The organism is Rhodopseudomonas faecalis (genome assembly GCF_003217325.1).
Lineage (GTDB): Bacteria > Pseudomonadota > Alphaproteobacteria > Rhizobiales > Xanthobacteraceae > Rhodopseudomonas > Rhodopseudomonas faecalis.
The window spans coordinates 1-55,822 of the sequence record NZ_QJTI01000003.1 but is presented as its reverse complement, the minus strand read 5'-3'; the positions used below and the strand labels follow the sequence as shown (position 1 = coordinate 55,822).

Below are 55,822 nucleotides of genomic sequence, written 5' to 3'. Positions count from 1 at the left end.
CTTCGGCGCCGGCGCGGTGCTGGTCGCCACCGGCGAGCGCAACATGGACCGGCTCGGCGGCCTCATTCACCGCATGCCGGCCACCAGCATCGTGTTCCTGATCGGCGCGGTGGCGATCTCGGCGCTGCCGCCGTTCAACGGCTTTGTCTCGGAGTGGCTGACCTTCCAGGCGGTGCTGCAGAGCCCGCAACTGCCGCAATGGGGCCTGAAAATCATGGTGCCGGCGATCGGCGGCATGCTGGCGCTGGCGGCGGCACTGGCCGCGGCCTGTTTCGTCAAAGCCTATGGCGCCAGCTTCCTCAGCCGGCCGCGTAGCCCGGCCGCGGAAAACGCGCGGGAAGTCGATCGCTTCTCGGTCGCCGCGATGGCGATCCTGGCGCTGCTGTGCCTGCTGGCGGGCATTTTCCCAGGCCTGGTGATGGATGCGCTGGCGCCGGTCAGCGCCGAGATTCTGCACATCCGGCTCGCCGGGCAGACCGAACTACCGTGGCTGTCGATCGTGCCGATCGATCTGCGCCGCGGTTCCTATAACGGCCTCTTGGTGCTGGCCTTCATCGCGATCTCCGCGACGCTCGGCTTCTTGGCGATCCTGAAGCTGTCGTCGCCTGCGGTGCGCCGTGCGCCGGCCTGGGGCTGCGGCTACGCCGAGCCGGTGCCGCTCGCGCAATATTCGCCCGACAGCGTTGCGCAGCCGCTGCGCCGGGTGTTCGGCACGCTGCTGTTCCGCGCCCGCGACCACGTCACCATGCCGCCGCCCGGCAGCGTCGCGCCGGCGAAATTCTCGGTCGAGCTGCACGATCTGATCTGGGAGAACCTGTACGGTCGGATCGCGTCCGCGATCGAATTCGTCTCGACCCGTCTCAACAACATGCAACTGCTGTCGATCCGCGGCTATCTCAGCCTGGTGTTCGCCACGCTGGTCGCACTGCTGGTGGTGATCGCAATATGGGCGTGACCCTCAACGACCTCCTGGTGCAGGGCCTGCAGATGCTGCTGGTGTTCACACTGGCGCCGCTGCTCACCGGCTTCATCCGAAAAGTGAAAGCGCGCTTGATGCGCAAGCGCGGGCCATCGCTGCTGCAGCCCTATCGCGATCTGCTGCGGCTGCTGCGCAAGGATGTGGTGCTGGCCGACAATGCCTCCTGGCTGTTCCGCGCCACGCCCTATGTCACCTTCGCGGCGATCTGGGTGGCGGCGGCGCTGGTGCCGACCTTCGCCACCGGGCTGCTGTTCAACTGGATGGCCGACCTGATCGTGATCGTGGCGCTGCTCGGCACCGCGCGCTTCTTCCTGGCGCTGGCCGGCATGGATGTCGGCACCGCCTTCGGCGGGCTCGGCTCCAGCCGCGAAGTGATGATCGCCGCGCTCGCCGAACCGGCGATGCTGCTGATCGTGTTCTGCGTGGCGCTGGTCGCCGGCTCCAGCCAGCTCTCGACCATCGCCAATTTCATCGCGTCCGCGCAGGTCGGGCTGCGCGTGTCGCTCGGCCTCGCGATGATCGCGCTGATCATGGTGGCACTCGCGGAAAACGCCCGGATTCCGGTCGACAATCCCTCGACCCATCTCGAACTGACCATGGTCCATGAGGCGATGATCCTGGAATATTCCGGGCGTCATCTAGCGCTGATCGAGTTCGGCGCCTTCCTCAAGCTGCTGCTCTATGTGTCGCTGCTGGCCTGCCTGTTCTTCCCCTGGGGCATCGCGGTGTCGGGCGCCGGTCTGCAATCTTATGTGGTCGGCACCGCGGTCTATGTCGTCAAGCTGGCGGCGGTCGGTTTCCTGCTGGCGCTGTTTGAAACCGCGACCGCCAAGATGCGGGTGTTCCGGGTGCCGCAATTCCTCGGCGCCGCCTTGATGCTGGGGCTGCTCGGCACGCTGTTGTTGTTCGTCTCGAAGAGCTTGTGATGCACAGTCTGGCGTTCGATATCTCACACTCGCTGGCCGGCATCCTGGTGCTGATCAGCTTCATGATGCTGTATCAGGACCGGCTCTATTCGCTGCTCAACGTGTTCGCGCTGCACGCCGTGGTGCTGGCGGCCGCGGTCACCTGGCAGGCGATGATCCAAAACGCGCCGCATCTCTATGTCACCGCGGCGATCGCGCTGGTGTTCAAGGCGATCGTGATCCCGGTGGCGCTGCATCGCATCATCCGCCAGCTCGGCATTCACCGCGATATCGAGACCGTTTTCGGCATCGGCCCGACCATGCTGGCCGGCATGGGGCTGGTGGCGCTGTCGATGGTGATCATGCTGCGCGTCACCGCGGAAGCCGACGCGCTGGCGCGCGAAGACCTCGCTTTCGCGCTGTCGGTGGTGCTGCTCAGCCTGCTCGTGATGGTGACGCGCCGTAACGCCGTCAGTCAGGTGGTCGGCTTCATGTCGCTGGAAAACGGCCTGGTGCTGGCCGCCACCGGCGCCAAGGGCATGCCGCTGGTGGTGGAAATCAGCGTGGCGTTCTCGGTTCTGATCGCCTTCATCGTGATCGGCATCTTCCTGTTCCGGATTCGGGAGCGCTTCGACTCGGTCGACGTCGACGATCTCGATCGATCGCGCGGAGAGCGCGGATGACGATGACTGCTTTCGATGCTGTCTATGGCGTGCTGCTGATCCCGATCGGATCGGCGGCGGTGCTGGCGCTGCTGCCGGGCTACCGGCTGACCGCGCGGCTCAATGTGGTGGCGAGCCTTGCCACCTTCATCTCGGCGCTCTTGCTGCTGGCGCTGCCGCGGCCGACCCCGGGGTCGTATGTGCTGGTCGACGACCTCAACATCGTGTTCGTGGTGCTGAACACGTTCGTGGGCTTCACCACCAGCCTGTTCAGCGCCAGCTACATCGCCCATGAGCTGCAGACCGGACGGCTGACCCCAGCCTATCTGCGGTTCTACCACGCCATGTACCAGATCATGATGTTCGGCATGAACCTGGCGTTCGTCTCCAACAATATCGGCCTGATGTGGGTGGCGGTCGAGGTCGCGACGCTGACCACGGTGCTGATGGTCGGCATCTATCGCACCCATGCGGCGCTGGAAGCGGCGTGGAAGTATTTCATCCTGGGTTCGGTCGGCATCGCGTTCGCGCTGTTCGGCACCATCCTGGTCTATATGGCGGCGCTGCCGGTGATCGGCGAAGGCAACGACGCCATGGTCTGGACGCTGCTGATCGAGCGCGCCGGCAATTTCGATCCGGCGCTGCTCAACGTTGCCTTCGTGTTCCTGTTCCTGGGCTACGGCACCAAGGTCGGCTTGGCGCCGCTCCATGCCTGGCTGCCCGATGCCCATGCCGAAGGCCCGACGCCGATCTCGGCCGTGCTGTCCGGACTGCTGCTCAACGTCGCGCTCTATGCGCTGTTGCGCTTCAAGATGCTGCTCGCCGCCAATCCGGATGCGCTGGCGCCCGGCACGCTGATGGTGACCATGGGGCTCGGCTCGCTCTTGTTCGCCGCCTTCATGCTGTATCGGCGCCGCGACATCAAACGGCTGTTCGCCTATTCCTCGATCGAGCATATGGGCATCATCGTGTTCGCGTTCGGCATGGGCGGTCCGCTCGCCAATTTCGCCGGGCTGCTGCATATGGTGATGCACAGCCTGACCAAGTCGGCGATCTTCTTCGCGGTCGGTCACATCACGCAGATCAAAGGCACCCAGCAGATTTCGGAAATCCGCGGCCTCACCGAAAGCCATCCGGCGCTCGGCTGGGGTCTGGTGGTCGGCGTTGCGGCGATCGCCGGGCTGCCGCCGCTCGGCATCTTCATGAGCGAATTTCTGGTGGTCAGCTCCACCTTTGCCCGGCAACCGCTGTTGGCACTGGTGCTGGTGATCGGGCTCTTGGTGGCATTCGGCGCGCTGACGCTGCGGCTGACCAGCGTCGCCTTCGGCGAACCGCGCGGCTCGACCGCGCCGGCTCAGGCGTCCTATGTGCCGATGTTTGCCCATCTGGCGCTGGTGCTGATCGCCGGCTTCTACCTGCCGGCGCCGATCGTGGCCTGGTTCCAGCATGTCGCTCAACTGCTCGGCTAGTGTGAGGATGGCATGGCGTCACTCGATGAACTGAAGCTGCAGGGCCAGATCGTTGCGGGGCATCGGCCGTGTCCGCGGCTGGTGGTTGATGCCGCGCAGTGGTCGCGCGCCACGCTCGAACTGGTCGCCGGGCGCTGGTCGCTGCTGTCGCTGTGGGGCGAAGCCGACACCGTGCATATGGCGATGCTCGAACCGCAGCTTGGCGAAGCGGTGGTGCTCAGCCTGCCGTGCCCAAGCGGCAGCTTTCCCTCGGTCGGCATGTTGCATCCGCCGGCGCTGCGGCTGGAACGCTCGCTCCACGATCTGTTCGGCCTGGTGCCGGAAGGCTCGCCCGATCCGCGGCCCTGGCTCGATCGCGATCAATGGGGCGTGCGTTTTCCGCTCGGCCCGCGGCTGCCGGCCAGCGCGCCGCGCGGCTATCAGATGCTGCCGGTCGATGGCGAGGGCCTGCATCAGATCGCGGTCGGCCCGGTGCATGCCGGCATTATCGAGCCCGGCCATTTCCGCTTCACCGCCAATGGTGAAACCGTGGTGCGGCTCGAGGAACGGCTCGGCTATGTGCACAAGGGCATCGATGGCCTGTTGATCGGCGCCGATCTTGAGCGTGGCGCCCAGCTTGCCGGCCGCGTCAGCGGTGATAGCACCGTGGCCTATGCGATCGCCTTTGCCCGTGCCGCCGAGGCCGCGCTTGGCGTTACCGTGCCGGCGCGGGCGCTGTGGCTGCGCGCGCTCTGCGCCGAGCTGGAACGGCTCGCCAATCACCTCGGCGACATCGGCGGCGTCTGCAACGACGTCGCCTTCGCGCTGATGTTGTCCCATTGCAGCGTGCTGCGCGAAAATGTGTTGCGTGCCGCGGAGCGGGCGTTCGGTCATCGGCTGATGCGCGATGTGGTGGTGCCGGGCGGCGTTGCCCGCGATCTCGACGACACCGGCAAGGGCTCGATCCGGCAGATGGCCAAGACCGTGCGCCAGCGTTTTCCGGAACTGATCGAACTCTACGACGAGACCGCGTCGTTGCAGGACCGCACCGTGACCACCGGGCGGCTGTCGGCGGAACTCGTGCAGCAATACGCCGCTGGCGGCTATGTCGGCCGCGCATCGGGGCGCGATTTCGACGCGCGGCGCGATCTCGCTTATCCACCTTATGATCAGCTGCGCTTCAAAGTGCCGGTGCTGACCGAAGGCGACGTCAATGCGCGCGTCTGGATTCGGATTCGCGAGGTCAAACAGAGCCTCGGACTGATCGAGCAAATTCTGTCGGAACTGCCGGAAGGCGAGTGCCGCGTGCCGTTGCCGGCGATCATCGAGCCTGCCGAAGGCTTGGCGCTGGTTGAAGGTTTTCGCGGCGACGTGCTGGCGTGGCTGCGGCTTACGGACGGCGCGATCGCGCGTTGCCATCTGCGCGATCCATCCTGGTTCCAATGGCCACTGCTGGAAGCGGCGATCGAGGGCAATATCGTTGCCGACTTCCCGGTCTGCAACAAATCCTTCAACTGCTCCTATTCCGGCGTCGATCTGTGAGCGAGGGCGATGCGCAAGCTGCTGTTTGAAAGCCTGTTCCAGCGTCCGTTCACCGAGACGGCGCCGTCGCTCGACGATGACGCCGTGGCGGAGATCGCCACCGCGCTCGGCGAGCGCGCGCGCCGCAAGCTCGGCCGCAGCCTGTCGATCCGCGAAGTTGACGCCGGCTCCTGCAATGGCTGCGAGCTGGAAATCCACGCGCTCAGCAACCCGTATTACGACATCGATCGCTTCGGTCTGCGCTTTGTCGCTTCGCCCCGGCATGCCGACGTGCTGCTGGTCACCGGGCCGGTGACCAAGAACATGGCCGATGCGCTCAAGACCACCTATGACGCGACGCCGTCGCCGAAATGGGTGGTGGCGCTGGGCGACTGCGCCAAGGATGGCGGCTGCTTCGCCGGCAGCTACGCAGTGGTGGGCGGGGTCGCGCAAGTGATCCCGGTCGATCTGCATATTCCCGGCTGTCCGCCACCGCCGCTGAAAATCTTGAAAGGATTGCTGGCATTGCTCGACAAGGCCGCCAGCGCGCCGGTATCGCGCTGAGCCTTTTCGCGCGCCTTGCGACGAGCAACCGCATCTTCCATCGCGATTTTGCTTGATAGACTCACCGTGGCGGACTGCCGCGTTGAGGCCGTCCGCCGGGTGACATGTTGCGCGAGTAATACCAACGGTGATTGATGCCGACCTCTCCGCACGTCGTGGCCGGGCTCCGTCCCGGCCATCCACGTCTTTGATCTTGCCGCGCTTTCAAGACGTGGATGCCCGCGACAAGCGCGGGCATGACGAGTCAATGGTAGGAGCCGCTGGTATAACAGTTTCGGTTCCGACCAGGTCGAATCCGAGTGGCTTGCGCCGTGCTCGGCCTGATCAGCAAGGAGCACGTTGTGCGACGATGCGGCCTGAACGGAACAGCAAGTGTCGGCTGATCAGTGCCGCTTGCTGCCGGGGGCGCACGGTGACGCTTCGCTCATCTACTCGCGCTGCGATCTTGCTGGAAGCTGTGTCGATCACCGCGGCGCCTTCATGAGCGAAGTGCCAGACGCCGCGATCAAGGGACCCAATGACCAGGCGTCTGGCGAGATCTGGCACGCGGTCGATGCTGATCGCGTGCTGGCGCTGCTCTTGACCGAACGCGGCGGACTGAGCAGCGCGGAAGCCAAGGCGCGGCTCGCCACCTATGGCCCGAATGCGCTGCCCGAGCCGCCGCGCCGTCCGGCCTGGCGGCGGCTGCTGGCGCAGTTCGACAACATGCTGATCTACTTCCTGCTCGCGGCCGCGCTGGCGGCGGCGGTGCTCGGCCATGCCATTGATGCGGCGGTGATCGTGGCGGTGGTGACCATCAACGCCATCGCCGGCTTCATCCAGGAAGACAAGGCGGAGCGGGCGCTTTCCGCCATCCGCAAGATGATTTCACCGCGCGCCCATGTATGGCGCGACGGCCATCGCGTCAGTATTGCCGCCGCCGACCTCGTGCCCGGCGACGTGGTGATGATCGAAGCCGGCGACCGGGTGCCGGCCGATCTGCGCCTGACGCGGGCGCGGGGCCTGTTGATCGACGAGGCGATGCTGACCGGCGAATCGGTCGCCGCCGATAAACAGGATCATCCCGCAGCGCCGGACGCGCCGCTCGGCGACCGGCACTGCATGGCGTTTTGCGGCACGGTGGTTTCGGCGGGCCAAGGGTTTGGCGTTGTGGTGGCGACCGGCGGCCGCACCGAAATCGGCCGCATCAATTCTTTGATGCAAAGCGTCGAGCAACTGACCACGCCGCTGCTCAAGCAGATCAATCAATTCGCGCAGCGTTTCACCTGGGTGGTGATCGTGGCCGCGGCCGCGCTGTTTGCCTTTGCGACGCTGGCGCGCGGCTATGCCTGGCCCGAGGCGTTGATCGCGGTGGTGGCGCTGGCGGTGAGCGTGATCCCGGAAGGATTGCCGGCGGTGATCACCATCACGCTGGCAATCGGCGTGCAGCGCATGGCGCGGCGCAACGCCATCATCCGCCGCTTGCCAGCGGTGGAGTCGCTGGGCGCCACCTCGGTGATCTGCTCGGACAAGACCGGCACGCTGACCCGCAACGAGATGACGGCGCGCCGCATCGTCACCGCCGACCACACGATCCTCGTAAGTGGCTCCGGCTATGTGCCGCAGGGCCAGCTGTTGAGCGAAGGCCGCGTCGATGCCGACGCCAATCAAGCCGCGCTGCCGCTGATCCGCTCGGCGCTGCTGTGCAATGACGCGCAGCTGCGCCAGGCGGGGGAGCATTACGTGGTCGATGGCGATCCGATGGAGGGCGCGCTGGTCGCGCTCGCCATCAAGGCTGGCTTTGATCCCGCCGCGGAACGTAGCGCATGGCAGCGCTCCGATGAAATTCCGTTCGACGCCCAGCATCGCTTCATGGCGACGCGCCACAGCACGGCGTCCGGCGATCATGTGATCTTCGTCAAGGGCGCGCCGGAACGGCTGCTGGCGATGTGCCAGAGCCAGAGCTCTGCCGTTGGGCCGCGGCCGCTCGATCATCAATTTTGGACTGAGCAGATCGCGCGTGCCGCTGCGGAGGGCGAGCGCGTGCTCGGCTTTGCGATGCGCGCGCCGGTGCGCGCGTCCGATCAACTCGGCTTTGCCGATCTTGAGTGCGGGCTGATGTTTCTGGGCTTGGTCGGCTTCATCGATCCGCCGCGCGATGAGGTGATCCAGGCGATCGCCGAATGCCGCTCGGCCGGCATCAGCGTCAAGATGATCACCGGCGATCACGCCGCCACCGCCGAGGCGATCGCCCGGCAATTGCGTTTGACGGAGGCCGCCGGCGCGGTCAGCGGTGCTGATCTTGATCGCGCCGATGATGACGAGTTTAGCGCGTTGATCCATCGGTCCGATGTGTTCGCCCGCACCAATCCCGAGCACAAGCTGCGCATCGTGCGCGCGCTGCAGGGCAGCGGCGCGGTGGTGGCGATGACCGGTGATGGCGTCAACGACGCGCCCGCACTGAAACAGGCCGATGTCGGCATTGCCATGGGTCACAAGGGCACCGAGACCGCCAAGGAAGCGGCGGAGATCGTGTTGCTCGACGACAATTTCGTGTCGATCGTGGCGGCGGTGCGCGAGGGGCGTACGGTTTACGACAACATCCGCAAGGTGATTTCCTGGACGATCCCGACCAATGGCGGCGAAGTGCTGAGTGTCACCCTGGCGATCCTGCTCGGCTTCGCCATGCCGATGACGCCGGTTCAGATTCTGTGGATCAACCTCATTCTCACCGTCACGCTCGGCCTGGTGCTGGCCTTTGAGCCGACCGAGCCGGGCACGATGAGTCGGCCGCCGCGTGCGGCCGATGCGCCCTTGCTGCCGCCGTTCCTGGTGTGGCGCATCCTGTTCGTCACGCTGCTGTTCACCATGGGAACCTTGGCGATCTTCTTCTTTGCGCAGGCACAGGGCCATACGCTGGAGACCGCGCGCACCATGGCTGTCAACGTGCTGGTGGTGTTCAAGACCGTGTATCTGTTCAACGTCCGCTATCTGCACGCCAGCTCGTTGTCTTTCCGTGGCGCATTGGGAACGCCGCCGGTGCTGATCGCGCTCGCGGTGGTGATCGCCGCGCAGCTGGCGTTCACCTACGCGCCGTTCATGCACACCCTGTTCGGAACTGCGCCGGTGTCGTTGCAGGATGGCCTGGTGATCATCGGCGCTGGCGCGGTGATGATGGTGGTGCTCGAACTGGAAAAATTGCTGATGCGGCGCAGCGGTGCGCTGCGCCGGCTCGGGGTGTGACACAAGGCGCAGAGCGGGGCGCATTTGCTTGCACCTGATGCGTTCCGCTGGTCCAATCATGCCACGATCGCACGATAAGAAAATACGAGGTTGACGATGAACGTGCCCCCTGGCTCAGCGATGCAACGGTCGGGCCTGCAGGTTGTGGTAGCGGCCACCGATTTCTCGGCGCGCTCGGATCGCGCGGTGCGCCGCGCCGCGGCGCTCGCCAAGGCGGCCGGCGCGCGGCTGGTGCTGCTGCATGTGGTCGATGACGATCAGCCGGCGCGCATTGTCGACGGCGAATGCGAACTGGCTGAAACGGCGCTCGCCGATGCGATCCGCGAGCACGCTTATTTGGCGGGGCTGCAATGTACGCCGATCGTGGCGCGCGGCGTCGCCTTTGACGGCATCGTCAAGGTCGCCGAGCAGCAGCAGGCCGATCTATGCGTGATCGGCAGCCATCGCCGCGCCTTTCTCAAGGACATTTTCATCGGCACCACCGCCGAGCGGGTGATCCGCAACAGCTCGTTCCCGGTGTTGATGGCCAATTCCGATCCGGCCGAGCCTTATGCCAGCGGCCTCGCGCCCGTGGAATTGTCGGACTGCTCGGCGCAGGCGCTTACGACCGCGCGCCGGCTCGGGTTGTTGCCGCCGAAGCGGCTGACCGTGCTGCATGTCTACGACGCCGCGGCGGCCGGCATGCTGAATTACGCGGGCGTGCGGCCGAGTCGGCGCAACGCATATCTGGGCGATGCACTGACGGAGGCGGCACGCGATCTGGCGGTGTTCATGAAGACCGTCGATCTCGGCGATATCGATCGTACCTCGCTGGTCAGGGAAGGATCGGCGGTGGCGGAGACAATCATCGACGTCGTCACCACCACCCGGCCGGATTTGGTGGTGATCGGCACCCACGGCCGGCGCGGCGTGGTCCGGCTGTTGCTCAGCAGTGTGGCGGAAGAGGTGCTGCGCTGTGTGCATAACGACGTGCTGGTGGTGCCGGTCAAAGACGCGGCACCAAGCTAGAGCAAGCGGCTAGAATAAGCGGCGAGACGCCCGCTTGCTCCACTGGGCGCTGGCGCGGCGTACCGGCCTGCGCTCAGCGCCTCGGCTTCGGCTGGTCGAGGCGGGCTTCGATGAATTCCGGCGGCCCTTTGGTGAGCCGTTCGATGCGGCGGTCGCGCTCCTCGGAGCTGGCCTGCGGATCGATCAGCGGCCCGAGCTGGCTGGCGGCCAATTCCACCGCGCGCAGGGTGCTGACCCGTGGCAGCGGTCTTGGGGATACGCTATCGAGCCCGAGCAGCAGCAGGCGGTGCACGGCATCCGATCGTGATAGTTGCCGGCTCGCAGCCCACGCATCGATCACCGCAACGGCGGCTGCATCCAATTGCAGCAGCACTGCCGCGTCGGTTCGCTGGTCCTGGTCCGCTGAAGGGGACGATGGGCTGCCGGTTTGCGTGATCATAAGAAACTGTGTACCTGAAAAGTGGTTCGTCCGGTAGTTGAAGTTCCATTGTCCGGAATGAACATGAATAAGCCGTTCGTCCCTGCCTTGCTGGCGTGAGCTTTGCATTTCCGAACCGGACGAATGAGCTGTCTGGCCTGCCGCGTGATTGGAACCCGCCGCATGAGAATTGTTCAAAACTTCCTTCGTGACCGTCGGCGTGTTCAAGCAGGTCGGGCTCTGATGTTGCAGTGCGGCGTTGCGATTGCTGCCATGCTCACGGTGGCGCCTTCCATGGCGCTAGCCAGTGCGGATAGCGCGATGCTGCCGCGTAACCTGTCGCCCTGGGGCATGTTCACCCATGCCGATGTGGTGGTGCAGACGGTGATGATCGGGCTGGCGCTGGCGTCGCTCGCCACCTGGACGGTGTGGCTCGCCAAGACCGTGGAATTGCGTCAGGCCACCGCGCAGGCGCGCGAGCGCATGGCCGCGCTGGAAGGCGGCGCCTCGCTCGCCGAATTGGCGCGCGATTGCGGCGAGGCCAGCGATGCGGTGGCGCGGCTGGTGCAGGCCGCCGCCCATGAGGCGTCGTTGCCCGGCGCGTCCTGGGATAGCGATTTCAAGGAACGGATCGCGTTGCGGCTGGAGCGGGTCGAAGCGGCGATGGCGCGCCGGGTCGGTCAGGGCACCGGCATTCTCGCCACGGTCGGTGCGGTGGCGCCGTTCGTCGGCCTGTTCGGCACGGTGTGGGGCATCATGAATGCCTTCATCGGCATTTCGCAGGCTCACACCACCAATCTCGCGGTGGTGGCGCCCGGCATTGCCGAAGCGCTGCTCGCCACCGCGCTCGGGCTGGTGGCGGCGATCCCGGCGGTGGTGATCTATAATCATCTGGCGCGGGTGATCACCGGCTATCGCGCGCTGCTTGGCGATGCCTCGGCGCAGTTGCTGCTGCTGCTCAGCCGCAGCAAGGGTCGGCCCGCCGTGGCGTTCGGCCGGGCAGGGTAGTTGGTCATGGGTGTGCGGCTCGGAGGCCGGGGGCGGCTCGGCGAGGACGACGATCTGGTCGAGGCTCACGAGATCAACGTCACGCCGTTCATCGACGTGATGCTGGTGCTGCTGATCATCTTCATGGTGGCGGCGCCGCTCGCCACCGTCGATGTCGGCGTCGAGCTGCCGGCGAGCACCGTGCAGCCGCAGCCGCGGCCGGACAAGCCAGTGTTCGTGACGCTCAAGCCCGATCTGTCCGTCGCGGTCGGTGAACAGCTGATCGCGCGCGACAATCTGGTCGCCACGCTCGATGCCGCCAGCAACCACAACAAGGACGAGCGGGTGTTTCTGCGCGCCGACAAGAGTGTCAATTACGGCGCGCTGATGGATTTGTTGAGCCAGTTGCGCGACGCCGGTTATCTCAAGGTCGCGCTGGTCGGGTTGGATGGCCGATGACCATGCTGGCGCTGCATGCGGCGGAGGATGCGGCCGGCGTGCGGCGCTGGACGCTCTCGGCTGCGGCGGTGGTGGCGGCCCATGCCGCGCTGATCGGCGCCGGCATGGCCTGGTACAATCAGGCGCCGCCGCCCGGCACCGCGATGCCGGCGATCATGGTCGATATGGCGCCGAGCCACGCCGCGCCTTCTGCGAAATCGCCGGATATCGCGCCCGGGCCGGAGATGCAGCAGGCCGAGGCCGCGGAGCCGCCGCCGCCACCGCAGCAACAGGTCAAGCAGCCCGAGCAGGTGCCGCCGACCCCGCCGCAGCACACCGCGGCCGTGGCGGCGCCGCCGGAGCCCAAGCCGCAGGCCAAGCCAGAGCCGCAAGCCAAGCCGCCCGAACCCGCCAAACCGGTCAAGAAACCGCCGCGCAAACAAGCCGAGGCCGCCGCGCCGCACACCAGCGCGCCACCGGCCTCCGATCGGGTCGGACGCGCTGCCGCCGCGACCGCCGGCGAGGTCGCCGCCGCGGCGTTGCCGAGCTATCGCGACCGGCTCGCCGCCCATTTGCAGCGCTACAAGCGTTATCCGGCCGAGGCCAATGGCGCTAACGGTACCTCGATGCTGAGTTTCACCGTCGGCCGCCATGGCCAGGTGCTGCGCGCCAGCCTGGCGCATTCCTCCGGCAACTCGGCGCTGGACGCCGAAACGCTGGCCATGATCCGGCGCGCCCAGCCGCTGCCGGCGTTTCCGCCGGAAATGCCGCAAGGATCGTTATCTTTTACCGTTCCGGTGCGGTTTTCCTCGGCGCGCTGACCGATCGTGCTGGGTGGTATTCGAAGGCAGTCATTCCACCTGTTCGCCTGACGATCTGACTCGGGTTCCTGATCCGTTCGCCTGACGAACGGAAGGATGCGAATTCCGCATGGGGTCGGCCCCCTTCAAGATTAACAAACCGTTTCAGAAATCATGCGCAGGTGGCTGAAATTCAATGCAAATCGTCACACGGCGCTTAGTTAAATTTTAAGCCGGTCCCGCTAAGTTGCTTGCACTGTTGAGTGTTTGAGAGTTGCGAGTACGCCATGACAGAACCCCATCGCCCGAGGGTCAAGTATGTCATCGGGCCCGACGGAAGTCCGTTAACCATTGCGGATTTGCCGGCCCCTGGAACCAAACGGTGGGTCATCCGCCGTAAGGCTGAAGTGGTGGCTGCGGTGCGCGGTGGCCTGCTGTCGCTTGAAGAAGCGTGCAGCCGTTACACGCTGACGGTGGACGAGTTCCTGTCTTGGCAGTTCTCGATCGACCAGCATGGTCTGGCCGGTCTGCGCACGACACGGATTCAGCAGTACCGCCAGTAAGCAGCTTCGGCTTCTTTTTCTTTACAATTCAATCGTTAGGCGCCGGTCACCCCCTCCCTCAGCGGAGGTGGTTGGCCGGCGTTTGGCGTTTTGTTCACCGAGGTTAAGGGTCGTTAACCATATCGAAACCATCCTATAGGCAATATTTGCCTAGTCGGTCTGGCGTGCCGAATCCAAGGGGCTGGTGCGTTGCAAGGTCTGTTGAATTTCCTGAAGGGTCTGGGCGCCGCCCGGCTGACGGCCATGGTCGCCGTCACGGCCGCGCTGATCGGCTTTTTCGCGTTCATTATCCTGCGCGTCACTGCGCCGCAGATGACCACGCTGTTCACCGACCTCAGCGTTGAAGACTCCTCCGGCATCATCAAAGACCTCGAACGGCAGGGCATTCCGTTCGAAATCCGCAATGAAGGGGCCATCATCATGGTCCCGAAGGACAAGGTCACCCGGCTGCGCATGAAGCTGGCCGAAGCCGGCCTGCCCAAGGGCGGCGGCGTCGGCTACGAGATCTTCGACAAGTCGGAAGCGCTCGGCTCGACCAGTTTTGTGCAGAACATCAACCATCTGCGCGCGCTGGAAGGCGAACTGGCGCGCACCATCCGCGCGATCGACCGCATTCAGGCGGCGCGCGTCCATCTGGTGCTGCCGGAACGGCCGCTGTTCTCGCGCGAAGTGCCGGAGCCGTCGGCCTCGATCGTGCTGCGGGTGCGCGGCGCGCTCGAGCCGCAGCAGGTGCGCGCGATCCGCCATCTGGTGTCGTCCGCGGTCAATGGCCTCAAGCCGCAGCGCGTCTCGATCGTCGATGAAGCCGGTCAGCTTCTCGCCGACGGCTCGGCCGGCGATTCCCTCGAAGGTGTGACCGGCGACGAGCGCCGTGCGGCTTTCGAGAAACGGATGCGTAACCAGGTCGAGGCGATCGTATCGTCTGTGGTCGGCAACGGCCGGGCCCGCGTCCAGCTCACCGCCGACTTCGACTACAACAAGATTACCCAGACCTCGGACAAGTTCGACCCCGAGGGCCGGGTGCTGCGCTCGAGCCAGTCGCGTGAAGAATCGGCGCAGACGCTCAATCCGACCGACGGTCAGGTCACCGTCAACAACGAACTGCCGGGTGCGCAAGGCGGCGGCACCGCCACCGCGCGCGATCAGAGCAAGAAGTCGGAAGAGACGAACAACTACGAAATCTCGCGGGTGACCAAGACCGAGGTCACCGAAGTGGGTCGTGTCAACCGCATCTCCGTCGCGGTGCTGGTCGACGGCATCTACGCGAAGAACGACAAGGGTGAACTGGTCTATCAGGCGCGCGGCAAGGAAGAACTGGATCGGATTGCAGCCCTGGTGCGCTCGGCGATCGGCTTCGATCAAAAGCGCGGTGACCAGGTGGAAGTCGTCAACCTGCGCTTCGCGGAAGGTCCCGCGGTGGCGCCCATCAATGAACCGGCAGGCTTCATGGGCATGCTGAAGTTCACCAAGGACGACGTGATGTATGTGATCGAACTCGGCGTGATGATGCTGCTCGGTCTGCTGGTGATCTTCATGGTGGTGCGGCCCTTGGTGCGCCGTATCCTCGCCGCTGATCCGCAGGGGCAAGGCGCAACGCCGGCGCTGACCGACGGTAGCGCGCCGGCGATCGGCGCTGATGGCCAGCCGCTGGCGGTGCCGCAGCAGAGCATGGTCGATATCGCTCAGGTTCAGGGACAGGTACACGCCCAGACCGTGCACCGGGTCGGCGAACTCGCCGAACGCAACCCCAACGAGACCGTCGCTATCATTCGTCAATGGCTTCAGGAACCCGCGTAATTCGTCATGAGCACCCCGCAGCCCAATGATGCCAACAACAATGACATCGCCAGCGTTGTCGCCAACCTGGCGATGCGGCAGGGCAACCGTCAGCCGACCAAGCCGCTGAGCGGGCCAAAGCGCGCGGCGATGCTGATGCTGGCGCTCGGCGAGCAGTATGGCGGCAAAGTGTGGGCGCTGCTCGACGACGAGGAAGTGCGCGAATTGTCGGCGGTGATGTCGTCGCTCGGCACGGTCGAGCCGGAAGTGGTCGAAGACCTAATGCTGGAATTCGTGTCGCGGATGTCGGCGTCCGGCGCGCTGATGGGCAATTACGACGCCACCGAACGGCTGCTGCAGAAGTATCTGCCGGCCGATCGCGTGTCCGGCATCATGGAAGAAATCCGTGGCCCGGCCGGCCGCAACATGTGGGAAAAGCTCTCCAACGTGCAGGAGGAGGTGCTTGCCACCTATCTGAAGAACGAATATCCGCAGACCGCCGCGGTGGTGCTGTCGAAGCTCAAGCCGGAACATGCCGCGCGCGTGCTGGCGATCTTGCCGGACGATATGGCGCTCGACGTGGTTGGCCGCATGCTGCGCATGGAAGCGGTGCAGAAGGACGTGATCGAAAGCGTCGAGAAGACGCTGCGCGTCGAATTCATGTCGAACCTGTCGCAGACCCGGCGCCGCGACGCGCACGAAGTGATGGCGGAAATCTTCAACAATTTCGACCGCCAGACCGAAGCGCGCTTCATCACCGCGCTGGAAGAGGACAACCGCGAATCCGCCGAGCGCATCAAGGCGCTGATGTTCACCTTCGACGATCTGGTTAAGCTCGACGCCGGCTCGGCGCAGACCCTGATGCGCAACATCGACAAGGACAAGCTGGCGATCGCGCTCAAGAGCGCCAACGAGGATGTGCGCTCGTTCTTCCTCGGTAACATGTCGCAGCGCGCCGGCAAGATGCTGCTCGACGACATGGCCGCGCTCGGCCCGGTGCGGCTGCGCGATGTCGACGAAGCGCAGGCGTTGCTCGTCAACCTCGCCAAGGATCTCGCGGCCAAGGGTGAGATCGTGCTCACCAAGAACCGCGCCGACGATGAGCTGGTGTACTGATGGCGGCCCCGGCAAAATTCCTGTTCGATCTCGATTTCGGCGCGCCGGAGCAGGGCCGCGAGAAGGCGCCGAGCGCCGACGAAATCGCCGCGCAAGTCGCGGCTGCCGAACAGCGCGGTTATCAGCTCGGCTTCCAGGCCGGCCAGAACGAGGCGAAGGCCGAGAGCGACCGCCGCGTCGCGATGGCACTCGAACAGATCGGCGGCTCGATCCGCACCATTGCTACCGGCTTTTCCAGCGTCGAGGCGCGGATGGAAACCGAGGCGGTGGAAGTGGCGGTGGCGGTGGCGCGCAAGCTGTGCACTGAACTGATGGCGAGCCAGCCGCTGGTCGAGATCAATGCGCTGGTCAGCGACTGCTTCCGGCAGTTGGTGGCGACGCCACACATCGTGATCCGCATCAACGATGGCATGTATGAGCGTGCCCATGAGAGCATCGAGCGGCTGGCGCGGCAGAACGGCTATGAAGGCCGGCTGGTGATCATGGCCGAGCCCGATATCGCCTATGGCGATTGCCGGATCGAATGGGCCGATGGCGGCGTGGTGCTCGAGCGCGCCGCGATCGAAGAGAAGATCAGTGAACTGGTAGGACGCTACGTGGCGTCGCGGAATGAAGCCCGCGGTTCCACGGCAATGAGGACATAGCAATGGTCGATAATGACGGTCAGGTACCGCTCCCGGATCTCAACTCCGCCGATGCCCCGCCGATTAGCGACATCGGCTACAGCGAAGAAGAAAACGTCTCGCGCGTCGCCGCCGATCTGGAAGCGGTGTTCGACGTGCCGGTGCAGGTCTCGGCCGTGCTCGGCCGCTCCAAGATGGATGTCGGCGAGCTGCTCAAGCTCGGGCCCGGCACCGTGCTGGAGCTGGACCGCAAGGTCGGCGAGGCGATCGATATCTACGTCAACAACCGCCTGGTGGCCCGCGGCGAAGTGGTGCTGGTCGAGGACAAGCTCGGCGTGACCATGACGGAAATCATCAATGCGGAGCGGAACTGACGTGACCGCACGGCCCAACGCGATGCGCGCGGCAGACTGACAGGAGCAATACCATGCGGCTTCTCATCGTTGGCACATTGAAAGGCCAGCTGACCACCGCGACCAAGATCGCGATGGATAACCACGCCACCGTGATGCACTCGGAGGACAACGAGCAGGCGATGCGCGTGCTGCGCGGCGGCAAGGGTGCCGACCTGCTGATGGTGGACGTCGCGCTCGATATTCGCGATCTGGTGATGCGGCTGGAAGCCGAGCACATCCATGTGCCGATCGTGGCTTGCGGCATCGTCAACGACGCGCGCGCCGCGGTCGCCGCGATCCACGCCGGCGCCAAAGAGTACATCCCGCTGCCGCCCGATCCGGAGCTGATCGCCGCGGTGCTGGCGGCGGTCGCCAATGATTCCCGCGAGCTGATCTATCGCGACGAGTCGATGGCGCGGGTCATCAAGCTGGCGCAGCAGATCGCCGCTTCGGAAGCCTCGGTGATGATCACCGGCGAATCCGGCACCGGCAAGGAAGTGCTGGCGCGCTATGTGCACAGCCGCTCCAACCGCGCCAAGAAGCCGTTCATCAGCATCAACTGCGCGGCGATTCCGGAAAGCCTGCTCGAGTCGGAACTGTTCGGCCACGAGAAGGGCGCCTTCACCGGCGCGGTGGCGCGCCGCATCGGCAAGTTCGAGGAAGCGACCGGCGGCACGCTGCTGCTCGACGAAATCTCCGAAATGGATGTCCGGCTGCAATCAAAGCTGCTGCGCGCCATTCAGGAACGGATGATCGATCGCGTCGGCGGCACCAAGCCGGTGCCGGTCGATATCCGCATCATCGCGACCTCAAACCGCAATCTGCAGGATGCGGTGCGCGAAGGCACGTTCCGCGAAGACCTGCTGTTCCGCCTCAACGTCGTCAATCTGAAACTGCCGCCGCTGCGCGAGCGCCCGGCCGACATTCTTGAACTGGCGCAGCACTTCGTCAAAAAATACGCGGAGGCCAATGGCGTGCCGCTGCGGCCGCTGTCCTCGGAGGCGCGGCAGGTGCTGGCGGCCAATCGCTGGCCCGGCAACGTGCGCGAGCTGGAAAACACCATGCACCGCGCGGTGCTGATGGCGATCGGCGACGAGATCGGCGCGGAAGCGATCATCTCGCCCGAAGGCGAGCGGCTCGACATTGCCAAGCAGCCGCCGGCGGTGGCGCATGCCACGATGGCGGCCGAGCAGGTGACGCGCGCTTTGGTCGGCCGCACGGTCGCCGATGTCGAGCGCGATCTCATTCTGGAGACGCTCAAGCACTGCCTCGGCAATCGCACCCACGCTGCCAACATTCTCGGCATTTCGATCCGCACGCTGCGCAACAAGCTGAACGAATATGCCGACGACGGCTTGGCGATTCCGCCGGCCGGCGCCTCGGGCGATCATCGCGCGTTCGTGCCGGTGACCTAAGCGGCGCCGCGGCGCGTCAGGAATATTCCGGCGCGTCGTGCTTGCGGAAAATGCGGATCGGCTCGCCGGGCGTTAAGTCCGGCGCGGTCAGCCACGCATAGACGTACAGCAGCAGATAGCCGACCGCGACCGCGCCGACCACATAGACAATCCAGGTTCCGATTTTCTGCATCACGCCTCCATCATGCGTGGCACGCAGCGCTGCTGCAAGGGCGACGGCTTGCGCTCGCTGCCTGAATGGCTATTGCTTCGACACGTTTCTTAAACGCGAAGCGGACTCCACTTCGCCGTAAAACGCTGTAGCTTGCGAATCGCGGCGGCGCCGAAGGCGCCCTTTTGGCCGCATCAGCCCTTGAGAGCCATGCCCACTTTTACCCCGCATCAGGATGCCGCGCTCACCGCCGTTGCCGATTGGCTGAAGGCCAAGCCCGGCCGCGGCAGCACGCCGCAAGTGTTCCGGCTGTTCGGCTATGCCGGAACCGGCAAGACCACCCTGGCGCGTCACATCGCTGAGGGCGTCAAGGGTGAGGTCAAGTTCGCCGCCTTCACCGGCAAGGCCGCCTTGGTGATGCGCAACAAGGGCTGCGACAGCGCCTCGACTATTCATTCGCTGATCTACCGCACCAAGGAGAGCGGCGTCGAACAGCCGAGTTTTGAGCTGTGGGACGACGCGCCGGCCTCAAAGGCCAAGCTGATCGTGATCGACGAATGCTCGATGGTCGATGAGGAACTGGGCCGCGATTTGATGTCGTTCGATTGCCCGCTCTTGGTACTCGGCGATCCGGCGCAATTGCCGCCGATCCAGGGCGGCGGTTTCTTCACCAATGCCGAGCCCGACGTGATGCTGACCGAGGTGCATCGTCAGGCGCAGGACGATCCGATCGTGCGCATGTCGATGGCGGTACGCGAAGGGCGCCGTCTCGAAGTCGGTGACTATGGCGACAGCCAGGTGGTGCGGCGCGGCGATCTCGATCCCGACCGGGTGATGGGCGCCGATCAGGTGCTGGTCGGCCGCAACAACACGCGGCGCGCCTACAATATGCGGGTGCGGCAGAAGCAGAACATCGAGGATCCGTTGCCGGTCGCCGGCGACAAGCTGGTGTGCCTGCGCAACAACCGTAAGAAGGCGCTGTTCAATGGCGGGCTGTGGCGCGTGAAAGCGCGCGCCACCTCGAAGTCGATGATCATCACCATGCGCATCGTACCGGATGAAGATTTCGGCGGGCGGCTCACCAAAGTGTCGGTGCGCGGCGATTGCTTTGGCGGCGCGATCGAGGAAATCCCGTGGGAGCAGCGCAAGCCCTATGACGAGTTTGACTATGGCTATGTGCTGACCGTGCACAAAAGCCAGGGCTCGCAATGGGACGACGTGGTGCTGTTCGACGAGAGCTTTGCGTTTCAGGACAGCCGCGCGCGCTGGCTTTACACCGGCATCACCCGCGCCGCGAAGCGGCTGTGTGTGGTGGTGTGAGTAGCAGCGGTGTGAGTGGCGGCGGTCTGAGTAGCCGCAGTTGTGAGTTACTCACCTCTCCCCGCGTTCGGGGAGAGGTCGAACCGGCGAGGCCGGGTCGGGTGAGGGGCGCTGCCCCGCAACGTCATTCCGGGATGCGCGCGTAGCGCGCAGACCCGGAATCCCGCGATTGTCTTCCAACAGAGATTCCGGGTTCGCCCACCGCTGCGCGGTGGCCGCCCCGGAATGACGAGGTGGGGGAGCGGTCGCCCCGGAATGACGAGGTGAGCGCGGCGCGCGAACGATCAGTTTCCCGCCGGCTGCGCCACAAACGTCATGCGCGAGGGATTGTGGCCGATATTGCGCTCGGCGCGCACGGCGACAAAACCGGCGGCGGTCAGCTTATCGAGCACCTCGGCTTCTTCGTAGCGTTGCAAGCCGATGGTGTTGCGCAGTTGCCGGTAGTCCGACAGCGCGGTGCGGACCAGCCCGACCAGCGCATCTTTGAGAAAACCGTGCTGACGCGCCATGCGCAGCAAGGCGGCGACATCGGTGACCATGCCGACATTGGGCTGCAGAATGTCGCCGAGCACCAGCCGGCCATGCGGCTTCAGCAGCCGGCGCAGCACCAACAGCGCGCGGTCGAGATCGTCCGGCGTCATGTATTGCGCCACCGAATTCATCACCACCAGATCGACCGAGCCCGGCTCCATGTGGCGCAATTCTTCCAGCGAGCGCACCCGGATTTTCAGGTTGGGAGCGAACCGCGCGATCAGCCGGCCGCGCACCCCGGGCGCCGGTTCGGCCAGGATCAGCCGGCCGCAGGCGGCCGCGACCAGGCCAGCCGACAGCGCTTCGCCGCAGGAATAGTCGAGCACCACGGCATCCGGCGCGGGGATGTAGCGGATGATGTCCTCAGCGATCTGCCGGAAATGCACGTCGCGGTGCAGCTTGCTGACATAGATCGTGTGCGTGGAGTCGTAATAATCGATCCAGTCTTCCATTCGCCGGCCTGCTTTCGGAATCTCGATCGCCGGAATTTGACAACGGAACTTGGCGATTCTGGCGCGTCGCCGGGTCTAATGCGTTTCGCGGGGCGGGGGAAGGTTTTGGGCGCGGCGCGCTGAAAATTCCCGTGGGCGGCAGCGGCGGGCGGCTGCGCGCGGCCATCAGCTTTGGCGCCTCAAGCTCGGCCCATAAAAAAACTGCGGTTCTGATCGCTCAGAACCGCAGCTTGGTCGATTGGCTGGTCGCCCGATCAGGCGGCCTTGCGGGCGCGCATCAGGTCGGCGAACCGCTGGAACAGATAGTGCGAGTCCTTCGGGCCGGGCGAGGCTTCCGGGTGGTACTGCACCGAAAACACCGGCTTGTCGGACAGCGCGATGCCGCAGTTCGAGCCGTCGAACAGCGACACGTGGGTCTGGGTGACGTTGCCGGGCAGCGTCTCCTGGTCGATCGCAAAGCCGTGGTTCATCGAGGTGATCTCGACCTTGCCGGTGGTCAGATCCTTGACCGGATGATTGGCACCATGGTGACCCTGGTGCATCTTGATGGTCTTACCGCCGAGCGCCAGGCCCAGCATCTGGTGGCCGAGGCAGATGCCGAAGGTCGGCAATCCGGAGGCCACCACTTCCTTGATCACCGGCACGGCATATTCGCCGGTCGCGGCCGGATCGCCCGGGCCGTTCGACAGGAACACGCCGTCGGGCTTCAGCGCCAAGATGTCCTCGGCCGAGGTGGTGGCCGGAACCACGGTGACCTTGCAGCCGACGCCCGCCAGCAAGCGCAGGATGTTGCGCTTGATGCCGTAATCGACGGCGACCACGTTGAATTCCGGCGCGCTCTGCCGGCCGTAGCCCTCGTTCCAGACCCACGGGGTCTCATCCCAGTCGAAGCGCTGGCCGGAGCCGACCATCGGCACCAGGTCCATGCCGACCAGGCCGGGCCATTCGCGGGCCTGCTTCTTCAGGGCTTCGACGTCGAACTCGCCGCTCGGCGAATGGGCGATCACGGCATTGGGCATGCCGTTGCCGCGGATCAGCGCGGTCATGGCGCGGGTGTCGATGCCGGACAGGCCGATAATGCCGCGGTTCTTCAGCCAGGCGTCGAGATGCTTGGCGGAGCGGTAATTCGACGGGTCGGTGATCGCCGCACGCAGGATCACACCGCGGGCGCCCGGGGTCGCCGCGGCGTTCAGCGCTTCGATGTCTTCATCGTTGGCGCCGACATTGCCGATGTGCGGGAAGGTGAAGGTGATCAATTGACCGGCATAGGACGGATCGGTGAGGATCTCCTGGTAGCCGGTCATGGCGGTGTTGAAGCAGACCTCGCCGACGGCATGGCCCTCGGCACCAAGGCCGAAACCCTGGAACACGGTACCATCGGCAAGCACGAGCAACGCGGTCGGCTTGAGGTCCGGCCAGGCGGAATGGGTGTCTGATGTCGTCATGAGCCCACTACATAGAGCCGGGCCGCGTGGCCGTCAAAGCCGGAACCGCCGGTTTTGGGGACGGCCTGCGAATATTTGCCGGCTCACCAGGCGGACGCGCTGTCGCACCCGGTCGGTGGCGGGCGGGCGGTGCCGCCAGGGTAGCGCCGTGCGGGTCAATGTCGTTGTCTCACCGGCGCGGAGCGCCTAAATCAGCGCACCAAGTGGCCGATGAAGGCCGCCATGAGGAGTTTGTGATGCTGCGTGATGACATCAACAATGCGGTGAAGGAGGCGATGAAGGCCAAGGACGAGCGCAAGCTGTCCACCTTGCGGATGGTGAATTCGACCATCAAGAACGCCGACATCGAAGCCCGCGGCCAGGGCAAGCCGCCGCTCAGCGACGGTGATGTGCTCAGCCTGTTGCAGAAGATGATCAAGCAGCGCCAGGAATCGGTCGAACTGTACGACAAGGGCGGCCGCGCCGAGCTCGCCGCGCAGGAGCGCGAGGAGATCGCGGTGATCTCCGCCTATCTGCCGCAGCAGATGTCGGAGGACGAGGTCAAGGCCGCGATCGCCGCCACCATCGCCGAGACCGGCGCCGCCGGCATCAAGGACATGGGCAAGGTGATCGCCGCCCTGAAGGCGGCCTATGCCGGCCAGATGGATTTTGGCAAGGCCAGCGGCCTGGTGAAGGCGGCGCTGACCGCTTGAGGCGTGCCGCACGCGGAGGCATCCGGCTCGCGGGCGCCCAGGCGGCCGAGAATTTGGGTCGGTGCGCGAGGCGCGAGGCTGGATTGCTTCGCTTCGCTTACAATGACGGAGACATTTGCCCCTCTTTCCCTCCCCCTTGCGGGGAGGGTGGCCGGCCATCAGGCCGGCCGGGTGGGGGTGTCCTTGAGGCCGTGCGTTGAGCCCCCCACCCCGGCCTCCGCTCCGCTCGGCCGACCCTCCCCGCAAGGGGGAGGGATTACGAGAAGCTCGACGAGCTAATCAGGCCTGTCTTTCGCAAGCCGCTTCCAATCCCGTTGCTCAATTCCAACACGGGTGTCCTCAACTCGGCGACGGCAATTTGCGCACGCCCTGAGACCGAGGCTCCCTCCCTCCCCCTTGCGGGGAGGGTGGACGGCCGTAGGCCGGACGGGTGGGGGTGTCCAAAGGCCGTGCGTTGAGCCCCCCACCCCGGCCTCCGCTCCGCTCGGCCGACCCTCCCCGCAAGGGGGAGGGATTACGAGAAGCTCGACGAGCTAATCAGGCCTGTCTTTCGCAAGCCGCTTCCAATCCCGTTGCTCAATTCCAACACGGGAGTCATCAACTCGGCGACGGCAATTTGCGCACGCCCTGAGACCGAGGCTCCCTCCCTCCCCCTTGCGGGGAGGGGGGACGGCCGCAGGCCGGCCGGGTGGGGGTGTCCTTGAGGCCGTGCGTTGAGCCCCCCACCCCGGCCTCCGCTTCGCTCGGCCGCCCCTCCCCGCAAGGGGGAGGGATTACGAGAAGCTCGACGAGCTAATCAGGCCGATCTTTCGCAAGCCGCTTCCAATCCCTTTGCTCAATTCCAACACGGGTGTCCTCAACTCGGCGACGGCAATTTGCGCACGCGCTGAGACCGAGGCTCTCTCCCTCCCCCTTGCGACCCCCTTGCGGGGAGGGGGGCCGGCCGTCAGGCCGGCCGGGTGGGGGTGTCCTTGAGGCCATGTGTGCAGACCCCCACCCCGGCCTCCGCTTCGCTCGGCCGACCCTCCCCGCAAGGGGGAGGGATTACGACAGGCTCGGCGAACAAATCGATATCGCTTCGGTCTCAGACATGGAGCCTTCGGGAGGGGAAGCGATAAGCCACCAACAAAAATGCCCGGCGCGAGCCGGGCATTTTGCGTGTTAGCGACTGACAATCGAAGCGGGGCGATCAGCCCGCGATGCCGCGCTGATCCTTGACGCGCACCGCCTTGCCCTGCGAGCGCGGCACTTCGCCCGGCGCCAGCACCACCACCTTGCAGGTGACGCCGATCATCGACTTGATGTGATGGGTGACCTCGGCGGCCTTGCGCATGCGGTCGCTGTCTTCCATCGGTGCGCCCGGCGCCATCTCGACTTCGACGGTCATCGAGTCGAGCGCCTTATCGCGGGTCAGCACGATCTGGTAATGCGGCGCGATGCCGGGGAAGCCGACCAGCACCGATTCCACCTGCGACGGATACACATTGACGCCGCGGATGATCATCATGTCGTCGTTGCGGCCGGTGACGCGCATGATGCGCACATGGGTACGGCCGCAGGAGCACGGCTCGTGGCTGAGCCGCGTGATATCGCGCGTGCGATAGCGGATCATCGGCAGCGCTTCTTTGGTGAGCGTGGTGATCACCAATTCGCCGACCGAGCCGACCGGCAGCGGCTGCATGGTTTCCGGATCGATGGTCTCGAACAGGAAGTGATCTTCCCAGCCGTGCAGACCGTTCTGCTCGGCGTTACACTCGCAGGCGACGCCCGGTCCCATGATCTCCGACAGGCCATAAATATCGATGGCGCGGATGCCGAGCCGCTGCTCGAGGTCGCGGCGCATGGCATTGCTCCACGGCTCTGCGCCGAACAGGCCAAGGCGCAGCGCGCCCTTGCGCAGGTCGGTGCCGGACTTTTCGGCCACTTCGGCGATGTTGAGCGCGTAAGACGGCGTCGAGCACAGCACATTGGCGCCGAAATCGGCGAGCAGCGACACCTGACGTTCAGTACCGCCGCCCGACACCGGCACCACGGTGGCGCCGAGCCGCTCCGCGCCGTAATGCGCGCCGAGACCGCCGGTGAACAGGCCGTAGCCATAGGCGTTATGCACGATGTCGCCCGGCATGGCGCCGGCGCAGGCCATCGAGCGCGCCATCAGGTCTGACCAGGTGTTGAGGTCGTTGTGGGTGTAGCCGACCACGGTCGGCTTGCCGGTGGTGCCCGACGAGGCGTGGATGCGCAGCAGCTTTTCGCGCGGCACTGCGAACATGCCGAACGGGTAGTTGTCGCGCAGATCGGTCTTCACCGTGAACGGGAAGCGCACGATGTCGGCGAGCGACTTCAGATCCTCGGGCTTGACGCCGGCCGCGTCGAACTTGGCGCGGTGATGCGGCACGCACTGATAAGCGCGCTCCAGCGTCTTACGCAGCCGCTCGAGCTGCAGCGCGGCGATCTGCGCGCGCGGCATGGTCTCGCTGCCGGGTTCAAACATATATACCGGTGCATTCCGCGCCGCGGTCTGAGCTTGTCCCACGATTGTCTCCCGTCGATTGCCTGGTCGCCCGCGGACGGCGAACGATCGTGCCGCGGCCCAAAACCGCTGCGTCAAAGAACTAGATCAGGATGCCGCGGCAGCCACCGGGGCAGCGAGCGCATAGCCCGCCGCGAGCGCGTCCAAATTCAGATCAAGAAAACTGCGCGGCGAGCTGGCACGCAGCACCCGTTCGATCGAGGCGCGCTTGCAGATGCCGCTGAGCTCGAGCAGGGCGCCGAGCGCAACAATATTGGTGACCCGCTCGCTGCCGAGTTCGATCGCGGTGCGGCTGAGCGGCAGATGATGGCACGGATAGTCGCCGGCCGGCAGTTCCGGACAGTTGCGATTGTCGGCGATCACCAGCGCATTCGGCTTGGTGCGCGACCAGGACGGCTTGATCGCGAGCTGATCGAGCAGCACCAGGCAGTCGAACGAGATCGGCAGCGGATAGTCGACCTCGCCATTGGCGATCACGAGGTCGGCGTTGCAGAAGCCGCCGCGCGAGGTCGGCTCGTAGGTCTGCGACTGCGCGACGTTCTTGCCTTCGCTGGCGAGCGCGTCGGCCAGCATCTTGCCGCTGAGCAGCAGGCCCTGGCCGCCGGTGCCGCCGAAGCGGACTTCAAAGCGCGTTGCCGCCATCACTTCTTCGCTCCCTTCGCCGCCGCGAGCGCTGCCGCGCGCCGGTAGGCCGCGCCGTATTCGGGGCGGTCGTTCTGCATCAGGATGCCGGTCGGCAACGAGGTCGGGTGGAACGGCGTATCGACCGTGTTGCGATAGGCGCTCGGCCGCATGTCGCTCTTCTGGCGCATGATCATTTCCGGCGAGGAGCCGAGTTCGTTCTTGCGGCCATAGACTTCGGTGCAGTCGGTCAGCACTTCGATGAAGGCGAAGCCCGGATGTTCGAGACCGGCCTTCATCAGCTCCTTGAGCTTGGGCACGTGCCGGGTCACTTCGCGGCCGACAAAGCCGGCGCCGGCAGCGCTGGCCAGCGCGCAGGCATCGAAGCTCGGTTCGTTGTTGCCGAGCGGCGTGGTGGTGGTCAGCCGGGTTTCCGCGGTGGTCGGCGACACCTGACCGCCGGTCATGCCGTAGATCTCGTTATTGAGCATCAGGCAGGTCAGCTTCAGGTTACGGCGGCAGGCGTGGATCAGGTGGTTGCCACCGATCGCCAGGCAGTCGCCGTCGCCGGAAATCACCACCACATGCAGGTCGGGGCGCGCCAGCGCCAGCCCGGTGGCAAACGCCAGCGGCCGGCCATGGGTGGTGTGGAAGGTGTTGGCATCGATATAGGCCGACAGGCGGCCGGCACAGCCGATGCCGGACACGATCGCCAGCTTGTCCTTATCGACCGACAGGTCGTGCAACGCCCACAGCAGCGCGCGCAGCGCGATGCCATGGCCGCAGCCCGGACACAGGAAATGCGGCATCATCTCCAGACGGAGATAGTCGCGGACATCGAAATTCGGCGCGTCGGTAAACATCAGGCCTCCGAGGCGAGAGCGGTGGCACGGGCAGCGATCTGCGCTGGCGTGATCGGCTCGCCGCTGAATTGGTGCAGGCCCTCGACCTTGTCACGGCCGAGCAGCCGCTCGACCTCGAGCCGGAGCTGGCCGATGCTGAGTTCGGGCACCAGCACGGCGCGGGCGTTCTTGGTGGCGGCGCACAGCGCGGCCTCCGGGAACGGCCACAAAGTAATCGGGCGGAACAGGCCGGCGCGCACGCCGGAGGCGCGGCAGATTTCGACCGCACGGCGCGCGGCACGCGACGAAATGCCGATCGCGACGATCACGACATCGGCGTCGTCGCACTGCACCGCCTCCCAGGACTCGATCTGTTCGCGATGCCGCTCCAGCTTGGAGAACAGCCGGCCGAGATTGCGATTGACCGTTTCCGGGTCCTGGCTCGGAAAGCCGGTTTCGCTATGGGTCAGGCCGGTGGTGTGCACGCGATAGCCGGCGCCGGGCTTGGCCATCGCCGGAATGCCATCAGGACCGGCCGCGAACGGTTTAAATTCTTCGCGCGGGCCGGTCGCCCATTTGCGCTCGGCGCGCGGCGTGGTCGGCGGCTCGAGCGCCACCGTCTCCGACGACTGCGCGATCACTTGATCATAGAGCAGGATCACCGGGGTGCGGCAGGTCTCGGCGAGATCGAACGCGCGGATGGTCTCGCTGTAGATTTCGCGCACCGAGGCCGGCGCCAGCACGATCATCGGATAGTCGCCATGGCTGCCGAACCGGGTCTGCATCACGTCGGCCTGCGAGGGCCGGGTCGGCATGCCGGTCGAGGGACCGCCGCGCATCACGTTGACGATCACGCACGGGATTTCGGCACCGGCGGCGTAGCCGATGTTCTCCTGCTTCAGCGAGAAGCCGGGACCGGAGGTGGCGGTCATCGCCTTGGCGCCGCCCATCGAGGCGCCAACCACCGCGGCCATCGCGCTGATCTCGTCTTCCATCTGGATGAACACGCCACCGGCCTGCGGCAGCAGCGTCACCAGCCGCTCGGCGATTTCCGAGGACGGCGTAATCGGATAGCCCGCAAAAAAGCGGCAGCCGGCGGCGACTGCGCCGAGTGCACAGGCATTGTTGCCGGACAGCAGCTTGGCAGCCGGCTTGACCCGCGCTTTGTCGACCACGTTCATCGTGCAGCTTCCTCCGCGGCCTTACCCTGCGCTTCGAGATGCACCCGGATCGCATAGTCCGGGCACAGCCATTCGCACAGCCGGCAGCCGGTGCATTTTTCCGGGTTGGCAAGTTCGGCGATGCGATCGTCGTTCAGGCGCAGGCAGCGCTCCGGACACATCTTCACGCAGATGTCGCAGCTCTTGCACCACGCCGCATTGATTTCGAGCCGCGGCGTAAACGGCACCTCGGCCAGCGGCAGCAGCGGCGGCGAGCCATTGGCCGGCGCCGGCGAGCGCGCTTCGGCGATCCAGGTGCGGCCGAGGCGGAACGCCTCGAGATTGACCGCGATGGTCTTCTTCGGAACGAATTCCGAGACCGTCGACTCCCAATCGGCGATCGGGAAGTCGAGCGCCGTCGACAGCGCGCCGAGCAGCACCACGTTGGCGGCGCGCTCATTGCCGAGTTCTTCCGCCATGGTGGTGGCGTCGATCGCATAGCCCTCGGCGACGTAGTTCGCCACCTGCTCGGCGGTCTCGCGCGAATAGCGCATCGGCGCGCCGGGCTTGCGGTTGAGGCAGGCGAACGGCGGCACGATCCGCTTGGTATCGCAGATGAAGATGCCGGTGGCCGGCTTCAGATAGGGCAGCCAGCGCAGGCCTTCGGCCCATTCCAGCGCGATCAGCACGTCGGCTTCGCCCTTGGCGATGGTCGGCGACCACACCCGTTCGCCGAAGCGGACATGGCTGAACACCGAGCCGCCGCGCTTGGCCATGCCATGCACTTCGCTCTGCTTGACTTCAAAGCCGCGCCACTGCGCCAGCGCCGCCAGCACCTTGGAGACCATGATCACGCCCTGACCGCCGACACCGACGATCAGCACGTTGAACGGCGTTTTCCGGGCGTTGGGAGCAGGCGCAGCCAAGGCTTCGCCGGCTTCGCCGGAAGCGAGTTTGGAATCGCTCATGCTGTCACCGGGGCAGTGGGCTTAATGCAATCGATGGTGCAGACCTGGGCGCACAGCGTGCAGCCGATGCACAGCGCCGGATCGATCTGGACCCGATGCCGGCCTTCGAACCACTGGTCGCTCCAGGTCAGCGCCGGGCAACCGAGATTCATGCAGGACTGGCAGGCCGTGCATTGATCGGTCATCACCTGCAGAGGCGGTCCTTTGATCTTGACCGGGTCAAGCACGCAGGGACGGTTGGAGATCAGCACCGCGACGCCGCGATAGGCGATCGCCTCGCGCAGCGACTGATGCACCGCGGCGAGATCGTAGGAGTCGACCGTGCGCACCCACTTCACGCCGATCGCCTTGATCAGCGCTTCGTAGTCGACGCGCGGGGCCGGTTCGCCGCGCAGCGTCTTGCCTGTGCCGGGATGCTCCTGACCGCCGGTCATGGCGGTGATGTGATTGTCGAGCAGCATCACGGCGATGTTGGCGCCGTTATAGACCGCGTCGATCAGCGCCGGCAGGCCGGCGTGCAGGAAGGTCGAGTCGCCGATGGTGGCGACGATCGGCTTGGTCTCGCCGGCCTTGGCCATGCCGACGGCGTTGCCGATCGATGAGCCCATCGCCACGCAGGTGTCGAGGCCGCGCAGCGGATCGAGACAGCCGAGCGTATAGCAGCCGATATCGCCAGCGACGCGGGCGCCCGAGGCGCGCACCGCCAGGAAGCTCGAGGTGTGCGGGCAACCGGCGCACAGCACCGGCGGACGGATCACCAGCTCCGGCGTCCAGCCATTGTCGAGCGGCGGGGCCGGCAGAATGCCAGCCTTGACGAAGCCGGCGCGCACCACTTCCGGCGAGAACTCGCCATTGCGCGGGAACAACTCCTTGCCGACGACCTTGAAGCCGAGCGCGGCCACTTCCTTCTCGATGATCGGCTCCAGTTCCTCGACCACGAACACGCGGTCGACCTTGGAGCAGAACTCGCGCAGCAGCTGTTCGGACAGCGGCCAGGACGCGCCGAGCTTGAGCACGCTGGCGTTCGGCAGCACTTCGCGGACGTAAGGATAGCAGGTGCCGGCGGTAATCACGCCGAACGAGGTGTCGTCGATCTCCATGCGGTTGATCGGCGCGCTGGCGAGATATTCCTTCAGCTTGGCTTCGCGCTGCAGCACCACGACATGGCGGCCGCGGGCATGGGCCGGGATCATGACGTTCTTGGAGGGCTGCTCAATGAAGCTGCGCGGTGGCGGCGGATTGCGCTCGCCGACCGCGACCGGGCTGCGGGTGTGCGACAGCCGGGTGGTGCCGCGCAGGATCACCGGGGTATCGAATTGTTCGGACAGCTCAAAAGCCAGCTTGGTGTAGTCGAGCGCTTCCTGGGCGTCGCTCGGCTCCAGAACCGGCACGGTGCCGAGCATGCCGTAAATGCGGCTGTCCTGCTCGTTCTGCGAGCTGTGGATGCCCGGATCGTCGCATACGGTCATCACCAGACCGCCATTCACGCCGATATAGGCCACGGTCATGAAGGCGTCGGCGGCAACATTGAGTCCGACATGCTTCATCGATGCCAGCGCGCGCTGCCCCGCAAACGATGCGCCGATTGCTACGTCGAGCGCGACCTTCTCATTGGTCGACCACTGCGCGTGGATGTCCTCGGCCGGATAGGTGGCGAGATTTTCCAAAATTTCGGTGCTGGGCGTGCCCGGATAGGCGGCCGCGACCTTGACGCCGGCTTCCCAGGCGCCGCGTGCGATCGCCTCATTGCCGGTCAATGGACGTAGTTCGCTGGAGTCGCGCGACAACGGTTCGGTCGCTGATCGTGGTGTATGCATGCGTAAGCCTCCCTCAGCGTACGCCACTGCGGCGATCAGCGCCTCAAGGCGAACAGAGATTCCAAATCTACCGCTGGACGTAATTGAGATATGTCAAGCGACCCGCAGACTTCCATAAAACTGTCGTAGTGGCTCGGCTAGTCATAGAAAAATTTTGTTATCAGCAACTGATAACGAGTCGCGTTTAGTTGGCGCTGTTGCAACCTGGATCTGTTATTGCGCCGCCCACTCAGCTCACAGTCGGCGATGATAATGATAAGCAAGCGAATGCGCTGTTGGTATAGCGGTGCTACTGAGCTATCTCTCGGTCATTCTACTTATAGCCAAAAGCATGACGTGCGACCGGCGTATCTGACGCCGTACACTGTACGCAATGGGCCGGGCAGGCTGCCGTTGAGAATCAAGCCGCCCCACACAGAGGAAACGATCCATGTCACGCCGCATGCAGGTCTTGCGCATCGTTGCCGCTGGCACGATGGCTGCCGCCATTTCCAGCTTTTCAGCCATGACCGCGGCCTGGGCCGCGGATACCATTAAGATCGGTTCGGTGCTGTCGATGACCGGACCGGCGTCATTCCTTGGCGACCCCGAGGACAAGACGCTGAAAATCTATGTCGACAAGATCAATGCCGCCGGCGGCGTTGACGGCAAGAAGATCGAGCTGGTGGTCTATGACGATGGCGGTGACGCCAACAAGGCGCGCACCTTCGCCACGCGCTTGATCGAGGACGACAAGGTGGTGGCAATGGTCGGCGGCTCGACCACCGGCACCACCATGGCGATGATTCCGGTATTCGAGGAGGCGCAGATCCCGTTCATCTCATTCGCCGGCGCGGTTGAAATCATCGATCCGGTGCGGAAGTTCGTGTTCAAGACCCCGCACACCGACAAGATGGCGTGCGAAAAGATCTTCGAGAACATCAAGCAGCGCAACTTCACCAAGATCGCGATGATCTCCGGCACCGATGGCTTTGGTGCCTCGATGCGCGCGCAATGCGTCAAGGTCGCGCCGGCTTACGGCGTGCAGATCGTCGCCGAAGAAACCTACGGTCCGCGCGACAGCGACATGACGGCGCAGCTCACCAAGATCAAGAACACACCCGGCATCCAGGCGGTGGTCAATCCCGGCTTCGGCCAGGGCCCGGCGATCGTCACCCGCAACTACGCGCAGCTCGGCATGTCATCGACGCCGCTCTATCAGAGCCACGGCGTCGCCTCGAAAAGCTTCATCGATCTGGCCGGCGCGGCAGCGGAAGGCGTTCGCCTGCCGGCGGCGGCGCTGCTCGTTGGCGACAAGCTGCCGGACAATGATCCGCAGAAGAAGGTGGTGGTCGATTACAAGACCACCTACGAGACGACCACCAAGCAGCCGGTCTCGACCTTCGGCGGCCATGCCTATGACGGGCTGTCGATCCTGATCGCGGCGATGGATCGCGCCAATTCCAGCGACCCGAAAAAGGTGCGCGACGAAATCGAGAACACCAAGGAGTTCGTCGGTACCGGCGGCATCGTCACCATGTCGCCGACCGATCATCTCGGCCTCGACCTGTCCGCCTTCCGCATGCTCGAGGTCAAGGGCGGCGACTGGGTGCTGGTGCAGCCGGGAAGCTGAAGCGCGGCCGCCGCGACGACGACGATGAGTCCGTCATTCCGGGGCGCGGGCACGTTCACCTCTCCCCGCAGGCGGGGAGAGGGAGACGCAGCCGCCTTTCCTAACTCAACACTAACCGGCCCGAGCCCATGTCCGAACTACTGCAATTCTTTGTGTCGGGTCTCACCGTCGGGGCGGTCTATGCCCTGGTCGCGCTCGGCTTCACCCTGGTCTATCACGCCTCCGACGTCGTCAATTTCGCGCAAGGCGAATTCGTGATGTTGGGCGGCATGGTGACGGTGTTCGCCTATGCCGCCGGCGTGCCGCTGCCGCTCGCGGCGCTGCTCGCGGTGCTGGTCGCCATTGGCGTCGGGCTGCTGCTGTATTGGCTCGCGATCGCGCCGGCCCGCGGCGCCACCGCGGTATCGCTGATCATCATCACGATCGGCGCCTCGATCCTGCTGCGCGGCGGCGCGCAGATCGTGTTCGACAAACAGTTTCACAAATTGCCAGCGTTTTCCGGCGACACGCCGGTCGATCTGTTCGGCGCGGCGATCCAGCCGCAGAGTTTTTGGGTGCTGGGCGGCGCCGCGCTCTTGGTGCTGCTGCTCTATTATGTGATGGAGCGCACGCTGCTCGGCAAAGCGGTGATGGCGACCGCGGCCAACCGGCTGGCGGCGCGGCTGGTCGGCGTCAATGTCGCCACCATCATGGCGCTGGCGTTCGGCGGCTCGGCCGCGATCGGCGCGGTCGCCGGCATTCTGATCACCCCGATCACGCTGACCAGCTACGACGTCGGCACGCTGCTGGCGCTCAAGGGCTTTGCCGCCGCGATGCTGGGCGGCATGGGCAGTCCGCTCGGCGCCGTGGTCGGCGGGCTGTTGCTCGGGCTCTTGGAGGCGTTCGGCGCCGGCTATATCAGCTCGACTTATAAGGACGCGATCGCCTTCATCGTGATTTTGGCGGTGCTGTTCGTGGCGCCGCAGGGCCTGTTCGGCCGCCGCGCGGTGGAGCGGGTCTGAGCCATGATGACACGTCTCAACCGGCGCTCCGTGATTCTGCTGGCGCTCGCCACCATGATGGCGCTGCTGCCGCTGGTGTTTCCGTCGAGCTATTACTTCCGCGTGGCCTCGCTGGTCTGGGTGTCGGCGCTGGCGGCGATCGGTCTCAATATTCTGATGGGCAAGGCCGGTCAGGTCAGCCTCGGCCATGCCGGGTTCTTCGGCATCGGCGCTTATGCGGTCGCGATCGGCCCGGCGCATCTTGGCGTCAACGCGCTCGCCGCGGTCGGCATCGGCGCGCTGCTGTCCGGCCTGTTGGCGTTTCTGGTCGGCCGGCCGATCCTGCGTCTCAAAGGACATTATCTCGCGATCGCCACGCTCGGGCTCGGCGTGCTGATCGCGATGGTGATCACCACCGAAAGCCGCTGGACCGGCGGGCCGGACGGCATGCCGGTCGCCAAGCTGGTGCTGTTTGGCTGGCGCGTCAGCGGCTCCGATACCTGGTACTGGATCACGGCGGGATTGCTGCTGATCGGCACTTGGATCGCGCTCAATCTCGACGATACCCCGACCGGCCGCGCCTTTCGCGCGCTGCATGACAGCGAGACCGCCGCGCGCGTCGCGGGCGTCGCCGTCAATCGCTTCAAGCTGCAGGCATTCGTGATCGCGGCGGTCTATGCCTCGGTGGCGGGCTCAGCGCTGGCGATGATGAACGGCTTCGTCAATCCGGATCAGGCCGGCTTCCTGCATTCGGTCGAACTGGTCACCATGGTGGTGCTGGGCGGGCTCGGCTCGATCGTCGGCAGCATTGTCGGCGCCGCCGTGCTGGTGGTGCTGCCGCAGGCGCTGACCGTGTTTCAGGAATATGAGCACTTCATGCTCGGTCTTTTGATCATCGTGTCGATGATCTTTATGCGCGATGGCATGGTGCCGATGCTGGCGCGGCTGATCACCAGGGGGCGGCGATGAGCGTACTTGAGGTCAGCGATATCGGGATCTCGTTCGGCGGTGTCAAAGCGATCGACGGCGTCGGCTTTGCGGTCGAGCCCGGCGAAATCTTTTCGATCATCGGCCCCAATGGCGCCGGCAAGACCACCTTGTTCAACGTGATTTCCGGGATGTACACCGCCAGCCACGGCCGGGTGCTGCTCGCCGGCGAGGACGTCACCGGCCTGCCGCCCGATGTGCTGGCGGCGCGCGGCCTGTCGCGCACCTTTCAGAATTTGCAGATCTTCCATCGCATGACCGCGGCTGAGAACGTCATGGTCGGCCGCCATCTGCAGGAAAATTGCAGCCTGTTGGCCGATCTGTTGCGGCTGCCCTCGGTGAACCGCCAGAACCGCGCCACCCGCGCGGCGGCGCTGGCGCTGCTCGATCAGGTCGGGCTGCGCGACTGTGCCGACATTCCCGCGGGCGCGCTGTCCTATGGTGCCAGCAAGCGGCTGGAGATCGCACGGGCGCTCGCCGCCGAGCCGCGCGTGTTGCTGCTCGATGAACCCGCGGCCGGCTGCAATTCGGTCGAGACCGAGGATATCGACCGGCTGATCGGCCGCGTCGCCGATCGCGGCATCGCGGTGGTGCTGGTTGAGCACGACATGAAACTGGTGATGAAGATTTCGCATCGCATCCTGGTGCTGGAGCAAGGCCGGATGCTGGTGGAGGGCAGCCCGCAGCAAGTGCGCGACAATCCCTTGGTGCTGGAGGCCTATCTCGGTCACCACGGCGCGCGGGAGGCGGCCCGTGCTTGAGGTCATCGATCTGCACGGCGGCTATGGCCGCATCGAGGTGCTGAAGGGCATCAATCTCAAGGTCAGCGCCGGCGAGGTGGTGGCTTTGATCGGCTCGAACGGCGCCGGCAAAACCACGCTGCTGCGCGCGCTATCCGGTGTGCAGCCGATCAGCGCGGGTCAAATCCAATTCATGGGTGAGCGCATCGACAAGCTGCCGTCGCATCAGCGCGTCGCGCGCGGCATGACGCAGTCGCCCGAAGGGCGGCAGATTTTTGGTCCGCTCAGCGTCGATGATAATTTGCGGCTCGGCGCCTATCTGCGCCGCGACGATGGCATCGAGGCTGACCGCGAACGCATCTATGCGATGTTCCCGGTGCTGAAGGACAAGCGCCAGCAGCCGGCGGGCGGTTTGTCTGGTGGTCAGCAGCAGATGCTGGCGATCGGCCGGGCGCTGATGGGTAAGCCGAAGCTGCTATTGCTCGATGAGCCCTCGCTCGGGCTATCGCCGATCCTGGTCGATCAGATCCTCGCCGCGGTCACCGCGCTGCGCCAGGCCGGCATCACCATTTTGCTGGTCGAGCAGAACGCCGCCGCCGCGCTGGAGATCGCCGACCGCGGCTATGTGATCGAGACCGGGCGGATCGTCCATGCCGGCCCGGCGAGCGAGCTGTTGTCCGATCCCAAGGTGAAGTCGGCCTATCTCGGCTTCGATTGACGCGGTTTCACCGTGGCATGGGGGCCGCGACCCGGCGTCGGCCCGCTTCGTTCTTGGTTGCATTGCTCAGGACGGCGACGGGATGTCGTGCCGGATTTTTAGGCGCAGCACCTTCCCACATTTGGGGCAGGTATACTGACGCAACTCCAGCCCGGGTCCTAGCGGGGACACCAGCACCAGTTCGCGGGCAACGCCACAACGAAAGCACATAGGAGGCTGAGCTGCGTTCATCCGCAAACCCGAGGTTTGTTGAACGCAGCTAGCCTAAGGGTGTTTTTGGATTGAGACGAAGTAACTTAATACCGAAGGGAAGGATTTATAGACTGACGTCTCGATGACCTTCCATCGAAGGCGTGTAAGCCATGCGGGTGACCGGCTCTTGATCTTCGAGATGAGTGATCAAGGCGGACAGAATCGCCCGGTGCACTACGGTATCGGCGTCTGCCAGAGCCTTGCGATACCTCTTCAGGTTCTCGTCTCTGATATACAGATCCACGGTGCCTCTCCTCGTTTGTGGCCCGCAGGCTAAGGTCTCCTCCCTCCCTCGAATAGCTCCGTAAGATTACGAATACCGGGAGCCGGAACAAAAGCGGCACGAGGCGCGCGGATTCGCGCCGGCTGCCGGACGCCGGCGCCGTGGTTCCGATCGCGCGATTCGGCCTACGGTTTCATCACCACCTTGATGCAGCCGTCCTGTTTGGCGCGGAACGTTTGGTACAGGTCCGGTCCCTGCTCGAGACTGGCGCGGTGAGTGATGACAAATGACGGATCGATCTCGCCCTTCTCGATGCGAGACAGCAGCAGCGGCAGATAGTGCTGCACCGGCGTTTGCGCCATGCGGAAGGTGAGGCCGCGATTAATCGCGGAGCCGAGCGGCAGATTGTCGAGCAACCCGCCATAGACGCCGACGATCGACACGGTACCAAAATTGCGACAGCAGTGAATCGCCTGCCGCAGCACATGCGGGCGATCCGTGCCCATGAAGGTCGCGACCTTGATGCGATCGACCACCGCGTCCAGTCCCGAGGCCGTTGACGGCTCGGTGCCGACCGCATCGATGCAGGCATCGGCGCCGCGTCCCTTCGTCAGCTCCTGGATGCGCTCGTAAATATCCTCGGTCATGAAATCGAGCGTGATCGCGCCGGAAGCGCGCGCCAGCTCCAGCCGCTCCGGCACGGTGTCGATCGCGATCACACGCTCGGCGCCGAGTAGCAGCGCGCTCTTGATGGCGAATTGCCCAACCGGACCGCAGCCCCAGATCGCGACAGTCTCGCCGCCTTTCAGATTGCAGAACTCCGCGGCCATGTAGCCGGTCGGATAGATGTCGGACAGGAACAGCACCTGCTCGTCGCTCAAGCCATTGGGCACCTGTAGCGGCCCGACATCGGCGTAGGGCACACGCAGATACTCCGCCTGTCCTCCGGCAAAGCCGCCGAGCAGATGTGAGTAGCCGAACAGGCCGGCGGGTGAGTGGCCCCACAGCTGCGCAGCCATCGACGCATTGGGGTTGGAACGCTCGCAGCCGGAATAGTAGCCACGCTGACAGAAAAAGCACTCGCCGCACGAGATGGTGAACGGCACCACCACGCGATCGCCGACCTTGAGTTTCTTGTTATCACGGCCGACCTCCACCACTTCGCCCATGGTTTCGTGGCCGAGCACGTCGCCCGCTTGCATGCTGGGCATGATGCCGTCGAATAAATGCAGGTCGGAACCGCAGATCGCGCAGGCGGTGACCTTGATGATCGCGTCGCGGCCATGCTCGATCTTCGGGTCCGGCACGCTTTCGCAGCGGATATCGTTCTTGCCGTGCCAGGTGAGCGCTTTCATTGCTTGTCCTCCGTTCGCACATGGCAAGCAGCAGTGTGGATGGAGGTTCCTCGTCGCCGCGCCGATCGCGTGCGTGCGCCCGGCTGCGATCGAAAAGGAACGTAACTACACCCCACGGCATTGGCCCTGGCCGAAAAGCAAACGATCAGGAGCAATGCATGAAGATCATGATGACAACGCTCGCGCTGCTCGCGGCGCTGACGTTTGGCGCCAGTGAAGTGCTGGCCCAAGGCGGCGGTGGCGGAGGAGCAGGCGGCGGGGCCGGTGGTGGCGCGGGTGGCGGTGCCGCCGGGGCTGGCGCAGGCGCCGGCGGTTCCGGTGCGGGCGGCGGCGCGGGTTCAGGTGGCGGCGGTCCGGAGAATTCCGATCGCGGCGGCCAGGGTGCCGGCAGCGCGCGCGGCGCCACCAATGCGACCACGCCGAGTTCGACCGGTCAAACCAAGAGCACGACCGGTACTGGCTCGGGCATGCGCTAACATCATCAGTAGCGCAAGAAGGCGGCCACAGTAGAGGCCGCCTTTATTGCACTCGGAAACCGATATTGGCTGCGGCCCGAGGCGCGTTAGGATTATCGCCATCAGGGAGTTGCGTCATGCCCTATCGCTGGTTCTTGTCCCGCGTGCAGCAATTGTTTGAAGCAGATTCAAAGGAACATTTGCAGAGCATCGAGGACGGTTTCAAGACCGGTAAACTCAAGCTGCCAGCACAGCCGATGACCGATCAGGAATTGGCGCAGGCCATTCGCGAATTTCAAGCGATGCCAGTGTCCGATGTAACGCTGCTGCAACTCGGCAAACGTTTGGAGGGCGGATGAGCACGCCCGCTATTCGGCGCTGGAGATCAGCCGCATCGGCGGCTGCGAGAGCGCCTGCAGGCGCCGATAGACCGCGAGATATTCCTGCGCCATCCGCCGCGCGGTGAAGCGTGCCTCGAATTGCCGGCGCACCGCCTGGCGGTCGAGTTGATCGAGCCGGCCGACCGCCGCGACCGCTTGCGCTTCATCCTCCACAATGAAGCCCGAGATGCCGTCATCGATGATCTCTGGCACCGAGCCGCGCCGATAGGCCACCACCGGCGTGCCGCAAGCCATCGCTTCGATCATGACCAGGCCAAATGGCTCAGGCCAATCGATCGGTAGCAGCAGCGCCGTCGCGCCGCTCAGGAACGCCGCTTTGTCGCTGTCGGCGATCTCGCCGAGATATTCAATCAAGGGATCAGCGAGCAGCGGCTTGATGATTTGCGCAAAGTAGTCCTGGCCGGCGCGATCGACTTTGGCGGCGATCTTGAGCGGCCAGCCGGCCTGCAAGGCGATCCGGATCGCGCGGTCGACGCCTTTCTCCGGCGCGATACGGCCGAGCACGGCGAGATAAGACGGCCGGATCGGCTGCGGCGTCAGATGATCGATCGGCATGCCATGATGGATGGTGGCGAGCCAGTTGGCCTGCGACACCGGCGCGCGCTGCGCTAGCGAGATTGACACCAGCGGCACGGTGTCAAAGGTCGAGAACACCGGCTGGTGTTCGGGAAGATCGAGCCAGCCATGCAGCGTGGTCAGAAACGGCGTCGGCTGGCGCATGAACAGCGAGAACGGATAGTAGTCGAGATGGAAGTGCAGCAGATCGAATTGATCGCGGTCGCAGCAGCGCCGCAGCTGTTCCAGCATCACGATGTGCAGCGCGTTGACGTCCCGCACCGCGTCATCGGGCCGGATCGCGCGCGGCCATGCGGCTTCCAGCTTGGCCGATGTCACGGAATCGCCGCTTCGCGCGCGGCGAGGCGCGTTATAACCCGATGTCCTATCACAACGGCTCGATCTGGCCGCATGACAACGCGCTGATCGCGCTGGGTCTGGCGCGGTACGGCCACAAGCATTTGCTCGATCAACTGTTCAGAGGCTTGTTCGAAGCAGAGAGTTATCTCGAAGCACGGCGGCTGCCGGAGCTGTTCTGCGGCTTTGCGCGCGAGCGCCGCCGCGGCCCGACGCTGTATCCAGTGGCGTGCGCGCCGCAGGCCTGGGCCAGCGCCACGCCGCTGACTTTGCTGGAAGCCGCGCTCGGCATTGAGTTCGATCCCAGCCGCGACGAAATCCGGTTCGTCAATCCGCGTCTGCCGTCGTTCCTGAATGAAGTGGTGCTACGCGACCTGCGGCTCGGCAAGTGCAGTGCTGATCTCCGGGTGCGGCGTCACAATGACGATGTTGCGCTGGAAGTGCTGCGCACGGAGGGCCAGAACAGGATCTCGATCGTGCTGGCGCGCTGATGATTTGCGAGGTTGGCAGTCGGCTGCACTGTCTCGATCGAGCGGCGTCAGTGGCAACGCCGCGATCAACAGTTTGCGCCGCACGACCCGCGTCCGTGCCGCTGCTTCGCTATTGGTCTGGGAGATTGAGGATTGAGAGAAGTTTGGTAGCGGGAGAGGGACTCGAACCCCCGACCCCAGGATTATGATTCCCGTGCTCTAACCAGCTGAGCTACCCCGCCACAGACACTGGGCGACCCGCCATCGGCGTCGGCCGCCAGTGCGCCGGCATATAAGGAGGCGGATCGCGGCCTGTCAAGCGATCACCGGACAGCTCGCCACATCTCATTTCGGTTGCAGGTCCGGCCGGTTCTGCGCGCTGCCGGGCGGCGGGATCACCGGGGTGGTGCCGACATCGGGCGCGGGGATGCGCATCTCGCTGTCGACCCCGGCCGGCGGGCACAGCACGCCATCGGCGCGCGCCAATTGGTCAGACAGCGGCGCGCCGCTCTGGCCGGTGGTGGTGCCGGGGGTGGTGATGGTGCCTTGCTCGGGGGCGACGCGGCTGGGCGCGCATTGCGTCGCGGTCGGCGGCGCGGTTTCGCCCGGACCGGGCGTGACCGGGGGCGCCTGCGCCGCCGCAAGCTGCGGCAGCGCCAGCATCAGGGTGGTCAAGAGCAGGGTGGAGGGCATTCGCATGCCCAGCCAACGATCGGCACCCGACTCTGTTCCGAGCCGTTTGGCCTTGGTCAGCTCTTGCGGAAGCGGATCAGCGAGAAATGGCCGAGCGGCGGCATCGGGCGCCGTTCCGCCAGCGTCACGCCGCCATGGCGCGCCGCCCAATTGGACAGCCGTTCCCACGGAAATTCCGGACGCCAGCCGAGCCGGCGCGCGATCGGCGAGAACGCCAGCTCGAACAGCTTGCGCGGGCCGCTTTCGGCGCCGATGTGGTTCACCAGAATCAATTCGCCGCCGGGCTTGAGCACGCGCACGAAGTCGTCGAGCGTCGCTTCCGGGTCCGGCACCGCGGTGATGACATATTGCGCCACCACGGCGTCGAAGAAGCCGTCGGCGAATGCCAGATTCTTGGCGTCCATCACCCCGAGCATGTCGACATTGCTGAGCTGAAGCGTGCGCACCCGCTCCTGGGCGCGGCGCAGCATCGGCTCGGAAATGTCGACGCCGCATAGTCGCGTGGTGCGCGAATAGTCGGACAGCGACAGCCCGGTGCCGACGCCGACGTCGAGCACGCGGCCGCCGATCGCGTCGGCGACAGCGATGGTCGAGCGCCGGCCGCTGTCGAATACTTTGCCGAACACCAGATCGTAGATCGGCGCCCAGCGCGCATACGCCTTCGCGACGCCTGCGCGATCGATATCATTACCCATGGTCTGCCCCGGTGATGTTAGCCGTGTGCCCCCGCTATCGGCCGAGCGGCCGCTCCGGGGGCGATCACAGCGCTGTTTGCCGCGCGCGGTTCGGCGCTTTTGATGAAGCCGCCGCCCAACACGCGCGCTTGTCCTTCTGGCGCATCGTAGAAAACGCAAGCCTGTCCGGGCGAGACGCCATCCTCGCCGGCCACCAGATCGACTTGATACTCGCCGTCGACCGCGCGCAGCCAGGCTGGCTGCGGCCGGCGCGTCGAACGCACCCGGACATAGAGTTCCAGGCCGTCGCCGACCGCGAGGTCGAGCGAACTGTCGCCGATCCAATTGACGTCGCGCAGCCAGATCCGGTCCATGCGCATCGCGGCCCGCGGCCCGACCACCACGCGCCGGGTCGCGGGCTCGAGCCGCAGCACATAGAGCGGCGCCTGCGAGGCGATGCCGAGGCCGCGGCGCTGGCCGACGGTGAAATGCACGATGCCCTGGTGATGGCCGAGCACGCGGCCATCGAGATCGACGATGTCGCCTGGCTCCATGGCGTTCGGCTTCAGCCGGCCGACCACTTCGGTGTAGCGCCCGGTGGGCACAAAGCAGATGTCCTGGCTGTCGTGCTTGTCGGCGACCGACAGATCGAAGCGCCGCGCCAGTTCGCGCGTTTGCGCCTTGGTCATGTCGCCGAGCGGGAAGCGCAGGAATTGCAGCTGCTCGCGGGTGGTGGCGAACAAAAAATAGCTCTGGTCGCGGTCGGCATCGGCGGCGCACACCAGCGCGCGCGAGCCGTCCGGCAGCCGGCGCGACGACACGTAGTGCCCGGTCGCGAGCGCCTGGGCGCCAAGTTCACGCGCGGTCGCCAAGAGGTCGCCGAATTTGATCGAGCGGTTGCACTCGATGCACGGCACCGGGGTCTCGCCGGTGGCGTAGCTGGTGGCGAAACTGTCGATCACCTGCTCGCGGAACCGGCTCTCATAATCGAGCACGTAATGCGGAATGCCGATCCGGTCGGCCACGGTGCGGGCGTCGTGAATGTCCTGGCCGGCGCAGCAGGCGCCCTTGCGATGGATCGCCTCGCCATGGTCGTACAGCTGCAGCGTGATGCCGACGACGTCATAGCCCTCGGACTTCAGCAGCGCAGCCGTGGTCGATGAATCGACGCCGCCCGACATGGCGACGACAACTCGCGTATCCTGGGGTCGACCCTCAAGGTCCAGACTGTTGAGCATTGGCCCGGTCATTCTGCGTGAGCGGCGGTTCCCGACCGATTGGCAAAACCCTGATGATCTGGGCGAGGCCGGTCGCAAGCAGCGCTGAAGCGTCTCTTTCATATAGTTCGTATGGCAGCGAAGCAATCGTTCGGCCGGCGCTTGATCGGCAAGAGTTGCCGCAGGGCTGCAGGAAACGCCGGTTGCTGGCGTCGTTCCGGCTGGGGTCGTTCGGGTATATTATTGATTAATAACGAGATTGTTCCGGAAGCCTGGCTGGCCCGCTCTTTGCTGAGAGGAGGGCTGAACGAGTGCAAGAGGCGCCACTGTGGTCAGCGTATCGACGGAAACAAGTCTCAATCCTTCCCTGTCCGAGCCGCGCTCTGCGGGCAAACGCGATCGCGCCGAGCCCCATGAGAGTTTTGCGTCGCTGGTGGACGCCAATTCGCTCGCCAGCCGCGCCGATACGCGCAGCAACGTCGATCCGTCGGCCGGTGGCCGGCGCCTAATGGACCGCGAGCCGATGCGCGACAGCCAGCCGGTCAGCGCCAGCAACGCCTCGGACCGCAGCCGGGCGCCGCAGCGCAGCGACGCGCCGCGCGGCGTGGATGCCGCCGATCGTCGTTCCAGCAGCGAGGCCCGCGACAGCAAGGCCGACGCGCCGGCTGCCGACAAAGACAAGCCGAGCCGCGAAGCCGCCAGCTCTGGCGATGCCGGCGCCGCCAAGGCCGACGATAGCGCCAGCCAGGATACCGCGACCTCGTCGAGCCCGGAGGCCGATGGCGAAGCGGCCAAGGCCGACGCCCAGGCTGCCGAAACCCAGGCGGTGGCGCAGACCGTGGTGGAAGCCGTGCCGGTCGCAGTCGCGGCCACTGTCACGGCGCCGACGGCCGCGACTGCGGCGACGACGCCGACCGAAGAGCCGGTGAGCGCCGCGTTGGCATTGGCCGCATTGCAGGCCGACGCAACCAAGGGCGAGCCGCAGCCCGCGGTCACCGCGGAAGCGGCTGCCGATCAGCCTGCGCCCGCGCCGCATCTTGCCGCGATGGTCGCGCAAGCGACCGCAGCCAAGACCGCGATCAAGACCACCGCGACCGGCGAGCAGCCGGCTGATGGCGACGGCACCGAACAGACCAATGCTGCAGCCGGAGAAGCCAAGCCGAAGACGCTCGAAGGCGAGGCGGGTAGCGCTGCGGTTTTGACCGACACCGCCGGCAAGGGTGAGCACAAGGCCGAACACAAGGCGGCGCAGCACGCCGCGCAGAACGAAGCCGCCGCGCAGGGCACGGCACAGTCCGATGCGCCGGTGGCACCGCGCCATCATGCTGACGCCAATGGCAACGGCGTGGTCAATCAGCTCAGCGCGGCCCCTGATCAGGTGCTGACCCCGGCGCCGACGCAGCAGCTGCAGCCGTCCTCGCAGCTGTCCGCCAATGGCATGCCGACCACGCAATGGACCGCGAATGTCGCGACCAATGCCGCGGTGCCGATGAACCGGCTGGCGATCGAGATCGCGGCGACGGCGCAAGCCGGCAACAGCCGGTTCGAGATCCGCCTTGATCCGGCCGAGCTTGGCCGCGTCGACGTGCGCATTGAGGTCGATCGTCATGGCAACGTCACCTCGCATCTCACCGTCGAGAAGCCGGAGACGCTGGCCATGCTGCGCAACGATGCCCAGCAATTGCAGCGCGCGCTCGACGATGCCGGCCTCAAGACCAGCGACAGCGGGCTGCAATTCAGCCTGCGTGACCAGTCGTCGGGACAGAACCAGAATTCGGACGATCAGCAGCCGCACTATCACCGGTTGGAGATCGGCGAGGAAGAAGTGCCGCCGGCCGCGGTGATCGGTCGCAACTATGGCCGCATGCTCGGAGCAGCAGGCGGCGTCGATATCCGGGTGTAGGAGGAGCAGGTCATGTCGTCAGTCGAAGCTACCAAACCGAACACCATCTACTCGGCGCCGTCCCCGGTTAAGCCGTCGGACTCGGGCAGCACGCTGACCAAATCGTCATCGGGCATTGCCGACAACTTTCAGTCGTTCCTGACGTTGCTGACCACGCAGCTGCAGAACCAGAACCCGCTTGATCCGCTGGACACCAACCAGTTCACCCAGCAGCTGGTGCAGTTTGCGGGCGTCGAGCAGCAGCTCAAGTCGAACAGCCAGCTCGAAGCGCTGGTCAAACTGCAGTCCACGGCGCAAGCAACGCAGGCGCTGAACTTCCTTGGCGCCACCGCGATCGTGGACGGCGCGACCACCAACTTGGTGAATGGAAGCGCGGCTTGGGGGGTGAATGTCCCCAAGGCTTCGACGGTCTCGATTTCCATCACCAATGCCGCAGGCCAGACCGTATACTCCGGCGAAGAAAGAATGGCGGCGGGCGATCATCAAAGCTTCGTCTGGAATGGCCGCGGCACCGATGGCACACAATGGCCGGCTGGCAAATACAAGCTGACGGCGGTCGGCAAGGATGCCGATGGCAAGAACGTTGCGATCGCGACCGAGGTTCAGGGCGTGGTCGATTCGGCGGATCTGTCCTCGAACCCGCCGCTGCTGACGATCGGTGGCCAGACCTTCACCGTCGATCAGATCAAGAGGATCGTGATGCCGGCCAGCTATTACAACAGCGGCACCAGCGGCAAGAGCTGATCGCGGCCCTGGGTCCCACTGCTACCAAGCTATCGATCCATCATGGCCGGGCTCGTCCCGGCCATTGACGTTTTGCCTCCGCCTTGCTGGCAAAACGAAGATGCCCGCGACCAGGCGCGGGCATCACGGGTCTTCGGTGGCCGTTGATGGATCAGTTGCCGCCCGCGGCCAGCCGGTCGGCGAAGTAAGCGATGGTCTTGCGATAGACCAAAGCGCGATTCCATTCGCGCATCGCCTCGAAATTCGGCGAGCCTTCCTGATAGGAGCCGCCGGCGCGCCAGCCCGCGGTTTTCAGCAGATTGGCGGTCGAGGCCAGCACATCCGGCACGCTGTGGCGCAGATCGACATGGCCGTTGCCGTCGAAATCGACGCCGTATTTGATGTAGGACGACGGCAGGAACTGGGTCTGGCCGATCTCGCCGGCATAGGCGCCGATCATGTCGCGCAGCGGCAGGTCGCCGCGCTGCACGATCTGCAGCGCCGCCAGCAGTTCGCCCTGGAACAGTTCGGTACGGCGGCAATCATGCGCCATGGTGGCGAGCGTGCGCACCACCGGCAGCTTGCCGGTGTCACCCTTGCCGAAATCGGATTCCAGCCCCCAGATCGCGACCAGAATTTCCGGCGGCACGCCGAATTGCCGCTCGATGCGCGACAGCAGCGAGCCGTGGCGTTGCAGCATCGCCAGGCCCTGCTTGATGCGGCCGGGCCCGACTCGCGTGGCGACGTACTGCTCAAAGGTCTTGTTGAAGGTGCCGCGCTGGCGACGATCGAACGCCAGCACCGCCGGGTCCTGGGTGACGCCGCCGAGCGCGGCATTGATCACGCCCTGGGAAATGCCCGAGGCCGCTGCCTCCTGCGAGATCGCCGCGACGAAGCCCTGAAAATCGCCGCCGCAGCGGGCGGCCTCGGCCGGGCCAGCGGCAAGCACGGCGATTCCGAACAAAGCGATGCGCAATCGGGACATTGTGATGGACTTCCTTGCAGGGGACGGAGGGAACAGCATGGCGGCGAACGGGCTTGTAGCATAGACTTCGTGGAAGAAATTGGACGCCGCCGCGCCAGCCGGCAAGCTTGCTGTGCGATCCGGCCTGGCGTTGGCGGCGAGAGCGTTTTGAGGCAGTCGTTACAAGCCTGTTGAACGGTACGAGTCTGCCGGTGCGAGTTTAGGGAGGCGAGCCGATGCGACGCGGCGAGGGCCCGAGCGGGGCAGGGATGCCAGAGAAGCAGACAGGCGAACTGACGGGCAAGCTGCGCGAGCAGCCGCTGCTGCGGCTATTGGCCATCAATCTGGCGGTCGGCGGGCTGGTAGCGACCTTGCTGCTCGGCGGCCTGTTGTGGCTCAACCCGCTGCGGCTGCGCGATCTGATTTTCGCCGACGCCGCGCCCGGCACCGCGCTCGGGCTGTTGCTGTTCGGCTTCGTGATCACGTTTGGCTCGGCGGCGATGGGCACCGCGATCATGACCATGACCACTGATCGTGACGCGGGCGGCGGTGGCGGCCGGCGCCGACCTGTCGGCGGTGCGCTGCAGCCGGCCGTGGTGCCAGCGCCGTCCCGGACGCCCAGCGGCTCGGCGGCACGCGGCTGACGAAGCCGACGAAGCAATCCAGCTTTGGACCGCCACCCTATACCGAGACGCTCAGTTCGCGTCCCTGGATTGCTTCGCTGCGCTCGCAATGACGGTGGAGCAAAGGTGCCGAGCAACTGGCGCGGTGTCGTTCGTAGTGCACGTTCACGGGAAAAACACCGCGAGCCAGACTGTCGGCGGATCAGCCTGCGTCCACTCCAGACGGTGGCGGCGATGCGGCGCGATGGTGACGTAGCTGCCGGGCGTCATGGTCAGTTCGCCGTCCTCGAAGCGCAGCCGGGCGGCGCCTTGAAGCAGCACCACGAATTCGGTCTCGTCCTGGTCATACCAGAAGCCGGGCGGGCTCGACTGGCCGGTCGATACGATCCGTTCGATGCGCACCGCGCCGCAGGTTAACAGCGTGTCCAGCACTTCGTCGCGGGCGGCGGGCGGCAGCGGGTCGAGCAGGTTTCCGGTCAGCATGTTGAGGCTCACGGCGCGGGGCTGAAGTGATTATGGTAGCACGGCCAAGGTCGCCTGCCGGGGCAAAAAGACCATACCGCTTTCGCCGGAGCTGCCGTAAGCTTCGCCCCAACAGTTTTGGGCGGCGGAGGCGGTATGAAGCGGTATGTGATCTATGGGTTGATTGGCCCGTCGCTGGGCGGCGTCATGCTGCTGTTGGTGATGACGGTGCTGTCCGGCTACTGGACCGGCGGCACGCTGATGGAGCTTGAAAAGTTTCTGCTGATAGCCGTCACGACCATGCAGTACAGCTATCTGTTCGCGCTGCTGCCGTCGCTGGCGATCGCTGCGATCGACGATATCCTGTCGCACTACCCGCAGCTGCATCTGCCGGCGCGCATGGCGCTGTGCGGCTCGATCGCATTCGCCGCCACCGCTTTCATGTATGGCGGCCGCGGCGCCGACGCCGGCGTCAAGCAGCTGGTGCTCTATGGCCTGGTCGGCCTCGTGCCCACGGTGCTGAATTGCTGGCTATCGCGCAACGTGCTGCCGAAGGAAGTGCGCGAACAGCGGGCGTGAGGGGGTTGTGTGAGGGGTGAGCTGCCAGCGGCGGTTTCTCCACCACGTGCAGCAGTCAGTCTGGTCGACACCTTTCCCCGTCATTGCGAGCGAAGCGAAGCAATCCAGCGGGAAGCATGAAGATAGATTGCTTCGTCGCTGCGCTCCTCGCAATGACGGCGAGAGGGCAGCCCGTAGCCCTTAGGGCGGATGAGCCGAAGGCGTAATCCGCCGCAGCTGAGATGGTGGGTTACGGCTGCGCCTAACCCACCCTACATGCGGCGCTGCGCCGGTCCGCCTCATCTATCGCTAAGCTCCAACAAAAATGGCCGGGACGAGCCCGGCCATTTTTCTTATCAGAACGTCGAGAGCGAACGTATCGCCGCTTAGTTATCCAAGAAGCTGCGCAGTTTGCGCGAGCGCGACGGATGCTTCAGCTTGCGCAGCGCCTTCGCTTCGATCTGACGGATACGTTCACGGGTCACCGAGAACTGCTGGCCGACTTCTTCCAGCGTGTGGTCGGTGTTCATGCCGATGCCAAAGCGCATGCGTAGCACGCGCTCTTCGCGCGGCGTCAGTGACGCCAAAACGCGCGTGGTGGTCTCGCGCAGGTTGGACTGGATCGCGGCGTCGATCGGCAGTACCGCGTTCTTGTCCTCGATGAAGTCGCCGAGATGGCTGTCTTCCTCGTCGCCGACCGGCGTTTCGAGCGACAGCGGCTCCTTGGCGATCTTCAAAACCTTGCGCACCTTCTCCAGCGGCATGCCGAGCTTTTCGGCCAGCTCCTCCGGGGTCGGTTCGCGGCCGATCTCGTTGAGCATCTGGCGGCTGGTGCGCACGATCTTGTTGATGGTCTCGATCATGTGCACCGGGATGCGGATGGTGCGCGCCTGGTCGGCGATCGAGCGGGTGATCGCCTGCCGGATCCACCAGGTCGCATAGGTCGAGAATTTGTAGCCGCGGCGATATTCGAACTTATCGACCGCCTTCATCAGGCCGATATTGCCTTCCTGAATGAGGTCGAGGAACTGCAGGCCGCGGTTGGTGTACTTCTTGGCGATCGAGATCACGAGGCGCAGGTTGGCCTCGACCATTTCCTTCTTGGCCTGGCGGGCTTCGCGCTCGCCCTTCTGCACGCTGTGCACGATCTTGCGGAATTCGCCGATCTCGAGGCCGGTGAGCGCCGCCAGCGACTGGATCTCCTGGCGCAGCTCCTTGATGCGGTCCTTCTCGTGATGGACGAAGTTCTTCCAGCCCTTGGCCGACAGTTTTGAAACGCGGTTCAGCCAGCGCGGATCAAGCTCCGAGCCCTGATAGTTGCGCAGGAAATCGTCGCGCGCCACGCCATGGGCGTCGCCGAGCCGCAGCAGCCGGCCTTCATAGGACACCAGCTTCTTGTTGATGTCGTAGAGCTGCTCGACCAGGCTGTCGATGCGGGCCTGGTTGAGGCGCAGCGACTTCACCTCGACGATGATCTCGTCCTTGAGCTTCTTGTACTTGCGCTCCTGCGAGGGCGACAGCGACGGCCCCTGCGGCCCGCTCTCGATCTGGTTGGAGATGTCCTGCTCCTGCAGGCGGCGCAGCTTCTTGTAGTTCTCGGCGATCTTGTCGAAGGTTTCGACCACCTTCGGCTTCAGCTCGGCCTCGATCGCCGCCAGCGACATCTGGTTCTCGAACTCGTCGTCATCCATGTCGGCTTCGGCGGCGGCCTCGGCCGGATCCTTGACCTCGGCGGCCGGAGCCGGCGCGCCGCCGCGGGCGCGGAACGGCGTGGGGGAGGGCGGCGCTGCCGGCGGTGCAGCCACCGCCTCGGCATCCTCGCCATCGCCTTCGCCGTCGGTCTCGCCGGCGTTTATCGCCGGGTTGACGTTGTTCTTGCCCTCGGGGCCGGCATAGGTCGCTTCCAGGTCGATGATGTCGCGCAGGAAGATCTTGCCTTCGTTCAGTTCGTCGCGCCAAATGATGATGGCCTGGAACGTCAGCGGGCTTTCGCACAGCCCGGCGATCATCGCTTCGCGGCCAGCCTCGATGCGCTTGGCGATCGCGATTTCGCCCTCGCGCGACAACAGCTCGACCGACCCCATCTCGCGCAGATACATGCGCACCGGGTCATCGGTGCGCTCGCCGGGTTCCGACTTCTTGGTCTCGGTGACCGCCTTGGCGGTGACTTCGACCAGATCGTTATCGGGCTCGTCGTCGAGCTCGTCCTTGGCGTCTTCTTCCTCGTTGTCGGAGTCATCGGACTCCGACACGTTGATGCCCATGTCGGACAGCATCGACATGATGTCTTCGATCTGCTCCGGCGACGTGGTGTCGGAAGGCAGCACCTCATTGAGCTGATCGAAGGTGACGAAGCCGCGCTTCTTCGCCTGCTTGATCATCTTCTTGACGGCTGCATCCGACAGATCGAGCAACGGCGACGGCGCGTCGGCGGAGTCCTTCTCCGGCGCATCGACGGCCTTGTCGTCCTTGTCCTTATCCTTGGTCTGCAGCGTCTTTGCCTTGGTGACCATTCAATGCTCCTGAAACGCACTCACGCCGGGGACGTTGCCGCCCCCTTTCGGTTCTGATCCATCTCGACGCGGAAAGGGCGGCGCACGGCCACGCCACCCCGTTACTCACTCTCGCCGGTGCTGAACGTTGAGAATTCCGCCGCTCGCCGGACCTCACTTTACCCGGCAGATGTTTAAGCCTCGTTTAACCCTGTTTCTGAAGCCAAATCCTAGATTTGGCGAGTCTTTTCGCGGCGCCGGCGCCGGCCGTCGCCCGAGTTGTGTCACATATTGCGCTGCAACCGTCCCGAAGAAGCGCCGAATCCCTCAATCAATGCTTCCGTCCCCTCGACGTCAGCGAGCCGCTGCTTGACGTCGCGCAGCCATGCGAAGTTCGCTTCGCTCGACTGCTCGCCCAGCGCCAGCTCGGCGTCCTTCAATTCCCTAAGTAATGAGTGCCACTGTCGATGCAAGGCGACCAGCTGATGCCAGGTGGCCCGAACGTCCTCCACAGCGGCCCCGGGCTGCGCGCCCCAGACGTCCTTGGTGGTGATCGCCCGTTCAACACGTTGAAGATGCTCGGTTAATCCCATCGCAACCAATTCTGCACGAAGTCGCTCGCTTTGCGCGGCGGGATCGTCGGGATGATGCTGATGGACATTGGCATAGGCGGCGATGATGCCCGCGCGCAGCCGGTGCGCCTCCGGATGCGCCAGTTCCAGCGCGGCGATCTCCTCCAGCCGGTCGCTGAGCAGCCAGGGGTGGTTGATCAGGCTTTGCACGATCAACGCTTCGCGGCGTGAAACTGCCGTACGCTGGCCGCGCATGATCGGGCTCGCCACCAGGTCGGGGCTGGCGACCTGGTAGGGCTGGCGGCCGAGCCAGCTTGCGGAACCGGGGCCGGCGGGACGGCCGGGGCGGGACGGCATCCGGCCGGCGGCGAGGGAAAAACTGCCCCGCGCCGCAAAGCCGCCCGGCGAATCGCTGCGCGCCCGCCCGCCAAAGCCGCCGCGGCCGGAGCCGAAGCCACCCGCCGGAGCGAATGCCTGGCGCAGCCGCTCGCCAAGGTCCTGGCGGTAATAGCGCCGCACCACCTCATCACGGATCGCGCCGGTCAGCTCATTGATGCGCGCCTCCAGCGCCGCGCGCCGCTCCGGGGTGGCGAAGCTGCCGGCGCCATGCTCGCGCGACCACAGCACATCGGCCAGCGGCCGGGCGGCGCCGATCACCTCATCGACCGCGGCGCGGCCGCCGATCCGGGCGAGATCGTCGGGGTCCTGGCCTTCCGGCAGCAGCGCAAAGCGCAGACTCTTCCCGGGCAACAGATGCGGCAGCGCCAGATCGGCAGCGCGCCACGCCGCCTTGTGGCCGGCCTTGTCGCCGTCGAAACACAGCACCGGCTCCTCGGCCATCTTCCAGAGCAGTTGTAGCTGGTTTTCGGTGAGCGCGGTGCCGAGCGGCGCCACCGTCGCGGTGTAGCCGACCGTGGCCATCGCGATCACGTCGATATAGCCCTCGACCACCACCAGCGGCGCGCCCTGATGGGCGGCGCTGCGCGCGCCGGCGAGGTTGTAGAGATTGTCGCCCTTATGAAACAGCGGCGTTTCCGGCGAATTCAGATATTTGGCCGGCACGTCCTTTTCGAGCGCGCGGCCGCCGAACGCGATCACCCGGCCGCGGGCATCGGTGATCGGAAACATCACCCGGTCGCGGAACCGATCATAGGGCACTGGAATATCGTCGCCGGCGATCAACAGCCCGGCCTCGATCATGTCAGGCACCGGCACCCCGGCCTTGCCGAGATGTTCTTTGAGCGCAAAGCGCTCGCCCGGCGCATAGCCGAGCCGGAACTTGACCTGCGTGGCTGGCGAGATCGCGCGGTCGGCAAGATAGCCGCGCGCCCGGGCGCCGAGCCGCGACGCCAGCGTGTCGCTGAAGAAATGCGCGGCCAGCTCCATCACCTCATAGAGCGACTTGCGATGGCGCTGCTGCTGCGCGGCATCCGGGGTCGGCGCCGGCAGCGCCAGCCCGGCCATTCCCGCCAGCCGCTCGACCGCTTCCGGAAACTCGACGCCCTCGGTGAGCATCACGAAGTCGAAGATCGAGCCGTTCTTCCCGGACGAGAAGTCAAACCACGCCTGTTTCTCGTCATTGACGAAAAACGACGGGGTCTTTTCCTGCTGAAACGGCGACAGCCCCTTCCACTCGCGCCCGGCCTTCTTGAGCTTGACGCGGCGGCCGACCACTTCCGACACCGACAGCCGGGCTTTCAGCTCTTCCAGAAATTGCGGCGTGAAGCGCATCGGATCAGGGGCTCGAAATGTTTCCGGCCGCAGGTGAGGCGGCAACCGTCCATCGATATCGGGTTAGGGCGGGCAAGACTGAGCCGTGCCCGAGTTCTCCCGGTTATCCAGCTTATCCACAGGCCAGGCAATACAGGTCAGGCAATGGCCGTTGCCGCTTACGCCAGGTCGAAGCGCCCGCCTGCGATCAGCGGCATGCCGTCGATCGGCCAGTTATAGAGATAGACCCAGGCCTGCTGTGCGGTTCCGTCCGCGGCGGTGATGGTGCGCAGCTCGCGGCGATATTCGGCGGGCGGCGGCGCATCGGCGCCGCAGCCCTCATAATCGTCGAGTTCCGCCAGCAATTGTGCGGGCTGGCGCAGCCGGAACAGATGGCCGTGCACCCGTTCGTTGTCATCATCGCTGTCGACCAGCCCCGGATAGTGCCGCACCAGATAGAGCCGGCCAGGGCACTGCGCCTCGCCGAGAAAATCGGCGTTGTGCTCCAAGAGCCGCGCCATCGGATGATCAAAGCCGCGCATCAGCGTGCCGTACACGAACAACAGATCCTGCATCGCCCCCACCCTCGCTGCGCCTTGCTTGGTGTTGACGCGGCGCAGCGGTTTTGACAACTGGCGATTGCGCAAAACCAGCCCTGCGCGGCCGCGACACCGCGGCGCAGCAGCGGCTTCTCGGCCGCGTTGGGGATGACAGCGTGGGCGCGACCCGCTACCCCTGCTTTGCAATCGAAGCGAAGTGTTGCCCAAGATGAGCGAGACTGTTGACGACCTGGTCGCTGCCCTGCCGCTGCAGCTTGATCCGGCGCTGCCGCCGGTGATCGAGCGCAATGCCGCGGGCCGTTCGCCATTCCTTTTGGTGTGCGATCATTATGGCCGGCTGATCCCGCCGCAGCTTGCCGATCTCGGGCTGCCGGACAGCGAATTGCAGCGCCACATCGCCTTCGACATCGGCATTGGCGGCGTCGCCGAACGGCTATCCGAGTTGCTCGATGCGCAGCTGATCGCGCAGCGTTATTCGCGGCTGGTGATCGACTGCAACCGGCCGCCGCAAGTCGCGAGTTCGATCCCGGTCTTGAGCGAAGCAACCGAAGTACCCGGCAATCTCAATCTGTCGCCGCAGCAGGCCGAGGCACGCCGCAAGCTGATCTTCGAGCCCTATCATCAGCGCATCAGCGCTGCGATCGAGCAGCGGCTGGCGGTGTCGCAGTCGACCGTGCTGGTGGCGCTGCACAGTTTTACGCCGGTCTATGCCGGGGTGGCGCGGCCCTGGCATGTCGGCGCGCTCTATCACCGTGACACCGTGCTGCCGCCGCTGTTGCTTGACCAATTGCGCGCCGACGGCACCTTGGTGGTCGGCGATAATCAGCCTTACGGCGTCAGCGATCTCACCGATTACACCATTCCGGTGCATGGCGAGGCGCGCGGCCTGATCAGCACCGGCATCGAAATCCGCCAGGATCAGATCGCTGATCCGGACGGCCAGCAGCGCTGGGCCGAGCGGCTGGCGCAGGCTTTTGCGGTGATTGCGGATCGCCTGCGCGCCGCCAAACTGATCGGCTGAGCGTCCGCCATCAATCGCGCGGCGCGGCCCGCGGCATCGGTAGCACCGTCGCCGATGCCACAGGTTCGGCCGGCGCGCTCTGCGGCTGCTCAGCCGCGACCGGCGCCACGATGCGGCGATAGAGATGCCAGGTGGCATGGCCAAGCACCGGCAGCGTCACCAGCAGCCCGAGGAAATAGGGCAGGGTCGAGATCGCCAGCAGCAGCACGATGGTCGCCGCCCAGCCGATCATCGGCAGCGGGCTCGCCACCACGGCGCGCACGCTGGTCACCATCGCGGTGACGAAATCGACGTCGCGTTCCAGGAGCAGCGGAAACGACACCACGGTGAGCGAGAACAGCACCAAGGCCAGCGCCGCGCCGACGCAATTGCCGATCAGCAGGAACACCAGGCCCTCATTGGTGGTCAGCACCACGGTGAGGAAATCCTGGATGCTGGCGAACGAGGTGTTCAGGCCGAGGAACAGCGCGATCAGCAGGCGCACCTGATACATCCAGACGATGAACACAAACAGCGTCACGAATGCCATCCAGCCGATCTCGCTGCGCGAGGTGACGACGCCGAACACCGCGCGCGGCGACAATGGCTCGCCGGCCTCGCGGCGCCGGCTGATTTCATACAGGCCGATCGCCACAAACGGGCCGAGCAGCGCAAAACCGGCGGCGAGCGGATAAGCGAGATACACCAGGCCAAACGCGGTCAGGCTGAGCGTGATGACAATGCCGCCGATCGCATAGACCGCGCCGAACGCCAGGCCATATAGCGGCGCCGCCTGAAAATCGCGCAGTCCCTGGCCGAGCGCTTCGGCGACATCGTGCACAGAAATGCGGCGCACCACGGGATCTTTCTTGCCGGAAATCGAGGTCATCGGCGTCCTCCCTTGCGCGTTATGGAGCGTTGTTGGTCGCGTTATTGGGTGCTGTTAGTTAGTCGCAAAAAGATGCCGCAGGTTTATGGCGATCAAGCCCGATGCTGATCGCAACTGCGTGTTGCTGCGCCGCGTGCGTCAGCAGCGCTGCATCATCGGGAACTGATGTTGTCCGTCACAGCAGCCACGATTTTCTCTCCCCCGCGTAGCGGTGCACGGCTGTCCGGGGAATGATTCAACGTGTCGCAGCGCATGCCCGGCCAAACCAGCGCGAAGCGGGTACTTTCTGGTTGTCGAGACTCAGAAAG

52 protein-coding genes, 1 tRNA gene and 2 pseudogenes (1 of these 55 cut by a window edge) are annotated in these 55,822 nt (G+C 65.3%); 32 read left to right on the top strand and 23 right to left on the bottom strand.

Features of this window, described 5'->3' with window-relative positions; all coding sequences use genetic code 11:
- The 8 genes from hyfB to BJ122_RS03655 all read left to right on the top strand — a co-directional run.
- A protein-coding gene (hyfB, locus tag BJ122_RS03690) for a hydrogenase 4 subunit B (RefSeq protein ID WP_110779981.1) crosses the window boundary here: on the top strand, positions 1-955 show its end. The gene continues 1,061 nt to the left of window position 1, outside the view; the window shows 955 of its 2,016 coding nt (coding positions 1,062-2,016); its start codon lies beyond the left edge, outside the window; it ends in the stop codon at positions 953-955.
- Positions 946-1,905 carry a respiratory chain complex I subunit 1 family protein gene (locus BJ122_RS03685; RefSeq protein WP_110779821.1) on the top strand — a complete coding sequence of 320 codons (960 nt, stop codon included), beginning with the start codon at positions 946-948 and terminating at the stop codon, positions 1,903-1,905. Before hyfB ends, BJ122_RS03685 begins: the two co-directional genes overlap by 10 nt.
- On the top strand, positions 1,905-2,567 hold the full coding sequence (locus tag BJ122_RS03680; protein ID WP_110779820.1) for a hydrogenase-4 component E: 663 nt from the start codon (positions 1,905-1,907) through the stop codon (positions 2,565-2,567). Before BJ122_RS03685 ends, BJ122_RS03680 begins: the two co-directional genes overlap by 1 nt.
- On the top strand, positions 2,564-4,015 hold the full coding sequence (locus BJ122_RS03675) for a hydrogenase 4 subunit F (RefSeq protein ID WP_110779819.1): 1,452 nt from the start codon (positions 2,564-2,566) through the stop codon (positions 4,013-4,015). Before BJ122_RS03680 ends, BJ122_RS03675 begins: the two co-directional genes overlap by 4 nt.
- Positions 4,016-4,027: 12 nt before the next feature.
- Complete coding sequence (locus tag BJ122_RS03670) at positions 4,028-5,536, top strand: hydrogenase large subunit (protein ID WP_110779818.1); 1,509 nt, start codon at positions 4,028-4,030, stop codon at positions 5,534-5,536.
- 9 nt (positions 5,537-5,545) lie between these two features.
- The gene (locus BJ122_RS03665; protein WP_110779817.1) at positions 5,546-6,079 is read left to right on the top strand and encodes an NADH-quinone oxidoreductase subunit B family protein; all 534 of its coding nucleotides are present in this window, start codon (positions 5,546-5,548) and stop codon (positions 6,077-6,079) included.
- Between the two features lie 480 nt (positions 6,080-6,559).
- Complete coding sequence (locus tag BJ122_RS03660; protein WP_110779816.1) at positions 6,560-9,301, top strand: cation-transporting P-type ATPase; 2,742 nt, start codon at positions 6,560-6,562, stop codon at positions 9,299-9,301.
- Between the two features lie 96 nt (positions 9,302-9,397).
- On the top strand, positions 9,398-10,309 hold the full coding sequence (locus tag BJ122_RS03655; protein WP_245407598.1) for a universal stress protein: 912 nt from the start codon (positions 9,398-9,400) through the stop codon (positions 10,307-10,309).
- A gap of 73 nt (positions 10,310-10,382) precedes the next feature.
- Here BJ122_RS03655 and BJ122_RS19520 read toward each other — a convergent pair whose 3' ends face one another.
- Entirely contained in the window at positions 10,383-10,955 is a 573-nt protein-coding gene (locus tag BJ122_RS19520) for a hypothetical protein (protein WP_245407597.1), read from the bottom strand.
- Between the two features lie 15 nt (positions 10,956-10,970).
- Between BJ122_RS19520 and exbB the strand changes: the two genes are divergently transcribed.
- From exbB to flbD, 9 genes are all read left to right on the top strand, one after another.
- On the top strand, positions 10,971-11,735 hold the full coding sequence (gene exbB, locus BJ122_RS03645) for a tonB-system energizer ExbB (protein WP_110779813.1): 765 nt from the start codon (positions 10,971-10,973) through the stop codon (positions 11,733-11,735).
- Between the two features lie 6 nt (positions 11,736-11,741).
- Entirely contained in the window at positions 11,742-12,173 is a 432-nt protein-coding gene (gene exbD, locus BJ122_RS03640) for a TonB system transport protein ExbD (protein WP_110779980.1), read from the top strand.
- Positions 12,170-12,973: an energy transducer TonB family protein gene (locus tag BJ122_RS03635; RefSeq protein WP_110779812.1), complete on the top strand. Its 804-nt coding sequence runs from the start codon at positions 12,170-12,172 to the stop codon at positions 12,971-12,973. Before exbD ends, BJ122_RS03635 begins: the two co-directional genes overlap by 4 nt.
- A gap of 266 nt (positions 12,974-13,239) precedes the next feature.
- Complete coding sequence (sciP, locus tag BJ122_RS03630) at positions 13,240-13,515, top strand: CtrA inhibitor SciP (protein WP_002714638.1); 276 nt, start codon at positions 13,240-13,242, stop codon at positions 13,513-13,515.
- Positions 13,516-13,704: 189 nt separating this feature from the next.
- Positions 13,705-15,312, top strand: coding sequence for a flagellar basal-body MS-ring/collar protein FliF (gene fliF / locus BJ122_RS03625; RefSeq protein ID WP_110779811.1), 1,608 nt, complete (start codon positions 13,705-13,707; stop codon positions 15,310-15,312).
- A gap of 6 nt (positions 15,313-15,318) precedes the next feature.
- Positions 15,319-16,407, top strand: a complete 1,089-nt coding sequence (gene fliG / locus BJ122_RS03620; protein WP_110779810.1) for a flagellar motor switch protein FliG — start codon at positions 15,319-15,321, stop codon at positions 16,405-16,407.
- On the top strand, positions 16,407-17,051 hold the full coding sequence (locus tag BJ122_RS03615; RefSeq protein ID WP_110779809.1) for a FliH/SctL family protein: 645 nt from the start codon (positions 16,407-16,409) through the stop codon (positions 17,049-17,051). Before fliG ends, BJ122_RS03615 begins: the two co-directional genes overlap by 1 nt.
- Positions 17,052-17,053: 2 nt before the next feature.
- The gene (fliN, locus tag BJ122_RS03610) at positions 17,054-17,404 is read left to right on the top strand and encodes a flagellar motor switch protein FliN (protein ID WP_110779808.1); all 351 of its coding nucleotides are present in this window, start codon (positions 17,054-17,056) and stop codon (positions 17,402-17,404) included.
- A 53-nt stretch (positions 17,405-17,457) separates the two neighbouring features.
- Positions 17,458-18,840 carry a sigma-54-dependent transcriptional regulator FlbD gene (flbD, locus tag BJ122_RS03605; protein ID WP_110779807.1) on the top strand — a complete coding sequence of 461 codons (1,383 nt, stop codon included), beginning with the start codon at positions 17,458-17,460 and terminating at the stop codon, positions 18,838-18,840.
- Between the two features lie 16 nt (positions 18,841-18,856).
- Here flbD and BJ122_RS19170 read toward each other — a convergent pair whose 3' ends face one another.
- On the bottom strand, positions 18,857-19,012 hold the full coding sequence (locus BJ122_RS19170; protein WP_181418871.1) for a hypothetical protein: 156 nt from the start codon (positions 19,010-19,012) through the stop codon (positions 18,857-18,859).
- 189 nt (positions 19,013-19,201) lie between these two features.
- Here BJ122_RS19170 and BJ122_RS03600 point away from each other — a divergent pair, with 189 nt between their 5' ends.
- The gene (locus BJ122_RS03600) at positions 19,202-20,311 is read left to right on the top strand and encodes an ATP-dependent DNA helicase (RefSeq protein WP_110779806.1); all 1,110 of its coding nucleotides are present in this window, start codon (positions 19,202-19,204) and stop codon (positions 20,309-20,311) included.
- 284 nt (positions 20,312-20,595) lie between these two features.
- Here the strand turns inward: BJ122_RS03600 and BJ122_RS03595 are convergent, their stop codons facing one another.
- Both BJ122_RS03595 and carA read right to left on the bottom strand, forming a co-directional pair.
- Entirely contained in the window at positions 20,596-21,294 is a 699-nt protein-coding gene (locus tag BJ122_RS03595; protein ID WP_110779805.1) for a class I SAM-dependent methyltransferase, read from the bottom strand.
- 254 nt (positions 21,295-21,548) lie between these two features.
- Complete coding sequence (gene carA / locus BJ122_RS03590) at positions 21,549-22,739, bottom strand: glutamine-hydrolyzing carbamoyl-phosphate synthase small subunit (RefSeq protein WP_110779804.1); 1,191 nt, start codon at positions 22,737-22,739, stop codon at positions 21,549-21,551.
- A gap of 236 nt (positions 22,740-22,975) precedes the next feature.
- Between carA and BJ122_RS03585 the strand changes: the two genes are divergently transcribed.
- Positions 22,976-23,431, top strand: coding sequence for a GatB/YqeY domain-containing protein (locus BJ122_RS03585; RefSeq protein WP_110779979.1), 456 nt, complete (start codon positions 22,976-22,978; stop codon positions 23,429-23,431).
- A 1,189-nt stretch (positions 23,432-24,620) separates the two neighbouring features.
- On the opposite strand, the gene BJ122_RS03580 is transcribed toward BJ122_RS03585, so the two are convergent.
- The 6 genes from BJ122_RS03580 to iorA all read right to left on the bottom strand — a co-directional run bounded on the left by BJ122_RS03580 (position 24,621) and on the right by iorA (position 31,369).
- Positions 24,621-25,922 (bottom strand): phenylacetate--CoA ligase family protein, encoded by a 1,302-nt coding sequence (locus tag BJ122_RS03580; protein WP_110779803.1) that lies wholly within the window; start codon positions 25,920-25,922, stop codon positions 24,621-24,623.
- Between the two features lie 126 nt (positions 25,923-26,048).
- Entirely contained in the window at positions 26,049-26,603 is a 555-nt protein-coding gene (locus BJ122_RS03575; protein WP_110779802.1) for a 2-oxoacid:acceptor oxidoreductase family protein, read from the bottom strand.
- Entirely contained in the window at positions 26,603-27,445 is an 843-nt protein-coding gene (locus tag BJ122_RS03570) for a thiamine pyrophosphate-dependent enzyme (protein ID WP_110779801.1), read from the bottom strand. Before BJ122_RS03570 ends, BJ122_RS03575 begins: the two co-directional genes overlap by 1 nt.
- The gene (locus tag BJ122_RS03565; RefSeq protein WP_110779800.1) at positions 27,445-28,605 is read right to left on the bottom strand and encodes a 2-oxoacid:acceptor oxidoreductase subunit alpha; all 1,161 of its coding nucleotides are present in this window, start codon (positions 28,603-28,605) and stop codon (positions 27,445-27,447) included. The genes BJ122_RS03570 and BJ122_RS03565 overlap by 1 nt, the downstream gene beginning before the upstream one ends.
- Entirely contained in the window at positions 28,602-29,552 is a 951-nt protein-coding gene (locus BJ122_RS03560; RefSeq protein WP_110779799.1) for a 2-oxoacid:acceptor oxidoreductase family protein, read from the bottom strand. The genes BJ122_RS03565 and BJ122_RS03560 overlap by 4 nt, the downstream gene beginning before the upstream one ends.
- Positions 29,549-31,369, bottom strand: coding sequence for an indolepyruvate ferredoxin oxidoreductase subunit alpha (gene iorA / locus BJ122_RS03555; RefSeq protein WP_110779798.1), 1,821 nt, complete (start codon positions 31,367-31,369; stop codon positions 29,549-29,551). The genes BJ122_RS03560 and iorA overlap by 4 nt, the downstream gene beginning before the upstream one ends.
- Positions 31,370-31,799: 430 nt before the next feature.
- Between iorA and BJ122_RS03550 the strand changes: the two genes are divergently transcribed.
- The 5 genes from BJ122_RS03550 to BJ122_RS03530 all read left to right on the top strand — a co-directional run bounded on the left by BJ122_RS03550 (position 31,800) and on the right by BJ122_RS03530 (position 36,406).
- Positions 31,800-32,981, top strand: coding sequence for an ABC transporter substrate-binding protein (locus BJ122_RS03550; protein WP_103012292.1), 1,182 nt, complete (start codon positions 31,800-31,802; stop codon positions 32,979-32,981).
- A 128-nt stretch (positions 32,982-33,109) separates the two neighbouring features.
- Entirely contained in the window at positions 33,110-33,982 is an 873-nt protein-coding gene (locus BJ122_RS03545; RefSeq protein WP_103012293.1) for a branched-chain amino acid ABC transporter permease, read from the top strand.
- 3 nt (positions 33,983-33,985) lie between these two features.
- Positions 33,986-34,930 (top strand): branched-chain amino acid ABC transporter permease, encoded by a 945-nt coding sequence (locus BJ122_RS03540; RefSeq protein WP_103012294.1) that lies wholly within the window; start codon positions 33,986-33,988, stop codon positions 34,928-34,930.
- Positions 34,927-35,709, top strand: a complete 783-nt coding sequence (locus tag BJ122_RS03535; protein ID WP_027278390.1) for an ABC transporter ATP-binding protein — start codon at positions 34,927-34,929, stop codon at positions 35,707-35,709. Before BJ122_RS03540 ends, BJ122_RS03535 begins: the two co-directional genes overlap by 4 nt.
- Positions 35,702-36,406, top strand: a complete 705-nt coding sequence (locus BJ122_RS03530) for an ABC transporter ATP-binding protein (RefSeq protein WP_110779797.1) — start codon at positions 35,702-35,704, stop codon at positions 36,404-36,406. The genes BJ122_RS03535 and BJ122_RS03530 overlap by 8 nt, the downstream gene beginning before the upstream one ends.
- Before the next feature lie 316 nt (positions 36,407-36,722).
- Here BJ122_RS03530 and BJ122_RS03525 read toward each other — a convergent pair whose 3' ends face one another.
- Entirely contained in the window at positions 36,723-36,902 is a 180-nt protein-coding gene (locus tag BJ122_RS03525) for a hypothetical protein (protein ID WP_110779796.1), read from the bottom strand.
- Positions 36,903-37,066: 164 nt separating this feature from the next.
- Positions 37,067-38,236 carry a zinc-dependent alcohol dehydrogenase gene (locus BJ122_RS03520; RefSeq protein ID WP_110779795.1) on the bottom strand — a complete coding sequence of 390 codons (1,170 nt, stop codon included), beginning with the start codon at positions 38,234-38,236 and terminating at the stop codon, positions 37,067-37,069.
- Positions 38,237-38,394: 158 nt separating this feature from the next.
- Between BJ122_RS03520 and BJ122_RS03515 the strand changes: the two genes are divergently transcribed.
- Both BJ122_RS03515 and BJ122_RS03510 read left to right on the top strand, forming a co-directional pair.
- Positions 38,395-38,712: a hypothetical protein gene (locus BJ122_RS03515; RefSeq protein WP_110779794.1), complete on the top strand. Its 318-nt coding sequence runs from the start codon at positions 38,395-38,397 to the stop codon at positions 38,710-38,712.
- 116 nt (positions 38,713-38,828) lie between these two features.
- The gene (locus BJ122_RS03510; RefSeq protein ID WP_110779793.1) at positions 38,829-39,050 is read left to right on the top strand and encodes a hypothetical protein; all 222 of its coding nucleotides are present in this window, start codon (positions 38,829-38,831) and stop codon (positions 39,048-39,050) included.
- A gap of 9 nt (positions 39,051-39,059) precedes the next feature.
- On the opposite strand, the pseudogene BJ122_RS03505 reads toward BJ122_RS03510, so the two are convergent.
- Positions 39,060-39,998: pseudogene (locus tag BJ122_RS03505) on the bottom strand (glycosyltransferase family 4 protein); the annotation flags it as partial.
- On the opposite strand from BJ122_RS03505, the pseudogene BJ122_RS03500 reads away from it, so the two are divergent.
- Positions 39,992-40,495 (top strand): annotated as a pseudogene (locus BJ122_RS03500) (amylo-alpha-1,6-glucosidase); the annotation flags it as partial. The pseudogenes BJ122_RS03505 and BJ122_RS03500 overlap by 7 nt on opposite strands.
- 144 nt (positions 40,496-40,639) lie before the next feature.
- Here BJ122_RS03500 and BJ122_RS03495 read toward each other — a convergent pair.
- The 4 genes from BJ122_RS03495 to mnmA all read right to left on the bottom strand — a co-directional run bounded on the left by BJ122_RS03495 (position 40,640) and on the right by mnmA (position 43,079).
- Positions 40,640-40,716, bottom strand: a tRNA-Met gene (locus BJ122_RS03495).
- A gap of 103 nt (positions 40,717-40,819) precedes the next feature.
- Positions 40,820-41,167: a hypothetical protein gene (locus BJ122_RS03490; RefSeq protein WP_347337799.1), complete on the bottom strand. Its 348-nt coding sequence runs from the start codon at positions 41,165-41,167 to the stop codon at positions 40,820-40,822.
- Between the two features lie 56 nt (positions 41,168-41,223).
- Entirely contained in the window at positions 41,224-41,862 is a 639-nt protein-coding gene (locus tag BJ122_RS03485) for a class I SAM-dependent methyltransferase (RefSeq protein WP_110779790.1), read from the bottom strand.
- Positions 41,863-41,879: 17 nt separating this feature from the next.
- The gene (gene mnmA, locus BJ122_RS03480; protein ID WP_110779789.1) at positions 41,880-43,079 is read right to left on the bottom strand and encodes a tRNA 2-thiouridine(34) synthase MnmA; all 1,200 of its coding nucleotides are present in this window, start codon (positions 43,077-43,079) and stop codon (positions 41,880-41,882) included.
- A gap of 412 nt (positions 43,080-43,491) precedes the next feature.
- On the opposite strand from mnmA, the gene BJ122_RS03475 reads away from it, so the two are divergent.
- Both BJ122_RS03475 and BJ122_RS03470 read left to right on the top strand, forming a co-directional pair.
- Complete coding sequence (locus BJ122_RS03475) at positions 43,492-44,961, top strand: flagellar hook-length control protein FliK (protein ID WP_110779788.1); 1,470 nt, start codon at positions 43,492-43,494, stop codon at positions 44,959-44,961.
- A gap of 12 nt (positions 44,962-44,973) precedes the next feature.
- Positions 44,974-45,705 carry a flagellar hook assembly protein FlgD gene (locus tag BJ122_RS03470; RefSeq protein WP_110779787.1) on the top strand — a complete coding sequence of 244 codons (732 nt, stop codon included), beginning with the start codon at positions 44,974-44,976 and terminating at the stop codon, positions 45,703-45,705.
- A gap of 151 nt (positions 45,706-45,856) precedes the next feature.
- Here the strand turns inward: BJ122_RS03470 and BJ122_RS03465 are convergent, their stop codons facing one another.
- The gene (locus BJ122_RS03465; protein ID WP_110779786.1) at positions 45,857-46,669 is read right to left on the bottom strand and encodes a lytic murein transglycosylase; all 813 of its coding nucleotides are present in this window, start codon (positions 46,667-46,669) and stop codon (positions 45,857-45,859) included.
- A gap of 248 nt (positions 46,670-46,917) precedes the next feature.
- Here BJ122_RS03465 and BJ122_RS03460 point away from each other — a divergent pair, with 248 nt between their 5' ends.
- The gene (locus BJ122_RS03460; protein WP_110779785.1) at positions 46,918-47,292 is read left to right on the top strand and encodes a hypothetical protein; all 375 of its coding nucleotides are present in this window, start codon (positions 46,918-46,920) and stop codon (positions 47,290-47,292) included.
- A 144-nt stretch (positions 47,293-47,436) separates the two neighbouring features.
- On the opposite strand, the gene BJ122_RS03455 is transcribed toward BJ122_RS03460, so the two are convergent.
- On the bottom strand, positions 47,437-47,754 hold the full coding sequence (locus tag BJ122_RS03455) for a cupin domain-containing protein (protein ID WP_110779784.1): 318 nt from the start codon (positions 47,752-47,754) through the stop codon (positions 47,437-47,439).
- A 135-nt stretch (positions 47,755-47,889) separates the two neighbouring features.
- Between BJ122_RS03455 and BJ122_RS03450 the strand changes: the two genes are divergently transcribed.
- Positions 47,890-48,312, top strand: coding sequence for a DUF5413 family protein (locus BJ122_RS03450; RefSeq protein WP_110779783.1), 423 nt, complete (start codon positions 47,890-47,892; stop codon positions 48,310-48,312).
- Between the two features lie 365 nt (positions 48,313-48,677).
- Here the strand turns inward: BJ122_RS03450 and rpoD are convergent, their stop codons facing one another.
- From rpoD to BJ122_RS03435, 3 genes are all read right to left on the bottom strand, one after another.
- On the bottom strand, positions 48,678-50,804 hold the full coding sequence (rpoD, locus tag BJ122_RS03445; protein WP_110779782.1) for an RNA polymerase sigma factor RpoD: 2,127 nt from the start codon (positions 50,802-50,804) through the stop codon (positions 48,678-48,680).
- A 263-nt stretch (positions 50,805-51,067) separates the two neighbouring features.
- Entirely contained in the window at positions 51,068-53,086 is a 2,019-nt protein-coding gene (gene dnaG / locus BJ122_RS03440) for a DNA primase (protein ID WP_110779781.1), read from the bottom strand.
- Between the two features lie 158 nt (positions 53,087-53,244).
- The gene (locus tag BJ122_RS03435; protein WP_110779780.1) at positions 53,245-53,640 is read right to left on the bottom strand and encodes a gamma-glutamylcyclotransferase family protein; all 396 of its coding nucleotides are present in this window, start codon (positions 53,638-53,640) and stop codon (positions 53,245-53,247) included.
- Positions 53,641-53,833: 193 nt separating this feature from the next.
- Here BJ122_RS03435 and BJ122_RS03430 point away from each other — a divergent pair, with 193 nt between their 5' ends.
- A complete protein-coding gene (locus tag BJ122_RS03430) occupies positions 53,834-54,646 on the top strand; it encodes an N-formylglutamate amidohydrolase (RefSeq protein WP_110779779.1) in 813 nt (270 codons plus the stop codon).
- Between the two features lie 10 nt (positions 54,647-54,656).
- Here BJ122_RS03430 and BJ122_RS03425 read toward each other — a convergent pair whose 3' ends face one another.
- Entirely contained in the window at positions 54,657-55,514 is an 858-nt protein-coding gene (locus BJ122_RS03425; protein WP_110779778.1) for a DUF2189 domain-containing protein, read from the bottom strand.
- Positions 55,515-55,822 lie beyond the last annotated feature (308 nt).

Excerpts from the sequence above, each read along its gene's own strand:
- BJ122_RS03485 (WP_110779790.1), bottom strand. The coding sequence starts at position 41,862 with ATGGGTAATGATATCGATCGCGCAGGCGTCGCGAAGGCGTATGCGCGC.
- BJ122_RS03580 (WP_110779803.1), bottom strand. The coding sequence starts at position 25,922 with ATGTTTGAACCCGGCAGCGAGACCATGCCGCGCGCGCAGATCGCCGCG.
- fliN (WP_110779808.1), top strand. The coding sequence starts at position 17,054 with ATGGTCGATAATGACGGTCAGGTACCGCTCCCGGATCTCAACTCCGCC.
- BJ122_RS03560 (WP_110779799.1), bottom strand. The coding sequence starts at position 29,552 with ATGAGCGATTCCAAACTCGCTTCCGGCGAAGCCGGCGAAGCCTTGGCT.
- BJ122_RS03435 (WP_110779780.1), bottom strand. The coding sequence starts at position 53,640 with ATGCAGGATCTGTTGTTCGTGTACGGCACGCTGATGCGCGGCTTTGAT.
- rpoD (WP_110779782.1), bottom strand. The coding sequence starts at position 50,804 with ATGGTCACCAAGGCAAAGACGCTGCAGACCAAGGATAAGGACAAGGAC.
- BJ122_RS03595 (WP_110779805.1), bottom strand. The coding sequence starts at position 21,294 with ATGGAAGACTGGATCGATTATTACGACTCCACGCACACGATCTATGTC.
- BJ122_RS03545 (WP_103012293.1), top strand. The coding sequence starts at position 33,110 with ATGTCCGAACTACTGCAATTCTTTGTGTCGGGTCTCACCGTCGGGGCG.
- BJ122_RS03575 (WP_110779802.1), bottom strand. The coding sequence starts at position 26,603 with ATGGCGGCAACGCGCTTTGAAGTCCGCTTCGGCGGCACCGGCGGCCAG.
- BJ122_RS03460 (WP_110779785.1), top strand. The coding sequence starts at position 46,918 with ATGCCAGAGAAGCAGACAGGCGAACTGACGGGCAAGCTGCGCGAGCAG.
- BJ122_RS03455 (WP_110779784.1), bottom strand. The coding sequence starts at position 47,754 with ATGCTGACCGGAAACCTGCTCGACCCGCTGCCGCCCGCCGCCCGCGAC.
- BJ122_RS03680 (WP_110779820.1), top strand. The coding sequence starts at position 1,905 with ATGCACAGTCTGGCGTTCGATATCTCACACTCGCTGGCCGGCATCCTG.
- flbD (WP_110779807.1), top strand. The coding sequence starts at position 17,458 with ATGCGGCTTCTCATCGTTGGCACATTGAAAGGCCAGCTGACCACCGCG.
- BJ122_RS03675 (WP_110779819.1), top strand. The coding sequence starts at position 2,564 with ATGACGATGACTGCTTTCGATGCTGTCTATGGCGTGCTGCTGATCCCG.
- BJ122_RS03600 (WP_110779806.1), top strand. The coding sequence starts at position 19,202 with ATGCCCACTTTTACCCCGCATCAGGATGCCGCGCTCACCGCCGTTGCC.
- BJ122_RS03660 (WP_110779816.1), top strand. The coding sequence starts at position 6,560 with ATGAGCGAAGTGCCAGACGCCGCGATCAAGGGACCCAATGACCAGGCG.
- BJ122_RS03450 (WP_110779783.1), top strand. The coding sequence starts at position 47,890 with ATGAAGCGGTATGTGATCTATGGGTTGATTGGCCCGTCGCTGGGCGGC.
- BJ122_RS03465 (WP_110779786.1), bottom strand. The coding sequence starts at position 46,669 with ATGTCCCGATTGCGCATCGCTTTGTTCGGAATCGCCGTGCTTGCCGCT.
- carA (WP_110779804.1), bottom strand. The coding sequence starts at position 22,739 with ATGACGACATCAGACACCCATTCCGCCTGGCCGGACCTCAAGCCGACC.
- sciP (WP_002714638.1), top strand. The coding sequence starts at position 13,240 with ATGACAGAACCCCATCGCCCGAGGGTCAAGTATGTCATCGGGCCCGAC.
- BJ122_RS03550 (WP_103012292.1), top strand. The coding sequence starts at position 31,800 with ATGTCACGCCGCATGCAGGTCTTGCGCATCGTTGCCGCTGGCACGATG.
- BJ122_RS03430 (WP_110779779.1), top strand. The coding sequence starts at position 53,834 with ATGAGCGAGACTGTTGACGACCTGGTCGCTGCCCTGCCGCTGCAGCTT.
- BJ122_RS03670 (WP_110779818.1), top strand. The coding sequence starts at position 4,028 with ATGGCGTCACTCGATGAACTGAAGCTGCAGGGCCAGATCGTTGCGGGG.
- exbB (WP_110779813.1), top strand. The coding sequence starts at position 10,971 with ATGTTGCAGTGCGGCGTTGCGATTGCTGCCATGCTCACGGTGGCGCCT.
- BJ122_RS03520 (WP_110779795.1), bottom strand. The coding sequence starts at position 38,236 with ATGAAAGCGCTCACCTGGCACGGCAAGAACGATATCCGCTGCGAAAGC.
- BJ122_RS03515 (WP_110779794.1), top strand. The coding sequence starts at position 38,395 with ATGAAGATCATGATGACAACGCTCGCGCTGCTCGCGGCGCTGACGTTT.
- BJ122_RS03490 (WP_347337799.1), bottom strand. The coding sequence starts at position 41,167 with ATGCCCTCCACCCTGCTCTTGACCACCCTGATGCTGGCGCTGCCGCAG.
- BJ122_RS03635 (WP_110779812.1), top strand. The coding sequence starts at position 12,170 with ATGACCATGCTGGCGCTGCATGCGGCGGAGGATGCGGCCGGCGTGCGG.
- BJ122_RS03570 (WP_110779801.1), bottom strand. The coding sequence starts at position 27,445 with ATGTTTACCGACGCGCCGAATTTCGATGTCCGCGACTATCTCCGTCTG.
- BJ122_RS03615 (WP_110779809.1), top strand. The coding sequence starts at position 16,407 with ATGGCGGCCCCGGCAAAATTCCTGTTCGATCTCGATTTCGGCGCGCCG.
- BJ122_RS03585 (WP_110779979.1), top strand. The coding sequence starts at position 22,976 with ATGCTGCGTGATGACATCAACAATGCGGTGAAGGAGGCGATGAAGGCC.
- BJ122_RS03425 (WP_110779778.1), bottom strand. The coding sequence starts at position 55,514 with ATGACCTCGATTTCCGGCAAGAAAGATCCCGTGGTGCGCCGCATTTCT.
- BJ122_RS19170 (WP_181418871.1), bottom strand. The coding sequence starts at position 19,012 with ATGCAGAAAATCGGAACCTGGATTGTCTATGTGGTCGGCGCGGTCGCG.
- dnaG (WP_110779781.1), bottom strand. The coding sequence starts at position 53,086 with ATGCGCTTCACGCCGCAATTTCTGGAAGAGCTGAAAGCCCGGCTGTCG.
- exbD (WP_110779980.1), top strand. The coding sequence starts at position 11,742 with ATGGGTGTGCGGCTCGGAGGCCGGGGGCGGCTCGGCGAGGACGACGAT.
- BJ122_RS03535 (WP_027278390.1), top strand. The coding sequence starts at position 34,927 with ATGAGCGTACTTGAGGTCAGCGATATCGGGATCTCGTTCGGCGGTGTC.
- BJ122_RS03655 (WP_245407598.1), top strand. The coding sequence starts at position 9,398 with ATGAACGTGCCCCCTGGCTCAGCGATGCAACGGTCGGGCCTGCAGGTT.
- BJ122_RS03510 (WP_110779793.1), top strand. The coding sequence starts at position 38,829 with ATGCCCTATCGCTGGTTCTTGTCCCGCGTGCAGCAATTGTTTGAAGCA.
- BJ122_RS03540 (WP_103012294.1), top strand. The coding sequence starts at position 33,986 with ATGATGACACGTCTCAACCGGCGCTCCGTGATTCTGCTGGCGCTCGCC.
- BJ122_RS03665 (WP_110779817.1), top strand. The coding sequence starts at position 5,546 with ATGCGCAAGCTGCTGTTTGAAAGCCTGTTCCAGCGTCCGTTCACCGAG.
- iorA (WP_110779798.1), bottom strand. The coding sequence starts at position 31,369 with ATGCATACACCACGATCAGCGACCGAACCGTTGTCGCGCGACTCCAGC.
- fliG (WP_110779810.1), top strand. The coding sequence starts at position 15,319 with ATGAGCACCCCGCAGCCCAATGATGCCAACAACAATGACATCGCCAGC.
- BJ122_RS03470 (WP_110779787.1), top strand. The coding sequence starts at position 44,974 with ATGTCGTCAGTCGAAGCTACCAAACCGAACACCATCTACTCGGCGCCG.
- BJ122_RS03685 (WP_110779821.1), top strand. The coding sequence starts at position 946 with ATGGGCGTGACCCTCAACGACCTCCTGGTGCAGGGCCTGCAGATGCTG.
- mnmA (WP_110779789.1), bottom strand. The coding sequence starts at position 43,079 with ATGCTCAACAGTCTGGACCTTGAGGGTCGACCCCAGGATACGCGAGTT.
- BJ122_RS03565 (WP_110779800.1), bottom strand. The coding sequence starts at position 28,605 with ATGAACGTGGTCGACAAAGCGCGGGTCAAGCCGGCTGCCAAGCTGCTG.